The following is a 56,893-nucleotide window of genomic DNA, read 5'->3' as shown; positions in this document are numbered from 1 at the left end:
TGGTCGGCCCGCCAGACCACGCTCAGCAGGCCCTGGAGAGCGCCGACGAGCACCCCGGCGAGGGCCCCGGCGAGCACGCCCGCCCAGGGGGATCCGGTCTGCACCGCCACGAGCACGCTGGCGAGGCAGCCGGTGATCATCATGCCCTCGACACTCATGTTGAGGACCCCGGCGCGTTCGGAGACGGCCTCGGCGGTCGCGGCCACCAGGATCGGGATGCCGAGGGCCACGCTCATCACGAGCAGTTCGGTGAGGGTGTGGATCATCGCAGGGCCTCCTTCTCCGCCGGGCCGCTTCCCTGAACTGCCGTTTCGGGGACGGGACCCGGTGGTGGCGGCACGGGGGCGGCCCTGCGCGGGGCTCGTGGTCGGGCGCGGACCAGGACGGCCGTGCCCGCGACGAGCAGCACCAGGACCGCCTCGGCCATCTGGCTGATGGTGGCGGGCACTCCGGCGGCCATCTGCATGCCGATGCCCCCGGCGACCAGGAGGCCGAGCGCCGAGGTGATGGCGACGGCGGCCAGGAGGGAGCCCCGGGCGAGGAGCCCGGCGACCAGGCCGGTGAAGCCGTAGCCCGCGGCGATGTCGTCGGACAGCACGTAGGGCGCCGAGCCCACGACCGTCCCGCCGGCCACCCCGGCGAAGGCCCCGGCCGCGGTGAGGCCGCCGAAGCGGAGCCCGCCCACCCGGACGCCCAGCCGTCGGCTCGCGTGCGGGTTGTGGCCCACCGCGGAGAGCCGCAGGCCGGTCGCGGTGCGCTTGAGCAGGAAGGCCGTGCCGGCGGCGCCGAGCAGTGCGACGACGACCGCGACCGTCAGGGGCGATCCGGAGACGCCCAGCAGCGGCATGCGCGCCGCCTCGACCAGCGGTTCGGAGCGCGGCAGGGTCTCCGCGCTGGTCACCGGCTGGCGCAGCAGTTGCTCGTAGTGGACGACGAGCATGAGCAGGGCCAGGCCGACGAAGTTCAGCAGCAGGGTCGTGATGATCTCGTTGACGCCGCGGCGCACCAGCAGCCCCGCGGCGATCGCCGCCCAGACGGCGCCGAGGAGCGCGGCCGCGGCGAGGGTGAGCGGGAGGGCGATCAGGACCGGGGTGCCCTCCGGGAGGTGGACGCCCACGGCGGTGGCACCGATCGCGCCGAGGGCGAACTGCCCCTCGCCGCCGACGTTCACCAGGCCCGCGCGGTAGGCGATGACGAACCCGCAGGCGATCAGCAGGATCGCGGCCGCGGTGTTGACGGCCGCGCCCAGGGCGAAGGTGTTGCCCGCCGTCGACGACCACAGGGCGTTCAGCGTGGTGCCCGGCGACGATCCGGCGGTCAGCGCCATGAGCACGGTGAACAGCAGGGCCCCGGCGCCGCAGAGCAGCCCGAGGCTGAGCGGGTGGCGCGGGTCGGGCGGGCCGGGAAGCGAGCGGAGGGACGCGGGGAGGCGGGGGATCATGCCCGGGCTCCCATCATCAGGCGGGCGACCCTGTCCCGGGCCCGCGGGTCGGCGGTGTCCACGGGGCCGGTCAGAGCACCCCGGTAGGCCACACGGATCTCGTCGCAGACCGCCAGCAGCTCCTCGAGCTCTCCGGAGACCATGAGCACGGCGGCGCCCCGGCTCGCGGCCCCGCGCAGGTGGCCGACCACCGCGGCGACCGCGCCGACGTCCAGGCCGCGGGTCGGGTGAGCGGCCACCACACAGGTCAGCGGGTCCAGGGACAGCTCGCGCGCCAGCACCGCCTTCTGCTGGTTGCCGCCGGACAGACTCGACATCGGCGCGTCGGGGCCCGGGGAGCGGACGTCGAACCGCTCGGCCAGTCCGGCCGCCCGGGCCGCCGACGCGGAGCGGTCGAGGGTCCCGAACCGGCCGGTGAACTCGGACAGCCGCCCCAGCACGAGGTTCTCGGCCACGCTGAGGGCCTCCACCACGCCCTCGCGGTGGCGGTCCTCGGGGATCACCGCCAGCCCGGCCCGGGTGCGCTCGCGGGGTGTGGCGCGGGTGATGTCCGCCCCGGCCAGGCGGACGGTGCCGGCCCCGGGGACGACGGCCCCGGAGAGCGCGTCGACCAGGGCCGACTGCCCGTTGCCCTCCACCCCGGCGATCCCGACGATCCGTCCGGCACGGACCGCGAGGTCGACACCGGTGACCGCGCTGCCGCCGTGCGCGTCCTCGGCGGCGAGCCCCGAGACCTCCAGGACGACGGGGCCGTCCGGTTCCTCCGGTCCGTGTCCGGAGGCCCCGTGCCGGTCGCCCGGTGGCCCCGGGCGCGGGACGGTCCGCGGCACACGCCCGAGGGCCGCGGCGAGGAGCGGGTCACCCGTCCGCTCGCCGATCATGAGGTCCACCAGGCGGTCGTCGGGGAGTTCGGTGAGAGGGCCGCCACCGGTGACCTCGCCGTGGCGCAGGACCGTGGCGCGGTCGCCGATCGCGCGCACCTCCTTCAGCTTGTGCGTGATGAGCACCACGGCGGTGCCGGTGTCGGCGATGCGCCGGGCCGTCTCCAGGAACGCGTCGATCTCGCGCGGCCCGAGGACCCCGGTGGGTTCGTCGAAGAGGACGAGGCGCGGCGAGCCCAGGAGCGCCTTGACGATCTCCGCGGTCTGCCGGTGCCCCACGGACAGCCGGTCGACGCGGGCCCCGGGGTCCACGCCGAGCCCGTAGCGCCCCTCGATCTCCGCCAGGCGGCGGTGCAGTCCGCGACGGTCCGGGCGGAACCGGGAGCGGCCGAGCAGGAGGTTCTGCTCCACCGTGAGTGTGGGCACCAGGCTGAAGTGCTGGTGGACCATGGCGATGCCGCGGCGCATGGCGTCGGCCGGCGACGAGGGCGCGTAGGCCCGCCCGCCGAGGAACATGCGTCCCCGGCTGGGCCGGGTGCCGCCGAAGACCACGTTGCACAGCGTGGACTTGCCCGCGCCGTTCTCGCCGAGCACGCAGTGGATCTCCCCGGCCCCGACCGAGAGGTCCACGCCGTTGAGGGCGACCAGGTCGCCGAAGCGGCGGGTGAGGCCGTCCAGGCGGAGCGCCGGGACGCCGTGTCCGAGCCCGGTGCCGGTGCCGGTGCCGGTGTCAGGGGTACTCATGGGACTTCCTCCGATCACGTCCGCCGGGCCGGTCAGTAGGGCTCGACCGCGCCGGAGGCGAGGTCCGCCACGGCGCTCTCGAGGGCCTCCGCCAGCTCCGGGTCGTCCGAGCACAGGACGAAGTCGGTGCCCTCGCGGTCGGTGGTCAGGCCGAAGGGGGTCTGGGCGGCCTCCCAGGTGTCGGTGAGCACGGCGTCGATCGCGTACTCGATCTGCGTGCCGATGTCCGTGAGGACGTAGCCGGCGTAGGGCGAGCCCTCGCCGCAGTCGGCGGCGACGGGACCGCCGATGACGTGGGCGTCGGCCTCCTCGGCGGCCTGTTCCAGCCCGGACTTGCCGAGGTTGAGGATCTGGCTGAGCACGTCCACGCCCACGCCGTAGTTGGCCGCGGCGGCCTGCATGGCCTTGGCCGGGTCGTTGAAGTCACCCATGAACTGGGGCTGGACGACCTCGACGTCCGGGTCGACGGAGCGGGCCCCGTTCTCGAACGCGTGGGCGGCGTTGACGATCTCCGGGAGCTCGGCGCCGCCGATGAAGCCGATCCTGCCGGTCTCGGAGACCAGGGCCGCGACCACACCGGACAGGTACTCGCCCTCGGGCTGCCGGGGGTCGTAGTAGGCGAGGTTGTCCATCGGCTCCGCGTCGGCCGGACCGCCGATCTCCACGAAGGTGACGCCGGGGTTGGCGGCGGCGACCGCGCGCACGTCCGAGTCGGTCTGGCCGCCGACCGAGACCACCAGTTCCGACTCCCCCGCCAGACGGGTGAGCACCAGCTCGTAGTCCGGGGCCTCGACCTCCTCGACGAAGCTGATGTCGACCTCGCCCGAGCGCTCCTCGCGGATGCGTTCGACACCCGCGTGGGCGGACTGCATGAACCCGGTGTCGGTGACCGACCCGGGCAGGAAGACGCCGACGCTGAGCTTTCCGTCGTCCTCCTCCCCCGGGTCGGAGCCGCAGGCGGCCAGGGCCACCGAGCCGGTCAGGGCGACGGCGGCCCAGGCGGTGGCCCGTGCGGCGCGTGGGGACTTCGTGTGTGGGGGCATGGCGTTCTCCTCTGCCTAATTAGTGGTATACCACTAATTCGAGCATGGGGGAGCCCGGTCACCGACGTGTTGCCCGCACGGAAAATCCGCGTTTCCTGACCGGCCAGGCGGACGGAAACCGCCGTTCCGACGGCACTGGGCGGGGCCGGCTACTTCCGGTTGCGGGTGCGCGTACGGGTGACGTCCACCGGGTCGAACCGCTCCCACGTCTCCGCGACGGCCAGCGTGGGTTCCAGGCCGGCGGCGATGTGCGCCCGGTAGAGCTCGGCGGCCCCGGCGCCGTCCCCCGCCTCGATCAGCTCCAGCAGCCGGACGTGCTCCTGGCGCTGCTCACGGGTGTCGCGGTGCTTGGTGAGGTGGAAGAGCCACTGCACGCGCGAGTCCAGCGGGGCCATCATCTGCTGGAGGAGCGGGTTGCCGCAGGCCGCGAGCACGGCGCGGTGGAACCCCGCGTTGGCCGCGGCGGTGGCGGCCTCGTCCCCGGCGTCCAGCGCGCGTTCGGCCTCCTCGAGGAGTCCGCGCATGAGCCGCAGGTCGGAATCGGTGCGCCGGGCGGCGGCCAGACGGGCGGCCAGCGTCTCCAGCTCCTCGCGGACCTCGAACAGGCGCACGACGTCCTCGCGCGACCAGCTGACCACCATGGCGCCCTGCCGGGGCACCACGACGATGAGCCCCTCCGCCTCCAGCAGCCGCAGCGCCTCGCGCAGGGGCACCCGGGACACACCGAGCTCGGCGGCCGTGTCCCGTTCGACGATGCGGTGGCCGGGGGGCAGCTCCAGGTCCATGATGCGTGACCTGAGCCTCTCGTAGACCTGGTCACGCAGGGAGGGGACTCGGGAGGGCTCGGGCGACATGCCCCAATGCTAGGTCCCGGGCCGCCCCGCGGCGCCCGGAACGGGGTCCGCCCCCGCGGGTGCGTGGCGGGGACGGATCCGTACGTGCGGGGTCAGGCCTTGGCCGAGGGGTCCTCGGCGGAGGAGGCTCCGGCGGAGGCCTCCGCCACGGCGGCCGCCTCCGGGCCCTCCTTCTCCGCCGCTTCGGCGGCCTCCTGCTCCTCGGCGCGGGCCGAGACGCCGCGCAGCTTGCCGACCAGGCTGCGCATCAGGAAGTACAGGCACACGCCGATCGCGAAGATGGCGAGAAAACCCATGACACCGGGTGTGACGGTGTCCTTGTCCAACGCGAAGTCGTTGGCCAGTACCGTGGCGGACGCGAGAAGGGTGTTCATACCGCTCATACTCTCATTGCCTCGCGGACACCCGCGAAGAGGTCCTTCTCAGGGACCTCGGTGTCCACGAGGGAACGGACCAGGTGGTAGTCCTCGGTCGGCCAGGCCTCGCTCACGACCTCGTTGGGCACGGCGAACCAGAAGCCGTTCGGGTCGACCTGCGTGGCGTGGGCCTTGAGGGCCGCGTGCGCGGTGTCGAAGTACTCACTGCAGTGCACACGGGTGGTGATCTCCCAGCGCGGCGCCTCCCGGTCCTTCAGGCGCTCCATCCACTCCGCGTAGGGGTTCTCCAGACCGCGCTCCAGGAGGAGCTCCGCGATGGCCTCGAAGCGCTCCTTCGTGAAGGAGACGAAGTAGTACAGCTTGAGGGGCTGCCAGGGGTCCCCCGCCTCCGGGTAGGCGTCCGGCTCGGCGGCGGCGTCGAAGGCGTGCATCGACACCTTGTGGGTCATGATGTGGTCGGGGTGCGGGTAGCCGCCGTTCTCGTCATAGGTGAGGATGACGTGCGGACGGAACCGGCGGATCGCCGCCACGAGGGGCTCGGCGGCCTCCTCCACCGGGAGGGTCGCGAAGCAGCCCTCCGGGAGCGGGGGCAGCGGGTCACCCTCGGGCAGGCCGGAGTCGACGAAACCGGCGAACTCCTGGTCGACACCGAGGATCTCGCGGGCGCGGTTCATCTCCTCACGGCGGACCTCGGCGATGTTCTCGCGAATCTCCGGGCGTTCCATCGCGGGGTTGAGGATGTCACCGCGTTCGCCACCGGTCATGGTGACGACCAGCACTTCCGCGCCCTCCTCCACGTAGCGCGCCATGGTGGCGGCGCCCTTGCTGGACTCGTCATCGGGATGGGCATGAACGGCCATAAGCCGCAGGCGCTCGGACAACGAAGGCTTCTCCTTGGCTCGGTCGACGGCCACTGAACGCGACTGTCCGCCGCCACCCCGGTTCACGGCGTGGACGACTCACGTGCGGGCCGCGTAGGGGGGCTGTCAGGTCGGGGATATCTTAGACAACACCATCCCCTTGCTCGGAGATTCCCAATGTCAGCGACCCCGGAAGATGATGCTGTGAACAGTGCCGACACCGCGCCAGCGCTACGCAAGCGCCACGGCAACGGGCCCGTCTTCTTCGTCGTCGCGACCGTCTTCGCGGTCCTGGTCAGCATCGGCTGGGGGTACTCGGTCATGAACTACACCGGGCTGAGCGGCGGCGTGTACCACCAGCTGGTCACGGTCTCCGCTCCCTCCGAGAGCGAGGCGCGGGTCTCCTTCGAGGTGAACAGCAAGAACGGGGCCGAGTGCCTCCTGCGCGCCCTCGACAGCCAGATGGTCGAAGTCGGCACGGAACGGGTCGAAGTGGAGGGCGGGAACCGAATGGTCAGCCAGACCGTTGAAACGGTTCGTCAGGCTTCCACGGTAGAAGTGGCCTCGTGCAGGGAACAAGGTTCGCAAGAGTGATCCACTGATACACGGACCCACCCTTCGTCCCTCCCCTGTCCGACACAGGTACCGAGGCGGAACCCCGAGAACGCAGACACCGCTGCGCGATCGCGCACGGTGATATTCTCGTAAGTTCAGCTCTGGCCGCCTGGTGGCCTTTGCTACTAGTACACAAGGAGTTCCCGTGACCCAGACCCGCGATGACAACGTCACCTGGCTCACCCAGGAGGCGTACGACCGGCTCAAGGGAGAGCTGGACCACCTGTCGGGGACCGGGCGCATCGAGATCGCGGAGAAGATCGAGGCCGCCCGGGAAGAGGGTGACCTGAAGGAGAACGGCGGCTACCACGCCGCCAAGGAGGAACAGGGCAAGATGGAGGCCCGCATCCTCCAGCTCACCGAGATCCTGCGCACGGCACGGGTCGGCGAAGCGCCCCGCACCGAGGGCGTGGTCGGTCCCGGCATGACCGTCACCGTCAAGTTCGACGGCGACGACGAGGAGGTCACCTTCCTGCTCGCCTCACGCGAGGAGAGCGGCTCCCCCATCGACGTGTACTCCCCCAAGTCCCCGCTGGGCGCCGCCATCAACGGCAAGCGCGTGGGCGAGAACGTCAGCTACAACCTGCCCAACGGCAAGAGCCTCGGCGTCGAGATCATCGAGGCGGTGCCGTACAGCGGTTTCTGATCCACCGGCTGTTCGGCCGCTGGGCGAACCGGGTGCGAAGTACGACAGGGGCGGCTCCGGCCGCCCCTGTCGTGTTCGGGTGCGGCCGGTCCCGAAGAGTCGGAGCGCTGGGTAATCTGCTCTCACATCCCCGCTCCCGCTCTCGGCGACTCCCTCGATCCTACGAACTGGCGGCCGTATGTCCTCGCCCTACTGGAACCCCCAGCACCCCCACCAGGGCGGCCGGCCGCCGCAGGCCGGTGGATGGCCCTACGGCGGACCGCCCCCGGGCGGTCCCGTGCCCCCTGTCCTGGGCGGGCAAGGAGGCCAGGGCGTCCAGGGGCCCGAGCAGCCCCTGGCCGGTTTCGGTGTCCGTCTGGCCGCCCGCCTCATCGACTACGTGCTGGCGTTCCTCGCGGCCGGGGCGTTCTTCTTCGTCATGATCGTCGTGGTCGTCATCCTGACCGGCAGCGAGGAGTTCACCGACGCCGAGAGCGAACTCTGGGCCTACCTGTTCTTCTTCGGCTGGGGCGTGCTGCTGTTCTTCTACGACTGGCTCTACCTGATCGCCTGGGGCCGCACCATCGGCAAGATGCTGGTGGGCATCAAGGTGGTCAACGCCGCGGACGGCGGCAAGCTCACCCAGGGCCAGGTGATCGGGCGCTCCGCGTTCTTCTGCCTGCCGCAGTCCGTGCCCTGCCTGGGCCACCTGTTCTCGGCCATCGAGTCCATGGTCGTGCTCGGTGACGACCGCGGACGGGCCCTGCACGACCGGGTGGCGCGTACCCGGGTGATCCGCACCCGGACCTAGGACCGGCGCCCCGGCCCGGGGTCCGGCCCCCGGGCCGGGTTCCCGGGCGGGCGGTCACTCCTCCGCGCACTCCGGCGCCTCCGAACCCCCGATGGCGAAGGCCGCCGGAACGTAGTGCCCGTCGCCGATGCGGTACCAGACGTCGGTGGCCCCGGACGGCCCCGAGGCCGCGTCGCCGGTGGTCCGGCAGGCCACGTCCACGTTGGCCTTGTGGGCGGCCAGTCCCACGGTGTCGTGCTCCGTCCCCGGCCCCTCGCGCACGATCACCGGGTCGCTCTGGCTGGCCGTGGCGATCTCGGCGCGGGCGCGGTACTCGGCGGTCCACAGGTAGTCGACCTGCACCCACCCGTTGGTGGGCAGCTGCAGCCCCTGGTTGAAGGCCCCGTCCGCGAGGTCGATGCCCGCGGGGTTCTGCACCCGGCGCCCGAACCCGTCCAGGCCGCTGTTGTGGCTCTCCGCGTAGGCGGCCTGGGCCTGGGGGCGGCCCCGGTCCAGGTCGCGCCAGGACTCGCGGTCCTCGTTCCAGTGGTCGTCGGTGATGTTCCAGGGGCCCACGTCCCACACGGGCAGGTACGCGCAGCGCGGGACGTGGTTCTCGGCGTCGCCTTCGGCGTCGGGCCCCAGGGCCCCGGTGCTGCACACCCGGACGGTGTACTCGCCGCCGCCCCGGTTGGCGAGCCCCCGCCGGGAGGGGAGGGCGACGAAGTGGTCGTCGGGCCGGACCGTGTGGCCGTTGGCGGTGGTGCCGCCGACCAGGCCGATGCGGGTGGCGAAGAGCCGCGCGGAGAAGGGCTGCGGGACGTCGTCCCCCACCGAACCCCCGGCCGGGTCCCCGCCTCCCTCCCCGGCACCGTCGGTTTCCGGTTCCGCGGCGCTGCCGGAACCCTCGACCGGCCGGACCCGGACGTCGGTGACGGACGTCTGCTCGGCGCGCTCGTCCTGCGCGGCCTCGGGTGCCGCGTCGACCTCGACCCGCAGCTGGACCTCGGTGACCGCCTCCGACAGGGTCACCCGGCCGCCGCCGGGCGCGGTCGGGTGCCACTCGGTCCACATCCCGTCGGCGCGTACGCCGCGGGCCTCCGTGAGGACGTCCTCCGCGTTCCCGGTGGTGCGCACGTCCACGTCGAGGGTGTCGGTGGAGGTCTCCAGCTCCTGTTCCGGGAAGGTCGCCAGGCCCGCACGCCGTTCGGCCGTGTCCAGGCGCGGGGAGGCCCCGAGTTCGGCCGCCTCGTCGCCGTCCAGCCGCAGCGCCCCGGACTCCAGGGCCAGGCCGATCCGGTCGGCGGAGGACAGGTCCTGTTCCAGCCAGGCGGACTCGGCCAGAGCGGCGGTGGGTGTCACCAGCGGGGCCAGCAGGGCGAACGCCCCGAGGGCCGCGAGGGACGTGGTCGTGCGCCGGTTGTCGGCCATCGTTCCTTCTCTCACCAAACACACAAAGCGATAATTTCAGTCACTCTTAGTAATCACCCTGGTGTGTCCACACTCAAGGAGCTTGCGCCGGGTGTTGGTGATCCGATGGTAAAAGTCCGACTTGAGGGCGGTCGCGACCGGTTTCGGGCAGCACTTACCGGGCACTTCGGACAAGCTTGACCTGTCCGGAAAGCACCGACAAGGACCAGTGCCCGAACCCGGGCGGCGCGGGCCGCCCGGGCTGCGCGGACGGCGCCGTCAGGGGGCGAAGGCCAGCAGGCAGGCGGTGAAGCCGTGCACGTGGTTCACCCCTGCGACCGGGCCGATCTCCCCCGCCGCGAAGAAACCCGCCACCGGGCCGACGCCGAGGATCCGCCGGACCGCGAGCACGTCGTGGTCGGCCTGGGAGAACAGCGTCTCGCCCCGGCCGTTGCAGGAGAACAGCAGCCCCGCGCCCACGGCGTGCTCGGAGCCGAACTCCGCCAGCCTGCGGGCCAGGTCCTCGTCCGCGGTACCCGCGTCACGGACCTGGAAGCGGACCGTCTGGCCGACCTCCACCATGTCGCCGATGGTGAGCGCCCCCAGTTCCGGGTCGGCGCCGCTGAGCGTGCGGATGAGGAAGTCACCCTGGTCGTGGTGGTCCGCGTACTCGTCCATCGCGATACCGATGTGCAGTCCGCGCGCGGCCAGCTCCCGGTCCTCGTCCGAGAGCTCCTCCACCAGGGTCTCCAGCCGGTCGTAGGCGTTGGTCCCGGCCAGCTCCAGCACGAGGTTGCCCTCGGCCTTGGTGACGGTCATGGTCGGCCCGACCGGACGGCAGCCCTGGCTGACCACCGTGCCCAGTACCCCGTCTCCGCCGATCAGCACCCCGATGGCCCCGTTCTCGGCCACCTCGCCCTCGCAGAACAGCCGCACCGAGTCCTCGCCGCGCATCCCGTCGGCCATGCCCCCGACCAGCGGCAGCCCGTCGAGGGCCGCGGTGGTCTCGCGGACGAACGCCTGGGTGGGGAACTCGTAGGGGTTGGTGAGCAGGATCCCGGCGCGGTCGCGCGGGGTCGGCTCGCGCATGCCCACCACGGCCAGCTGGTCGCCCTCGATCACGGTGTCCAGCCGGAAGGGGGTCAGTTCCACCCCGGGCAGGCGGGCGCTCCACACGCTGACCGCGCCCTGGCCCTCCACGCCGCGGCCTCCGCCGACCACACCGGTGGCGCTGCACCCCAGGGTGAGCGCGTCTCCGGTCAGCTCCATGACCCGTTTCCCGGCGAGTGTGACCTCGTCGGGATCCGCCCCGCTGACGAAGAAGCAGACGAGATCGGCCGGGCCGTCCATCTGTTCCAGGGCCTGCAGGACGGCGCGTTCGGCCGCGTTCACGAGGTCGGCCCCCGTCGTCAGAGCATCGCCGAACCTAGCCACCAGCTGCCACCCCCGCCTTCACCGGCCACAGGGGCCGGGCCTGGGAACCTTGCCGTCCCATTCTTCCATCCGAACTCCAAACAGGAGCTTTCCTCCAGCTGGCCCCTCAAACGCCCCGACACCTACACTCCCTCCTGTGACCCATGCCGCACGTCCTCCCAGCGGGCTTCCCCGCACGCGCGCCGCGCTGCGCGCGTCCGGCCACGTCCACCGCTCCACGGCCGCCGAGGTGCGGGACAACCTCCTGGTCCGGATGGCCTCGGGGCAGCCGCGGTTCCCCGGGGTGCACGGGTTCGACGACACCGTGCTGCCACAGCTCGAGCGCGCCCTGCTGGCCGGGCACGACGTCGTCCTGCTGGGTGAGCGGGGCCAGGGCAAGACCCGGCTGATCCGCACGGTCGCCGGGCTGCTCGACGAGTGGTCGCCCGCGGTCGCCGGCTGTCCCGTCAACGACCACCCCTTCGCCCCGGTCTGCCCCGCCTGTGTACGCCGGTCCGCGGACGAGGGCGACGACCTGCCGGTGGTCTGGCGCCACCGCGACGAGCGCTACGGCGAGAAGCTGGCCACCCCCGACACCGGCACCTCGGAGCTGATCGGCGACGTGGATCCGGCCCGCCTCGCGGAGGGCCGCTCCCTCGGCGACCCCGAGACGGTCCACTTCGGTCTGCTGCCGCGCGCCAACCGGGGCGTGTTCTGCGTGAACGAACTCCCCGACCTGCCCGCGCGCGCCCAGGTGGCCCTGTTCAACGTGCTGGAGGAACGCGACCTCCAGGTGCGCGGGTACACCCTGCGCCTGCCCCTGGACCTGCTGCTGGTGGCCAGCGCCAACCCGGAGGACTACACGAGCCGGGGACGCATCGTCACCCCGCTCAAGGACCGGTTCGGCGCCCAGGTGCGCACCCACTACCCGCCCGACCTCGATCACGAGCTCTCCCTGGTCCGCCAGGAGGCGGATCTGCCCGCGGGTACGACCGTCCCCTCGCACCTGGTGGAAGCGGTCGCCCGTTTCACCCGGCTGGTGCGCGCCTCCAACCGGGTGGACCAGCGCTCCGGGGTGTCCGTGCGCTTCTCCGTGGCCGCCGCCGAGACCGTGGCCGCCTCGGCGCTGCGCCGGGCCGCGCTGGTGGGCGAGGAGGTCCCGGTCGCCCGGGTCTGCGACCTGTCCGGGGTGGCCGAACCCCTCCTGGGCAAGGTCGAGTTCGAGACCGGCGCGGAGGGGCGCGAGGCGTCGATCCTGGAGACCCTGCTGCGCCGGGCGGTCGCCGAGACCTTCCGGGCCCGGCTGGGCGGGGCCGACCTGGAACCGCTCAGCGACCGCTTCGCGGGCGGCGGCACCGTGGAGACCGGAGACCTGGTGAGCGCGGCCGAACTGCTGCGCAGGGTCGGCACGGTGCCCGGGCTGGCCGGCCTCATCGGGCGGGCGGCCCCCGAGGCCGAGGACGGCCCGCCCACCCCGGGCCTGGCCGCGGCCGTGGTGGAGTTCGCCCTGGAGGGGCTGTACCTGGAACGGCGGCTGTCCAAGGACACCGCTCCCGACGGGGGTGTCTACCGCTTCTGATGAGGTTCCGGTACCGGGCGTACACGGGCGGTCCCGACCCGCTGGCCGACCCCGACGCTCCACCCGCCTTCGGTCCTCCTCCCGAGGACGCGGTGCGGGCCGCCGTCGAACTGCTGGAGCTGATCGCCGGGGCACACTCCACCGGCGCGGCCGACACGGACGTGTCCGCCGCCGAGGACGCCCTGGCCCGCTACGCGGACGGCGACCGGTCCGCCCTGGACGAAGTGGACGCCGGGGCGCTTCAGAGGGCTCTGGGCGCCGCCGCGTACGGGCCGCTGGACCGCCTGGACTCGGCCGACCACGAGCTGACCCCGCGCGAGCTGCGCAGGCTGGGCGAGGTGGCGCTGGAGGAGATCGAGGCGGCGCGCCGAGCCGCCCCCGGAGGCCACCGGGGCGGCCGCGGTACGGGCGGCGAACCCACCGGGGCCGCCGTGCCCCACGACGGCCTCGACCGGCCCCTGGACGCCGTCGCGACCCTGCGCGAGGCGCTGCTGCGCAGGGCCGCGCGCGACGCGGGCAGGGGTTCCGGGGCCGGCACCCCGGCGGGGAGTGAGGCGCTGCGGGCGGAGGACGTCCGCTACACCGAGACCGAACCCGGCGGAGCCGCCGCCGTGTGCCTGCTCGTGGACCTGTCCCACTCGATGGTCTCCCGCGGTCTGCACGAGGCCGCCACCCGCACGGCCCTGGCCCTGCACACCCTCGTGCGCACGCGGTACCCCGAGGACCGGGTGCTCCTGATCGGCTTCGGGGACCGCGCCCGCGAGATGACCCCCGCCGACCTGGTCGGGCACGACTGGAGCCGCACCCCCGGCACCAACCTCCAGCACGCGCTGCACCTGGCCAGACGGCACCTGCGCCGCCACCGAGGGCTGCGGCCGGTGGTCCTGGCCGTCACCGACGGCGAACCCACCGCGCACCTGGGCGAGGACGGCGACGCCCGGTTCGCCTGGCCCCCCGCCCCGCAGACGGTGGAGGCCACCGAGGCCGAGCTCGACTCCGCGCTGGGCGAGGGCGCAGAGGTCACGTTCTTCCTGCTCGCCGACGACCCCCGGCTACGGGAGTTCCAGGGGCTCCTCGAACGCCGCCGGGGCGTGCGCGTGGTGCACGCCGACGCCGGGGTCCTGGGCCCCCTCGTCGTCGACCGCTACCTGGACCGGCGCGGCTGAGCCGAGGCCGGCCGCGATCCGGGCGGGGCCGGGCTCAGTGTTCGAAGATGTTGAGGTCCGAGTCCAGCACCCGCAGGTTCTCGGGTGCGTTGCCGCCCGCGTAGAGGAGCTGGTGGCGGTTGGCGGGCATGAGCGTCTCGGTGAAGCGCAGCGGGCGCTGGCCCTCGTAGGTCACCCGCTCCTGGACCAGCAGGGGGATCCCGGGCCCCATCCCGAACGCGTCGGCCTCGTCCTGTGCGGGCATGCGCGCGCCGACGATGTCCCAGTTCCACTCCTCGTTGAAGCCGAGCTCGCGCATGGCCTCGCCGATGCCGTCGGACAGGTACTCCGGGGACATGAGCGCCGTGTTGCTGGCGATGCTGAACGGGAAGTAGGTGACCTGGGACTGCCACAGGCTGCCGTCGACGAAGTACTCCGAGGAGCGGATCACGACGAGGCCGCCGTGCGGGCCCTTCTCGTCGGCCTCCCTGAGCAGCCGTTTGGCCACCTTGGGCCGCATGGTGTCCAGGCTGACCTTGATCTTCTCGTCGAGGTTGCTGTAGCCGGCCTTGCGCATCCGCTCCTGGTAGTCCGAGTCGAACCCCCCGGAGCCGTCACCGGAGACCGGCGTCGCCCTGTGGATGACCGGCTGGTGGTCGGCGACGTAGGCGCCCCGGCCGACGCGGATGGCGATGCGGCCCTCGTCCTGGAGGATGCGCATGCCCAGGCGCGCGGTGGCCCGGGAGACGTCGAGCTCCTCGGCGAGCTCCTCCTCACCCGGCAACCGCTCACCCGGCTGGTAGACGCCCTTGGCCAACGCGTCCCGCAGGTAGTCGGCGACCACGGTCTTCTTCGTCGCGCTCATTGGCTGGTTCAGTCCCGGTGGTAGGCCTTGAGATTGCCGTGCTCGAACTGGTATCGGATGCTGTGCCCGGCGTACACAGTGTGCACCAAGCGGATGGGCCGCTCCTCGGAGTAGTCCGTCCGGTGGACGTTCAGCACCGGCACGCCCGGCGGGAGTTCGAGCTGGGACGTCTCCTGGGGCGTGGGCATCCGGGTCTCCAGCTCGTCCACGTACCCGACCTGCCGGTGGCCGTGCTCCAGGAGCACCACCAGGGCGCTCTCCACGTCCTCGGGAACCATCAGCGGGGTGCCCTGGACCAGGTCCACCGGGTAGTAGGCGGAGCTGATCGACCCCGAGCGCTCTCCGGAGAAGCGGTGCATGCGCCGGACCACGGTCATGTCGCCCTCGGGGACGCGCAGACGGCTGGCGATGTCCGGGGTGGCGCTGAGCAGCTGGAGCTCCTCCAGCGTCAGCCCGCTCATGTTGGACTCGTTGAGCCCGTCGGGGCCGCCCTTGGTACGGGTCGCGTAGAAGGTCTCGGGGACCACGTCCTGCACGAAGTGCCCGCGCCCGGGCCTGCTGACGATGAGCCCCTGGTTGCGCAGCATGCCCAGTGCCAGACGGATCGTGTTGCGGGAAGCCTCGAACCGCTCCTCCAGCTGCTTCTCCGAGGGAAGCTGCCCGCCCAGGGGCAGGCTCCGCTCCTGGATCTCCCGTCGCAGCGCTCGGGCGATCTGTCGGTATCTACTTTCTGCCCGCATAAGTCCGCCCTCTAGGGGGTACAAGACCAACAACTTAACTTGTACCAACAAGCTGAGTGGTACACCAACCGAACAAGTCCAACCGGTTCTGTTGAACCCATATTAGATGAAGGCCACCCTCAGTACAGGGCGGCTCCACCACTCGGCCATCCGAAACGGAGAACATGAGTCCCCTGAGACCGGTTCAGGACCACCCGCCCCATACCGACGGAAGAACCCGGAACCCATGAGACACACCCCACCTCCCCCTCGGTTCGTGAGGGGGCCGACCAGCACCTGACCGACCACCACCGCAGAGGACAGAACATGATCACCACGTTCGACATCCTGATGCTCGCCGGCCTCGTACTGATGGGCCTCGCGGCGGGATTCTTCCTCGCCGTCTCCATCGGCATCCGGCGCCAGGACAACCGGGGCAGCTACCGTTCCCTGCGCCAGGACGACGACGACAGCGCTCTCTCCCGCACCGGACGGGGCCTGGTCGGCCTCCGCTTCCGTGAGGACCGGCGCGAACTCCCGGTCCAGAGCCGTACGCCCACCGCGGTCTGACCCCCCGGGCCAGGGCAGTGGCGCCCGCGGCCCCGTCCCCCGCAGCGGGAACCCCCCGACAGGAACCCCGCAGTGAGAACCACGCAGTAGGCACCAACGAGGCAGAAGGCCGCGACGGGCCCCGCAACGGAGCAGGGGAACCCGCGCGGCGACGCCATGCGGATCCCCCGACCGTGAACTCAGCCCTCGAGGGCCTGCAACAGGTCCGCGACCAGGTCGTCACCGGACTCGATGCCCACGGAGATCCGCACCAGATCGGCCGGAACCTCCAGCGGGGACCCCGCGGTCGACGCGTGCGTCATCCGCCCGGGGTGCTCGATGAGGGACTCCACCCCGCCCAGGGACTCACCCAGGGTGAAGACCTTGGTCCGCTCGCACAGCTCCAGTGCCGCCGTCTCCCCGTCGCGCAGAGCGAAGGAGACCATCCCACCGAAGGAACGCATCTGCCGCTCGGCGATCTTGTGCCCCGGGTGACTGTCCAGCCCGGGGTAGTAGACGCGCCGTACCGCGGAGTGGCCCTCGAGAGCCGCCACGACGCGCTCGGCGTTCTCGCTGTGGCGGTCCATCCTCACCCCCAGGGTCTTGACCCCGCGCAGCGTCAGCCAGGAGTCGAAGGGGCCCGGGATAGCACCCATGGTGTTCTGGTGGAAGGCCAGCCGCTCGCCCAGCTCGGCGTCGGCCACGACCAGCGCTCCCCCGACGACGTCGGAGTGCCCGCCGATGTACTTGGTCGTGGAGTGCACGACCACGTCGGCGCCCAGCGTGAGCGGCTGCTGAAGGTAGGGAGAGGCGAACGTGTTGTCGACGACGTGCAGGGCGCCCGCGTCATGGGCGATCTGCGCGATCGTCTCGATGTCGGTGATCCCCAGCAGCGGGTTGGTGGGCGTCTCCGTCCACACGACCTTCGTGTTGGGGCGCATGGCGTCCCGGACCGCGTCGACGTCGGCCTGGTCGACCGCGTCCCAGCTGACGCCCCAGCGCTCGACCACCTTGGAGACCAGTCGGAAGGTGCCCCCGTAGGCGTCGCCGGGGATGATGATGTGGTCGCCCGGGGAGAGCACCGCGCGCAGCAGGGTGTCCTCGGCCGCCATGCCGGAGGCGAAGGCCAGGCCGCGGGCTCCGGACTCCAGAGCCGCCAGGCACTCCTCCAACGCCGTACGCGTGGGGTTCCTGGTGCGGGAGTACTCGTACCCCTGCCGCATCCCGCCCACGCCGTCCTGGGCGTAGGTACTCGTCTGGTAGATCGGCACAACCACGGCCCCGGTGCCGGCGTCCGGCTCCTGCCCCGCGTGGATGGCCAGCGTTTCAAACCCGTCGAACTTCATGTGGCCACAATAGTGCCCGGCGTCCACTCGGAACCCGTTGCCAGCAGGCACATCTCAGAATGTGGTCAACCCGCTCCCCCGGCTCGGAGGTGATGGGGAGGAGCCTTCACAGGCCTGAGGGGGACTGCTCTCCGCGCCTCCCCCTGGCGGACGGTCGGCGGGTCGGCCCTCCTGCTCCCCGCGCGTCCTCGGCCGGAGCGGAGCCCTCCTGGGGTGCTGAGAGGCCTCAGGCCGGGGGGAACCTCGTGGGCGACCCCGGCTCCGGGGGTTCCGTGGGGGCCTCGGGGGACAGGCCCGTGACGGGCGTGGGCACGCGGGTGGGGGTGCCCGTCTCCCGGAGGGGCGGGTCCCAGCCGAGTTCGGGGTCGTGGGTGCGGACCACCTTGCCGGGGATGCCGGCGATGACCGCGTGGTCGGGATACTCGCCCGGCCGCACCACGGTGCCGGCGGCGACGACGGAGTTCCTGCCGAGGTGCACGCCGGGCAGGATCACGCTGTTGGCGCCCAGCCAGCTGCCGTCGCCGATGCTCACCGGGTCGTCCACGGGCCACTGGAGGCCCACGGGGATCTCGGTGTTGGCGTAGGCGTGGTTCTGGTCGGTGATGTAGACGTAGGGGCCCGTGTAGACGTGGTCGCCGATGTCCACGGAGCGGTGCGCCACGATGTGCGAGCCCCGGCCGATGGCGCAGCCGGAGCCGATGCGCACGACGGTGCCCTCGCCGAGGTCGTAGTCGGGGCCCATCCCGGCGGCGAGGGTCATGTCCCCGCCCAGGACGGTGTGCACGCCGATCTCGATCCACGGCTCGCCGTAGACCGTGGCCGTGGGGAAGGCGATCGCCGACCCCGCGCCGAAGCGCGCGAACTTCCGAGCCGCCTTGGAGTCGGCCCGGATCTCTCCGTGGCTCCGCGCATACGACCAGGCGGAGCGGATGATCCAGTTGAGGAGCCGCGACACGGGTGCACCTACTTATTACCGGCCAGTAAATCCTGACGCGAACATTAGCAGTGTCCGAGTATGCGCCACTGTGTCCAGTACTTGAACACCGGGTCCCGAACGGCACTCGGTCGGAGCACCGCCCGGGCCCGACCGGAACCCGCCGGGCGAACCCGGACGCGGGCAGCGGCGGCTCGCCTCGGGTGTCGGATCAGTCGACGGCGACGGTGACGGCATCGAGGAGGTCGGCCGCCCACGCGTGCCCGTACCCCTCCTCACCCGTCTCGTCGCAGGTGAGAACAGTGGTCAGCGCGTCGTCTCCGTACCAATGGGCACCTTGGAACCGGGGTGTTCCCACGCTGCCCGCGATGCTGGTCTCCACCCGGATCATCGTGAACTCCAGCGCATCGCCACCGGGATGGGTCCTGACCTCCACGGGGTCGGCGCTCTCCACGGACTCCAGTTCGACACCGTCGTTCTCGACGAGCCGCTCCAGGGCGCCCTCGAGGTAACTCCGCACGTCACCGCCCTCGGCTTCGACCTCCGCCGCGGCCCCTTCCCAGTGGAAGAAGCTCAGCGCGCAGTCGGGGTCGTCCTCGCGGCGGAACCTGACGCCGTTCTCCCGGCCCTCTTCCGTCGGAGACCAGCCCTCGATCTCCGCGGGGAAGCGCCAGGCGACATCGGAACCCTCCGGCGCGAGGATGTGGGACTCCCCGTCCGGTCCCGCCTCTTCCTCCTCTGCCGGGCCGCTGTCGGTGACCGCCTCCTCCGGGGCAGGCGCGTCGGCGCCCGGTCCTCCGCAACCGGACAGGACGAGGGGACCGAGCAGGAGGAGGACCAGGGGGTTTCGAGCACTTCGCATGAAAAGGCGCATTCACCACATGCTTCCAGAACGCTCCGCTCACCGGGAAAGGCCACCGGTGGGAGGCCCGGGCGGCACCTCTGGCGGCGCCGCCCGGGAGGGGGTTCGATCAGCCTGACAGGTGGGCCAGCAGGTCCTGCCTGGTGAGAATGCCCACCGGCTTGCCGTCTCGCAGCACGACCAGCGCGCCGGAGGTGCGCAGCAGGCGCACGCAGTCGCTGACCGGGGTACCGGTGCCGACGGTGGAGAGCGGCTTGCCCATGTGGGTCTCCACGAGGTCGTCCAGCTCGGCGCGGCCGTCGAAGAGGGCGTCCAGCAGGTCGCGCTCGGCGATGGAGCCGACGACCTCGGCCGCCATGACCGGGGGCTCCTCCTTCATGACGGGCAGCTGTGAGACGCCGTACTCGCGCATGATCGCCACGGCGGTGCCGACGGTCTCGTCGGGGTGGCTGTGCACGAAGTCGGGCATCTCGCCCTCCTTGGCCTCCAGGACCTGGCCGGCGGTGGCCTCCTCGGTCTCGGTGGCCAGGAAGCCGTAGTCGGCCATCCACTCGTCGTTGAAGATCTTGCCGAGGTAGCCGCGGCCGCCGTCGGGCAGCAGGACGACGATGACGTCGTCCGGGCCGGCGTCCTGGGCCACGCGCAGGGCCGCCTCGACCGCCAGACCGCAGGAACCGCCCACCAGCAGGCCCTCCTCCTTGGCCAGACGGCGGGTCATGAGGAACGAGTCCTTGTCGCTGACCGCCACGATGTCGTCGCAGATCGCCGTGTCGTAGGTGCCGGGCCAGATGTCCTCGCCCACGCCCTCGACCAGGTACGGGCGGCCGCTGCCGCCCGAGTACACCGAACCCTCGGGGTCGGCGCCGATGACCTGCACACTGCCCTTGGAGGCTTCCTTGAGGTACCGGCCGGTGCCGCTGATGGTGCCGCCGGTGCCGATGCCGGCCACGAAGTGGGTGATCCGGCCCTCGGTCTGGTCCCAGATCTCCGGGCCCGTGGAGTGGTAGTGCGAGTCCGGGTTGTTCTCGTTCTCGTACTGGTTGGGCTTCCACGCCCCGGGGGTCTCGGCCGCCAGGCGGTCGGAGACCGAGTAGTAGGAGTCGGGGTGCTCGGGCGCGACCGTGGTCGGGCAGACCACGACCTCGGCACCGTAGGCGCGCAGCACCGACAGCTTGTCCGGTCCGACCTTGTCCGGGCAGACGAACACGCAGCGGTAGCCCTTCTCCTGCGCGACGAGGGCCAGACCGATACCGGTGTTGCCGGAGGTCGGTTCGACGATCGTGCCGCCGGGCTTGAGCGCTCCGCTCTTCTCCGCGGCCTCGACCATGCGCAGCGCGATGCGGTCCTTCACGGATCCGCCCGGGTTGAAGTACTCGACCTTCGCCAGGATCGTCGGGGCCAACCCCTCGGAGACCTTCCGAAGACGGACCAACGGGGTGTCCCCGACCAGGTCGATCAGTGAGTCGTGTACCCGCAACTTTGCTCCTTTGCATCGTGGCGACCGGGTCTTCGGCCCGCCGGTGTCGCTCCCCCGGTGGCGCCCGAGGCTGGAGGGACCGGTCCGGTCCCCCACATCCTGACTCTAACCTCACCAACCAGCGCCTTCGGCGCGCCTGTCGGCGGTGCGGGCCGAAGGTCCGGGCCCCGTCCCCGGCCGTTCCGCCTTCCCGTCGCCGAGACGTCGGGCCGCCGCCGTCAGGTGCGGTTGCCTCCCCGCCCCGGCGGTCCGGTTTCGCTGTCTCCGGGGCGCGGATTGTGTGCCGCCGGGGTACGTGACCCCGCCCCTGCCCGCCGGTAACGTCGATGTGGAGTGTTCCGCGGGCGCCTCGGGTGGCCACGAGCCCGGAGGCGCCCGGAGGGCACGACCCACACCGGCCCGCCCGGGAGAGCCCGCCCGGGGCAGGCCGGTCCGATGCTTCGGGGAGTACCGATGCTGCGAGCCGCACGAGCACGACGCATCGCCGCCGCCACCGCGTTCGGTGGCGGCGGACTCACGCTCGTGGGCGGGGGCACCGTCGCCCTGCTCTACCTCCAGGCACGTCTGGCCAAGAACGCGATCGGCCACACGCAGTGGAAGCGGCCCCGGGCCAACGGGACCTACGGTGACGGCAGCGGCCCTCCCCTGCGCCTGCTGATGCTCGGCGACTCCACGGCCGCGGGGTTCGCGGTGGCCGAGTCCCGGCAGACCCCCGGGGCGCACCTGGCCGCCGGGATCGCCGCCGCGGCGGACCGTCCGGTGTGGCTGCGCTGCACGGCCGGTCCCGGTGCCACCTCCGCCGACCTGGAGTCGCAGGTCGAGCGGGCCGAGGCCCGTGTGCCGGAGAAGCGCTACGACCTGGCGGTGGTCTTCATCGGCGCGAACGACGTCATCCGCCGCGTCCGCCCCAACGACGCCGTGTCCGCGCTGCGGGACGTCACACGCGAACTCGTCGGTCTGGGCACCCCCGTGGTCGTAGCCACCTGCCCCGACCTGGGCACGGTCCGCCCCATCGGCTGGCCGCTGCGCTCGGTGGCCCGGCGCGCCTCCCGGCAGCTGGCGGCGGCGCAGACCATCGCGGTCACGGAGGCGGGCGGGCGCACCGTCTCGCTGAGCGACGTCCTTGCCGATGATTTTCGGTCCGATCCACTTTCCATGTTTGGGCCCGACCAATTCCATCCGTCAGCTCGCGGGTACGCCCAGGCCGCGTTCGTCGTCCTGCCCTCCGCCTGCGCCGCCCTGGGGCTGCTCCCGGAGATCGACGAGGGCGAGCGGACCGAGGGCGTCCTGCCCGTCGACCGCGCCGCCGTGGTGGCCGCCGAGACCCCGGGTACGGAGGTCTCGCGAGCCGCTGACCAGGAACCGGACGGCTCCCCGGGCAGTTGGACCGCACGCGTCCGGGGGCCCTTCCGCCTCCGCGGCACACCCCGGCCCACACCCCCGGAGACCGCTCCCGGACCGGAGGGGCGCGAGGACGCGCCAAGGCCGACCCCGGGTGGCGCCGGAGAGCGCCGGACGGGTTAACTGGTCAGTAACAAGTCTTGCCGTGACCCGAACCGTGATCCGAACGAGGACGAAGAACATGCCCGAAGCAGTCATCGTCGCCACCGCGCGCTCCCCGATCGGCCGAGCCTTCAAGGGCTCCCTGAAGGACCTGCGCCCGGACGACCTGGCCACCCAGATCGTCAGCGCCGCCCTGGCCAAGGTCCCCGAGCTCGACCCGAAGAGCATCGACGACCTCATGCTCGGCTGCGGTCTTCCCGGCGGCGACCAGGGCTTCAACATGGCCCGCATCGTCGCCGTGCAGCTCGGTCTCGACACCGTCCCGGGCACCACCGTCACCCGGTACTGCTCCTCCTCCCTCCAGACCACCCGGATGGCCTACCACGCCATCAAGGCGGGCGAGGGCGACGTGTTCGTCTCCGCGGGTGTGGAGACCGTCAGCCGCTTCGTCAACGGCAGCAGCGACAACCCGCAGAACGAGAACCCGCTCTTCGCCGACGCCAAGGCGCGCACCGAGAAGCGCAAGGAGGGCGGCCAGGGCGTCTGGACCGACCCGCGCGAGGCCGGGAACCTGCCCGACGCCTACATCGAGATGGGCCAGACCGCGGAGAACGTCGCCGAGATCACCGGCGTCTCCCGTGAGCGCCAGGACGAGTTCGCCGTCCGCTCGCAGAACCTCGCCGAGAAGTCGCTCGACAACGGTTTCTGGGAGCGCGAGATCTCCCCGGTGACCCTGCCCGACGGCACCGTGGTCAGCACCGACGACGGCATCCGCCGCGGCACGACCTACGAGAAGGTCTCCCAGCTCAAGCCGGTGTTCCGCCCCGACGGCACCGTCACCGCGGGCAACGCCTGTCCGCTGAACGACGGCGCCTCCGCGCTGGTCATCATGAGCGACACCAAGGCCAAGCAGCTGGGCATCACCCCGCTGGCCCGGATCGTGTCCACCGGTGTGACCGGCCTGAGCCCCGAGATCATGGGCCTGGGCCCGGTCGAGGCCTCCAAGCAGGCCCTGGCCCGCGCCAACATGGCGATCGGCGACATCGACCTCGCCGAGATCAACGAGGCCTTCGCCGCCCAGGTGCTGCCCTCCGCCGACCAGCTGGGCATCGACATCGACAGCCGGCTGAACGTCAACGGCGGCGCCATCGCCATCGGCCACCCGTTCGGCAGCACCGGCGCCCGCATCACCGGCACGCTGATCAACGGCCTCCAGTTCCACGACAAGACCTTCGGTCTGGAGACCATGTGCGTCGGCGGTGGCCAGGGCATGGCCGCCGTCTTCGAGCGCCTGAGCTGATCCGCTCCCCCGCGCGGTCACGCGGGACAGCAGGCAGGGAAGGGGTTCCGGGCTTCGGTCCGGGGCCCCTTCCGCCGTACCGGAACCCGATTCCGAGTACTTTGCGGACAGTGCCCCCTTCTGCCTGGATCCGCCGGAACACGCGTAGGCGAGCCCGATAGCACCCGGAGTTCGGCTACAGGAGTCGATCAGGGAAACGTTCTCGCACCGGCAAGGTAAAAGCTGGTGGCCGGGACTTGTCCGAACCGTGATCCTGATGCAGGGTCGCAGGTAAGTGCCACATGCCTAACGCACTGCGGAGGTGCCTATGTCGGTAACCCACTCGCCGGAGATCCACGCAAAGCTCATCGAACGCATCCCGGTCGTGACCGGCCGAGGACTCCACGAGTGGTTCGACTCGCTCGACAAGGGACCGGGCCTCGTGCGCCCCACGGACCGGTCGCACTGGCTCGCTGACGAGTACGACCTCACCCACGGCTACGCCCAGGCCATCGTCACCGAGTACGACCGTCGCCGCAGGAACCGCTCCATCCCGGCGCCGCGCCGAGAGACCGCCTGACACACCCCGACCCCGCGTGGCCGCCCACCGGGTACGCACCGAGCACGGCGAAGGGGCCGCCCCCGGGCTGAACCCGGGTGACGGCCCCTTGTCACGTCCTCACGCGAACGGTCGGGCGACGCGCGAGGGAACGACCGGTCCGCTAGTCCGCGAACATCGTCTTGATGATCCAGAGCAGGCGCAGGATCTCGATGTACAGCCAGACCAGGGAGACGGTCAGGCCGAAGGCGAACTGCCAGGCGAACTTGTTCGGGATGCCGGCGTTGACGCCCTCCTCGATGCCGCGGAACTCGATGGCGAGGGTCAGGGCGGCCAGGACGACGAACACGATGCCGACGCCCAGGCCCAGCCAGGTGGGCTCACGCAGACCCATGCCGCCGGCGATGAAGAAGCTGAGCACGAAGTTGACCAGCATCAGGGCGGCGGCGCCGAGGACGGCGTAGCTGACGGCCTTGACGAAGCCGTCGGTCACCTTGATGATCCGGTACTTGTACAGCGCCAGCATCACGCCGAAGACCGCGACGGTGCCGATCACGGCCTGCGAGACCAGGGAGGTGCCCGCCGAGGGGTCGCCCATCTGCACCGAGAGCATGCTGCCGAGGAAGGCCGAGAGGCCGCCGACGAGCAGGCCCTCGAGGGCCGCGTAGGACAGGATCGCGATCGGGTTGGTGATCTGCTTGAACGCGATCACCAGGCCCAGGACGAGCCCGCCGATCATGCCGAGGAACATGAGGCCCACGCCGAGGGCGGGGTTGCTCATGAAGAGGAAGTAGTTGATGACACCGAAGAGCGCGACGGCACCCAGGGTCATACCCGTGCGCACGACGACGTCGTCGATGGTCATCGGCTGGTCGCCCGCAGCCTGCTGGGGGTAACCCTGCTGGGGGTAACCCTGCTGGGGGTAACCCTGTTGCGGGTAGCCCTGCTGGGGGTAGGGCTGCTGCGGGTACGGCTGTCCGTAACCCTGCTGCCCGTAGCCCTGCTGACCGTAACCGGGCTGCCCGTAGCCCTGCTGGGGCCCGGACTGCTGCTGAAGCGCCCGCTTGAGGACGGGGTTGGAACTCCGCATCCGCATGTCTAGTAATGGCCTTTCACGCGTGGATTGCTGCCCACAAGGTAACGTACGGCTCTGGCCACGGGTTCCTGGGCGAGGTCACCGTTGCGAAACGGCTTCGGATTCACCCTGGGCACGCCCATCCACAATGGCGCGGATCACATTGTCCGGCACTCTGTGTGCATTCTCCGAACACGGAAAGGGCCCGCACCCGTGTCACCGGTGCGGACCCGTCCTGACCGGTCATCGCGGTCGCGCCCCACTGCTGAGAAGTCTCTTTCTCCGAGAACGCTCCTCCGTGTCCGTGAATCCCGAACCGCTGATCCGCCTCAGTTGCGGGTCACCAGGGAACGCGCGAGGAACAGCATGTTGGCCGGACGCTCCGCCAGACGGCGCATGTAGTAGCCGTACCACTCGTCGCCGTAGGGGACGTAGACGCGCATGCGCTTGCCCTCGGCGGCCAGGCGGACCTGCTCGCCGTCCCGGATGCCGTACAGCATCTGGTACTCGTAGTCGTCCGCGCCGCGGCCGTGGGCGGCGGCCAGCTCACCGGCGATGGTGACCATGCGCGGGTCGTGGGAGGCGACCATCGGGTAGCCGTCGCCCGCCATGAGGATCTTCAGCGCGCGCACGTAGGCCTTGTCCACCTCGTGCTTGTCGCGGAAGGCCACGGACTCGGGCTCGTCGTAGGCGCCCTTGCACAGGCGCACACGCGAACCGGCGCCGCTGAGGTCGCGGCAGTCGGCCTCGGTGCGGCGCAGGTAGGCCTGGAGCACCGCGCCCACGAACGGGAAGTCCTCGCGCAGTTCGCGCAGGACGCCCAGCGTGGAGTCGGTGGTGGTGTGGTCCTCCATGTCGAGGGTCACCGTGGTGCCGACCGCCTTGGCGGCCTCGGCGATCCTGCGCGCGTTGTCCAGCGCGATCTTCTCGCCGTCCGCGTTCAGGAACTGGCCGACGGCGGAGAGCTTGACCGACACCTCGGCCCGGTCGCCCAGGCCGGCCTCGCCCAGCGCGGCGAGCAGGTCCTGGTAGGCGGTCACCGTGTTCGTGGCCTGGGACAGGTCCGTGGTGTCCTCACCGAGGAAGTCCAGGGTGATGTAGCGGTCCTGGGCCAGCTCGTGGACGGCGGGCAGGGCCTCTTCCATGGTGGAGCCCGCGACGAAGCGGGTGACCATGGCCCGGGTCATGGGAGTGCGCTCGACGATCGTGCGGCAGGTCGCGGACCTGGCGGCGAGCAACAGGGGTTTACGAAGCATGGTGACCTCGAAGAAGACGTGCGCGAGCCGGTGGGCTGGCGCGGACGGTGAGCGCGGACGGTGTGCCGACCGCACGGTGGGTTCCTCGGGGGGACGACGGGCCCCGCCCCGGTGGCTCACGCGTCGCGAGCCACCGGCAGGCGGGCCCCGGGTGACGGCGGACCCCCCTCAGGACGGAGGAGGGGTACGCCGTCGGCGACTACCCCTGGTGGGGGTAGGAGGAGACCGTCGGCGCGACGAACGTCTCCTTGATGGCGCGCGGGCTGGCCCAACGGGACAGGTTCTGGGCGGAACCGGCCTTGTCGTTGGTGCCGGAGGCGCGGCCACCGCCGAAGGGCTGCTGACCGACGATGGAGCCGGTCGGGCGGTCGTTGATGTAGAAGTTGCCGGCGGTGAAGCGCAGGGCCTCGGTCGCCTTGGCCACCGCGGCGCGGTCGTTGGCCAGGATGGCGCCGGTCAGCGCGTAGGCGGAGCCCTCGTCGACGATCTTGAGGACCGACTCGAAGTCGTCGTCCTCGTAGACGTGGACGGCGATGATCGGACCGAAGTACTCCGTGCGGAACACGTCGTTGGTCGGGTCCGTGCCCTCGATGACGGTCGGACGCACGAAGTAGCCGACCGAGTCGTCGGCGGTGCCGCCGGCGATGATCTCCAGGGTCGGGTCGGACTTGGCGTCCTCCAGGACCTTGGCCAGCTTGTCGAAGGAGCGGCGGTCGATGACGGCGCCGATGAAGTTCGACAGGTCCGTGACGTCGCCCATGGTCAGGGCCTCGACCTCGGCGACCAGGTCGTCGCGCATCTTCTCCCACACCGAGCGGGCGACGAAGGCGCGCGAGGCGGCGGAGCACTTCTGGCCCTGGTACTCGAAGGCGCCGCGCACGATGGCGGTGCGCAGGATCTCCGGGTCGGCGGAGGAGTGGGCGACGATGAAGTCCTTGCCACCGGTCTCGCCCACGATGCGCGGGTAGGAGCGGTAGTTGGAGATGTTCTCGCCGACGCTCTTCCACAGGTGCTGGAAGGTCTTGGTGGAACCGGTGAAGTGCACACCGGCCAGCTCGGGGTCGTTCAGAGCGATGTCCGAGACGGCCAGGCCGTCACCGGTGACCATGTTGATGACGCCCGGGGGCATCCCGGCCTCCTCCAGGAGGCGCATGGTCAGCTCGGCGGCGAACTGCTGGGTCGGGGAAGGCTTCCACACGACCACGTTGCCCATCAGGGCCGGAGCGGTGGGCAGGTTGCCCGCGATGGCGGTGAAGTTGAAGGGGGTGATCGCGTAGACGAACCCCTCCAGCGGGCGCTGCTCCATGCGGTTCCACACGCCGGGCACGCTCAGGGGCTGCTGCTCCATGAGCTGGCGGGCGTAGGCGACGTTGAAGCGCCAGAAGTCGATGAGCTCACAGGCCGCGTCGATCTCCGCCTGCTGGGCGGTCTTCGACTGGCCGAGCATGGTGGCCGCGTTGATGGTGGCGCGCCAGGGGCCGGCGAGCAGCTCGGCGGCGCGGAGGATGATCGCGGCGCGGTCGTCGAAGGACAGGGCGCGCCAGGCGGGGGCGGCGGCCTTCGCGGCGGCGATGGCGTCGCGGGCGTCCTGGTGGGTGGCGTTGCGCATGGTGCCGAGGACGGCCGCGTGGTTGTGCGGCTGGACGGCGTCGATCGGGTCGCCGCCGCCCATCCGGCTCTCGCCGTTGATGCGCATCGGCAGGTCGATGCTCTCGCGGCCGAGCTCCTCGAGCTTGGCGACGAGCTCGGCGCGCTCGGCGCTCCCGGGCGCGTAGGTGAGAACGGGTTCGTTCACCGGCTGCGGGACGTTGGTCACGGCGTCCATGGGCACCTCCCTGGAAAGAATGTCCCTGAACGAGCAGGGTTGGGCTGATTCAACGGTCTCAGAACGTGGACGTCCACACCTTGTGGGCCGGGCCACTCTTTACCGGCCTTATTTGTTCACCAGGACAAACCAAGGAACACCCAGGCGCGCACACCCCGGCGCCGGGCCCTCGCCGCTCCAGTAGTGTCAGTCCCCGGACCCGACCGGTGAGGAACGACATCATGCCTGGTCAACCAGGAACAACCACTGAAGAGAGCGCGGGGCTCCCCCTCCGCAGGCTCCTGCTGGCCCTCGGCGATCCCATCGTGGACGTCGCGGCCGCCCCGGACGGACTTGATGTCCAGGTGGACAACGTCGTCATCATCGACCCCGAGGACCGGGTCGAGGCCCGCGAGGGGGACCTGGTCCTGCTCATCGGCGTGCGCGGCGGCGCCGCCCGGCGGCTGGTGCGCGTGCTGGCCGGGCAGGGCGCGACGGCGGTCGCGGTCAAGGCCGGCGGGCACCACTCCCCCGTGGAGGAGACGATCCCGCCCTCCGGCGAGCACCGGAGCCGCTCCTCCCGCTCCGGTGCCGCCGACGAGCTCCGGACGCTGCGTGCCGAGGCGCAGGAGAGCGGGGTGGCGCTGCTGGCGGTCCGGCCCGAGGTGCGCTGGGACCAGCTGCAGTCGGTGTGCCAGAGCATCGTGGACGACGCCCGGCTGACCGCCTCCGAGGACCTGGGCGAGGCCACCGGCGACCTGTTCTCCATGGCCCAGACCATCGCCCAGCTCACCGGCGGCCTGGTGAGCATCGAGGACTCCGCCAGCCGGGTGCTGGCCTATTCCAGCGGCGCCGAGGTGGACGAGCTGCGGCGTCTGTCGGTGCTCGGCCGCCAGGGCCCCGAGTCCTACCTGGCGCTGCTGCGGGAGTGGGGCGTGTTCACCAAGCTGCGCGCGGGCGAGGAGGTGGTGCGGATCGAGGAGCATCCCGAACTCGGCATCCGCCGCCGGCTCGCGGTCGGCATCCACGCCGGGCGCCGGCCCCTGGGCGCCATCTGGGTGCAGGAGGGCTCCCAGCCGCTGGCCCGGCACGCCGAGGAGGCCCTGCTCGGGGCCGCCCGCACCACCGCGCTCCAGATGATCCGCCAGCGCACCCAGACCAGCGCCGGACTGCGGCTACGCGAGGACCTGCTGTCCAGCCTGTTGGAGGGGCGGATCGACGCGAGTGCGCTGGCCGACACCGTCGAGGTGCACACGGAGCGGGCCGCGCTGGTGGTCGCCTTCTCCCTGAGCCAGCCCGCGGGCGGGGGCCCGGCCGGAGGCTCCGGCGGGGGTCCGGGAGGGGGATCGGAGGCTCCGGAGCCGGAGGGTTCCGAAGCCGGGGAGCGCCCGGACCGGCCGGTGCGCGAGCTGCGCCGCCGCCAGCTCATCGACCTGGTGTCCGTGCACACCGCCGCCTACCGGCGCAGTTCCCTGGTCACCGAACTGGGCGGCCGGGTCTACGTGCTGCTGCCGGACCTGGCCCGCGCCCCGGGCGGGGACGGATGGCGCGGGGTGGAGCAGTCCGTGCTGGCGCTGACCCGCAAGACCGTTGAGGCGGCCCGCGCGGCGCTCGGACTGCGGGTGCAGGCGGCCGTGGGTTCGCTGGTCGAGCGGTTGGGCGACGTGCCCGAGTCCCGGGCCGAGGCCGACCGGGTCCTGGACGCCATGGGCCGCGACCTGGACGGCGGCACCGACTGGGAGGTGGCGACCATCTCCGACGTGCGCTCCCGGGTGCTGATCAGCGAGACCCTCGCACACCTGCGCGCCGACCCGTCTCTGCGCGACCCCCGGGTGAGCCGTCTGATCGAGCACGACCAGGCGGGCGGCGCCGACCTCGTGCACTCGCTGCTGGCCTACCTCGAGACCTTCGGTGACGCGCGGGCCGCGGCCGAACGGCTGCACATCCACCCGAACACGCTCCGCTACCGGGTCCGCCGCGCGGCGGCCGTCAGCGGCATCGACCTGAACGACCCGGGAGAACGGCTGTTCACCCAGCTCCAACTGCTCATGGAGCAGCACTGATCCTGAGGGGACGGTCCTGAGCCGAGACGTCCCCGGGTTGAAGATCCACTGCCCCGGCCGGGGCCACGGGCACCACGGCGGTCTTCCGGGAACCGGAACGGCGAACTGAGTACCCCCGGTCGGACTCGAACCGACACTTGTGACCCTTTTAGGGGGCCTGCCTCTTCCATTGGGCTACGAGGGCGTGCCCATCATACCGGCCGGACCGATTGCCCACTTTGGATCGGCTTGGCCGGATGGGGACACAAAACGACCGGCTTCCGCAGGAAACCGGTCGTTTCGGGTGTATCTGTCGGGCGCGGTGGGCGACTCGCCCGGGGTCAGCTGACCCGGCGCAGGCGGCCGTCCTCGACCTGCGGCTGGCTGGCCTCCTCGAAGGCCTGGCGCGGCTCGGCCATCTCCGGGAGCGCGGCGAAGTCGCGGCGCAGGAAGAAGGCGAGCGTCCAGTCCGAGAGGACCCGCAGCTTGCGGTTGAAGGTGGGCACCGCGAGCAGGTGGTAGGAGCGGTGGGCGTACCAGGCGAGGCGGCCGTTCAGCTTGATCTTGCCGAACAGCTGGGCCGCGCCCTTGTGCACGCCGAGCCCGGCGACCGCGCCGAGGTTCTTGTGCTGGTAGGCCTTGAGCTTGCCGTTGCGCAGCGTCGCGATGATGTTGTCGGCGAGCACCGGCGCCTGGCGGACCGCGTTCTGGGCGTTGGGCGGGTAGTAGCCGCCGTTGCCGTCGGGCACCTGGGCGTTGTCGCCGCCGGCGAAGACGTTGTCCGTGCCGTTGACGGTGAGGTACTCGCTGGTGTCGACGTGGCCCTTGGGGCCCAGCGGCAGGTCGCTGGCGGAGACGACCGGGCTGGGCTTGACGCCCGCGGTCCACACCAGGGTTCCCGCGTCGAACTCGGCGCCGTCGCTGAGCTTGATGCGCTGGTCGGTGGCGGACTCGAGGAAGGTCTTGAGCCGCACGTCGATGCCGCGCCGGCGGAGCTGGTTCAGCGCCTTGCCGCCGACCTCCGGGCCGACCTCGGGCAGGATCTTGTCCGCGGCCTCGATGAGGTAGAAGTTCACGTCGTCGAGGTCGATCGAGGGGTAGATGCGGACCGCGTCGCGGACCATGTCCTCCAGCTCGGCGATAGCCTCGGCGCCCGCGAACCCGCCGCCGACGAACACGAAGTTGAGCGCCTTGGCGCGCACGTCCTTGTCGTTGGTGGAGTCCGCGATGGTCAGCTGGTTGAGCACGTGGTTGCGCAGGTAGGCCGCCTCTTCGACGGTCTTGATGCCGATGCCCCACTCGGCCAGGCCCGGGATGGGCAGGGTGCGCGAGACCGCGCCGGCCGCCATCACGAGGTAGTCGTAGCGGAGGGTCTCGGGCTCACCGACGTTGGGCTCGTAGCGGACCGTGTTGTCGGCGTGGTCGATGCGCACGACGCGGCCGCCCAGCACGCGGACGCGGTCGAAGACCTTCCGCAGCGGGACCACGACGTTGCGCGGCGAGATGTTGCCGGCGGCCGTCTCGGGCAGGAACGGCTGGTAGGTCATGTAGGAGTTCGGGTCGATGACGGTGATGCGGGCTTCACCGGACCCGAGCTTCTTCTCCAGCCGCCTCGCGGTGTACATCCCGAGGTAACCGCCGCCGACGATGAGGATGTGCGGGATCTCCGCCTCGTCCCCGCCGCCGTGTACCAGCCGGTAGTTCCTGCTCTCGGTCATCGCATTTCCGCCCTAACGGTTAATCTGTGGCGCCCTTGCCTCAAGGGCCGCGAAGGCTGTCACGGTCTTCGGTTCCCCCGCGCCGGGTGGCGCCGGGTCCTGGGAGCCGTGGTTCTTACCCCGACTGAAGGTTGCTTGTGCATTCTTTCACAAGCACCTACCGACAGAGAAGGTTCACATCCGCCCACCTTCGGACCATTCCGACGTGCACACCAGTGACGTTTTCGCAGGTCAGATGGGTTGTGAATGCTTTCACAAGGGTCTTGCGGGTGACGCGTCTCACCCGAGGTCCCTGGTCGGACCCTCCAGAAGGCCCCTCCGGGATGCCCGGAGTTCCCTTTCCAAGAGGTTAAGCAACGATGAGCACCGTATTACTCCAGTTCACCGGGTTCCCTTCGCCTCACTCGGGCGCGCCCGGGATCACCCGGTTCCGTCGGGCTCACTCGGGCGCGCTCGGGCTCGGCCGGGCCTCCCGGCTCGTGTGGAGTCGCGCGGGCTCGTTCCGGAGCCCCGGACCGCCCCGGATCACTCCGGCGCGATGAGGCTCCACGCGACACCGTCGAGGATGTCGTGCTCGCTGGCGGTGAAGTGGTCCGCGCCGGTGCGCGCGAGCACGCGGGAGAGCACCAGGGCGCCCGCCCCGATCACGTCCACCCGGCCCGGGTGCATCACACCGATCTCGGCCCGGTCCGCGTGCCGCGAGGCCAGCAGGTCCCGCGTGATCCGGTCCAGGTCCGCGGCGGACACCCGCGTGTGGTGGATGCGCTCGGAGTCGTACTCGGGCAGGTCGAGCGCGATCCCGGCGACCGTGGTCGCGGTCCCGGCCACACACACCACCGAACCGGCCTCCCGCAGCGGGACGACCTTCTCCACCTCGTCCAGGGCGGCGTCGATGTCGGCCGTGGCCGCCTCGACCTGCTCCTGCGTGGGCGGGTCGTCGCGCAGGTGGCGCTCGGTCATGCGCACGCAGCCCACGTTCACCGACAGGGCCGCGCGCACCAGGTCCTCGTCCTCGTCCAGGCCGCCCAGCACGAACTCCGTGGAGCCGCCGCCGATGTCGACCACCAGGAACGGCGGAGTGAAGTCCCCGCTGGCCTCACCGTCGGCCGCCTCGGCCTCCAGCTCGGCCGTGGCGCCCACGAAGGACAGCTCTGCCTCGTCCAGGCCGGTGACCACCTCGGGCTCCACGCCCAGGATCTCGCGGACACCGTCCACGAACTCCTGGCGGTTGCTCGCGTCCCGGGTCGCGCTGGTCGCGACCATGCGCACCCCGTCCGGACCCAGTTCGATCCCGTGCGCCTCGATCGCCTCGGCGTAGCCGCGCAGCGCCTCGAAGGTCCGTTCCAGGGCCTCGGGCGCGAACGCGCCGGTCTCGTCGACGCCCTCGCCCAGCCGCACGATCTCCATGCGCCGGTCGACGTCGACGACCTGTACCTCGTCACCGTCCAGGAAGACGATGTCGGCGATCAGCAGCCTGATCGAGTTGGTTCCGCAGTCGATCCCCGCGACACCGCTCATGAAGCGTCCGTCCCCTCAACAGCTTCGGAGGTGTTCTCGTCAACGCACACACACGGGCCCTTGGCCCACCACTCGGGGAGCTCGGCCAGCGCCTCGGCGCCGAACGGGTTGGTCCCCGGCGCGGCCAGCTCGTGGCCGACCAGCGCGTGCAGGCACTTGACCCGGGTCGGCATGCCCCCGGTGCTCTGCATACCCTCGGGCAGCGGCTCCAGACCGTCGGCGCGCGCCTGTTCGGCCCGCTCGTCCAGGTAGGACTCGTGGGCCCTGGTGTAGGCCGCCCGGAGCTCCGGGTCCTCACCCAGGCGCTCCTGCATCTGGCGCATCCGGCCCTCGTTCTCCATCCGGCCGATCGCCGAGGCGGCGCGCGGGCACGTCAGGTAGTACAGGGTCGGGAACGGTGTGCCGTCCTCCAGGCGGGGAGCGGTCTTCACCACGTCGGGAAGGCCGCAGGGGCAGCGGTGCGCGACGGCACGGACCCCGCGCGGCTGGCGGCCCAACTGGAGTTCGATCGCGGCCAGGTCCTGCTCGGAGGCGGGACCGCCGTCGGTGTGCCCCGGAACGGGCGGATCTACGGAAGTCATGACCAACCCAGCATAGTTGCAGTGAACGGCCTCAGCGCCCGTCGTCCACAGGCTGCGTACAGGCGAGGAAACCCTCAGAGCCCGTCGTCGGGGTCGGGGCTGTCGGCCTCCTCGACCGAACGCCACAGCTGTGTGAACCACGGCTCGGTGGGCTCGGCCGGATCCGTCTCGGCCTCCGACTCGGAGTCGGGGCGGATGACGATGTAGGCGGTCTCGTCCGGGTACTGGAAGTGGAGCCGGGCGCGCGCCTCGCGCTCCACGTAATCCGCCTCGCTCAGCGCCTCCTCGCGCTCCTGGAGCTCGGCGACGTTCTCCTCCATGCGGGCGCGCTCGTCCTGCAGCTGCGCGATCTGGGACCGCTGTATGACGTACTCGCGCAGCGGATAGGCCAGGCTCAGCGCGATCACGCAGACGACCAGGGCGAGGATGGCCGCCCTGCTGGTGAGCATGGGCCGCACCCTGGAGGTGCGGCCCACACCGGAGCCCTTCGCGCCCGCCTTGACGGCGCCCTTGGCGCCGCCCCGGGCAGCGGCCTTCGCAGGCCTGTCGGCTTTGTTCGCCTTCTCGGCCTTTGTGGGCGGCTGCTTGGTTTCGCGGGACACTGGGGCAGACTAGCCGCGCTCGGCGAACCTCGGGAAGGCCGACACGCCCGCGTACACGGCGGCGTCGTCCAGTTCCTCCTCGATGCGCAGCAGCTGGTTGTACTTGGCGACCCGCTCGCTGCGCGCCGGGGCACCGGTCTTGATCTGCCCGGCGTTGGTGGCCACCGCGATGTCGGCGATGGTGGTGTCCTCGGTCTCACCGGAACGGTGGCTGATCATCGCCGTGTAACCGCTGCGCTGGGCGAGGGAGACCGCGTCCAGCGTCTCGGTGAGGGTGCCGATCTGGTTGACCTTCACCAGGAGCGAGTTGGCGGTGTCGGCGAGGATGCCGCGCTGGAGCCGCTCCGGGTTGGTGACGAACAGGTCGTCGCCGACCAGCTGGACCTTGTGGCCGAGCTGCTCGGTGAGGGTCTTCCAGCCGTCCCAGTCCTCCTCGTCGAGGGGGTCCTCGATGGAGACCAGCGGGTAGGCGTCGACGAGCTCCGCGTAGTAGGCGGCCATCTCCTCGGCCGTGCGGGACTGGCCCTCGAAGGTGTACACACCGTCGGAGAACAGCTCGCTGGCGGCCACGTCCAGGGCCAGGGCGATGTCGGTGCCGACCTTGTAACCGGCCTTCTCGATCGCCTCGACGATCAGGTCCAGGGCGGCGCGGTTGCTGTCCAGGTTGGGGGCGAAGCCGCCCTCGTCGCCGACGCCGGTGCCCAGGCCGTGCGCCTTCAGGACCGACTTCAGGGAGTGGTAGACCTCGGTGCCCCAGCGCACGGCCTCCGAGAAGGTCGGGGCGCCGATGGGGGCGACCATGAACTCCTGGATGTCGACGTTGCTGTCGGCGTGCGCGCCGCCGTTGAGGATGTTCATCATCGGCACGGGCAGGACGTGCGCGTTGGGACCGCCGATGTAGCGGAACAGCGGCAGCCCGGCCTCCTCGGCGGCGGCCTTGGCCACGGCCAGGGAGGTGCCCAGGATGGCGTTGGCGCCGATCCGGGACTTGTCCGGGGTACCGTCCAGGTCGATGAGCGCGCGGTCGATGATGCGCTGCTCGTCGGGTGTGTGGCCGAGCAGCTCGTCGGCGATCTCGTCGTTGACGGCGGTGACGGCCTTGCTCACGCCCTTGCCGCCGTAGCGCTCGCCGCCGTCACGCAGCTCGACCGCCTCGAACTTGCCGGTGGAGGCTCCGCTGGGGACACCCGCACGGGTGATGGTCCCGTCGTCGAGCAGAACCTCGACCTCGACTGTCGGGTTGCCCCGGGAGTCAAGGATCTCCCGCGCCTGTACTGACTCGATGGACGCCACGATCTCTCCGTCTCTTCGGTGTCTGGGCCCACACTTCCGGGCCCGGACACGAGACTAGCGACACTCGCTCCGTTCGGTGGAGCCCACCCTGCCGAATTGGTCTAGTCCATATCGGACAGGGAGGACGTCAGGGCGGAGAAGGCGGTGCGGACCGCCTCGTCCCGGCCAAACCAAACCGCCCGAAAGTGGCCGTTCCCCTTGCCCCGGCCCCACCCGTGTCTATAGTTCGAACTGCGGGCCACGCCCCCCACGCCGCTCAGAAGGCACGGCCCTCGCGCGAACGGTAGAGGGCAGAGGACGAGGTATGGCCAACCCGGGGACCGAACCGACAGACGGGGCACTGCGCCCGGCCCGACAAAGACGCACGGAGCTGGTTCTGCTCATCGCCTCGGTCGGGACGACCTTCGCCGCCCTGCTCTTCGCCTCGCTCTCCGTCACCGGCGGGATCGACTCGAGGGTGACGGTCTACACACTGGTGCTCGGTGCGGGCGCCCTCGGCCTGCACGTCCTCCTGCGGTTCGTGGCGCCCTACGCCGACCCGGTCCTGCTCCCGGTGGCCACGGCGCTGACCGGGCTCGGGATCACCATGATCTGGGCGCTCCAGATGACCCGCGACCTCGATCCGGGCAGCAGCGAGGCCGACCGCCAGCTGATGTGGTCCCTGATCGGCATGGTCCTGTGCGCGGGCGCCGTGGCGTTCGTCCGCCAGCCCCGCCGCCTGACCATGTACACCTACCTGATCGCGCTGGCCGCGCTCGTCCTGCTGCTGCTCCCGCTCTCGCCGTTCGGCCACGAGGTGCTCGGCGCGCGGCGGTGGATCATGATCGGCCCCTTCACCATGCAGCCCTCGGAGTTCGCGAAGGTGCTGCTGGTGATCTTCCTGGCCTCGTACCTGGGCCGCCAGCGCGACGTGATGGCGCTGGTCACCCGGACCTTCAGGATCGGCGGGGTGAAGGTGTTCAGCGCGCCGCGCGCCCGCGACCTGGCCCCCATGGCCGTGGGCTGGGGTGTGGCGATCCTCCTGCTGGTGGGCACCAAGGACCTGGGGACCTCGCTGCTGCTGTTCGGCACGTTCCTGGCGGTGCTCTACGCGGCCACCGCGCGCAAGTCCTGGGTACTCATCGGCCTGGTGGCCTTCTCCGCGGGCGCCTACGTGGCGTACCTGCTGTTCGGGCACGTGCAGAACCGGGTGCGGATCTGGCTGAACGCCTTCGAGGAGGAGGTCTACTACAGCGACGGCGGCAGCTTCCAGGTGGTGGAGGGCATGATCGCACTGGCCTACGGAGGGATACTCGGTACCGGCTTCCACGGCGGCGACGTGCAGAACCTCTTCGCCTCCGACAGCGACCTGATCCTGGTGTCGGTGGGCGAGAAGCTCGGGCTGACCGGCCTGCTGGCGGTGCTGGTCCTGCTGTTCCTGTTCGCCCAGCGCGCGCTGCGGATCTCCCTGGGCTGCCGGGACGTCTTCCTCAAGCTCACCGCGCTCGGCTACGGGTTCATCCTCGCGTTCGACGTGTTCATCGTGCTGGGCGGCGCCACGCTGATCATCCCGCTCACCGGCATGACCACCCCGTTCCTGTCGGCGGGCGGTTCCGCGCTGATGGCCAACTGGCTGATCGCGGGCCTGCTGCTGACCATCAGCGAGACCGCCCGCCGCCCGCAGGAGTCGTTCAGCTCGGGGATGGCGCCCGGCGACCCCTCCACCGAGGTGATCAACGTGCGCGACCTGCCGAGCGGCATCCGGGACCGCGGCTGACCCGCTCCCCTGCCCGGGGCGCCCCGGGCAGGGGGCCCGATCAGGTCAGGAAGGTGATGCACAGGGAGGCGACCACGATCGCGAAGAGCATCACGAACGCCGAGTAGCCGAGCACCTTGCCGGCGCGCAGCCTGGTCAGCGCGAGCAGCGGCAGCGCCCAGAACGGCTGGATGCCGTTGGTGAGCTGGTCACCCATGGCCACCGCCATCACACCCACACCGGGGTCGATGCCCAGTGTCTCCGTCGCCCCCATGACCACCGGCCCCTGCACCGCCCACTGGCCGCCGCCCGAGGGCACCGCGAGGTTGACCAGGGCGGCGCTCATGAGGGCGAGGAACGGGTAGCTGAAGGGCGTGGCGACGGAGACGAACCACCCGGTGACGACCTCCAGCAGCCCGGAGGTGTCCATGATCCCCATGATTCCCGCGTAGAACGGGAACTGGACGATCACCGCGGAGGCGTTCCTCGCGCCCTCGGCCGCGGCCGAGGAGTAGCTCGCCAGGGTCCCGTGCAGGCCCAGCCCGGCCATCAGGAACATGAAGTTGAGCAGGTTGATGTCCATGCCCACCACACCGTTGAGCACGAGGGCGGGCACCAGGTGGACCAGGCCGACGGCGACCACCGCGTAGACCAGGACGCGGCTGTGCATGAGGCGCTGCGCCGGGGACAGGGCGCGCAGTTCGGTCCTGGCGGGGCGGCCGACGGTACCGCCCCCGAGCGGCCCGTCGTCACCGGAGTCCTCGATCTCCTCGCTGTCCCCGGGCTCGGGGGCCATGCTCATCAGCAGCAGCGGGGCACCGATCAGCATGGCCAGGAGGAAGACCAGGTTGAACGGCTGGAAGACGGTCTCGCTGAGCGGGATCAGGCCGATCTGCTCCTCCAGGAAGTGCCCCGGGGTGTTGACCAGCAGCGGCGCCGAACCGGACAGTCCGCTGTGCCAGACCATGAGGCCGATGTAACCGCTCGCCGCCAGCAGCGGGAAGTGCACCTTGATGCCGCGCTCCTTGCAGGAGCGGGCCACCTCCACGGCGAGGAGGGCACCGGCGATCAGGCCCAGACCCCAGTGCAGGGTGCCCAGCAGCGCCGCGCCCAGGGCGGTGATCCCCACCGCGGACAGCGGGCCGCGGGCCCGGCCCGCCACCCACAGGATCGCCCGCCGGGCCGGCGGCGAGGAGGCCAGGGCGTAGCCGGTGACCAGGACGAGGGTCATCTGCATGCCGAACTCGAGCAGGCCCCAGAACCCGCCGTACCAGTCCCCGACCAGTTCGAGCGGGGTCCGTTCGGTCAGGAACAGGGCCATCCCGAAGACCAGGGCGGACAGGACGACCGCGAAGACGAAGGCGTCCGGCACCCATCTGGTGCTGAACGCCGCGAGCGCGTTTCCGAAGCGGCGCATGAGGAGGCTCCCACGGGTTCAGGGGGGTCCGGCCCCGGTGCGGGGAGGAGGGCACCGAGGTCAGAGGCCCCGAGGTGAGAGCACTGTGTTGCACGGGTCACACAGGCGTCAAGATCAGGGAGAGCGATTTGAGCCTTTCTGGAGGTCCGGCCCCGGTTCGGGGCGGCCCGCCGGGCCCTTCTCCCGCCCCACCTCACATCCGGGACCTCAGCACGTCGACCTCGCAGCCCGGCTCGAAGGGGTCGAAGCCGTGCTCGCTCAGCCAGCGAACGATCAACAGGCTGCGCAACGACCACCACGCGCGGACCACGTCGAGGTCGATGTCGGCGCCGTAGCCGGCGAGGAGGTCCTCGAGGCGGTCCTCGTGCCCGAGCGTGAAGGTGGCGAGGTCGTACAGGGCATCGCCCCGACCCGCCTCGGACCAGTCGATGATGCCCGTGACCTCGTCGCCGTCGAGGAAGACGTGCGCGATCTGCAGGTCGCCGTGGGTGAACGCCGGCGTCCACGGCCGGAACGCGGCCTCGGCGACCTGGCGGTTACGGGTGACCAGGTCAGCGGGCAGGAGGCCGCTGCGCACGAGCAACGCGCACTCGTGGTCGAGTTCCGCCGCCAGCTCGACGGGGCTCCGGCCCGCCCGCCCGGACACGGGAGGCGGCGGCGCGTCGTGCAGCTGCCGGATGGCGGCGCCCGCCGCGGCCCACGCCGCCGGCGACCCGGTCGACGGACCGCCGAGGCGCCCGAGCACCGCGCCCCGAACCGCTGAGAGCGCGAGCACGTGCGGCTTGCGCCACAGGACCCGCGGGGTCGGGACCGGAGCGATCGACATGACCTCGGCCTCGGCGTCGATGCGCGCCTGGTCGGCGTCCACCTTCAGGAACACGTCGCCGACGCGCAGCGTCGTGCGCTCGGAATGGGCGACAACGACTTCGACCTCGTCCATGGGCACCCAGTATCCCGGGGACGGCCGCCGGTGTCGCCGGATTTACCGACTGCGGCGACGCGGCCGACCGCGCCCCCGCAGTCGGCGGCCCCACGGCGCGAGCCGCTCACCCGCCCGTCTTCGACCAGTACTCCCGCCACTGCTCGTCGCTCAGCTCGCGGGGCTCGTGGCCGTCGGCGCGCGCGGCGGCCTCCGCCGCGCGTACCCGGGCGTCGAAGCGACGGGCGGCCAGCCGCAGATCGGTCTCGGGATCACGGCCCTGGTCCCGTTCGGCGGCCACGGCCGTGAACAGCTCTCCGCCCTCGGCCCCGTCGTCACCCACCAGGTCAGCGGGGAAACCGTTGCGCACGGCCCGCTTCTGGAGCTCGTAGGCCAGCAGCACCGCGGGCTGGGCGAAGGGCACCCCGTCGAGGACCGAGGTCTCCCCCGACCCACCGCCGGCCTTGGCCTTCGCGGAGCGCTCGGCCGCCTTGATGGCCTCCCAGTTCGACCACACCTCGTCGGTCCCCGACACGTCCGCGCCGCCGAACACGTGCGGGTGCCGCCGGGTCATCTTGTCGATGATGGCGTCGGCGACGTCGTCCACGGTGAACCGGGCCGGATCGCCCTCGGGCCGCTCGGCGCCGATCGCGGAGTGGAAGACCACCTGCAGCAGCACGTCCCCGAGCTCCTCGCGCAGCTGGGGGTAGTCACCGTCCTCGATGGTCTCCAGGGTCTCGTAGGACTCCTGGATCAGGTATTTGGCCAGGGACTCGTGGGTCTGCGAACTGTCCCAGGGGCACTCCCGGCGCAGGGTCTCCATCACCTCGACCAGGCGCAGCAGCCGGTGCCCGGGCACCGGGGCGGACCGCTCGGTCCCGGCCGGGTCCGACGCTTCACTCGGGTCACTCATACGCGGTCCTCGCTCACGTTCTGGTCCGAGGGGAGCCAGCCGCCCTCGCGCAGGGCGGCCAGCACCTGGGCCACGGACTCGGAGGGGTCCGTCCCCACGGTGTCGACCACCAGGTCGGCGTCGGTCGGCTCCTCGTAGGGGTCGGAGATGCCGGTGAACTCGGGGATCTCCCCCGCCCTGGCCTTGGCGTAGAGGCCCTTGCGGTCGCGGGCCTCGCACTCCTCCAGGGGTGTGGCCACGTGCACCAGGAAGAAGTCCCCGAACTCCTCCACCATGGCACGGACCTCGGCCCGTCCGGCGGCGTACGGCGCGATCGGCGCGCAGACCGCCACACCGCCGTGGCGGGTGATCTCCGCGGCGACGTAGCCGATGCGCCGGATGTTGAGTTCGCGGTCCGCCCTGGAGAAGGTGAGCCCCTTGGAGAGCATGCGGCGCACCACGTCGCCGTCGAGCAGGCTCACCGTGCGTCCGGAGCGGCGGATCCCGTCGCACACGCCCCGGGCGATGGTGGACTTGCCCGACCCGGACAGGCCGGTGAACAGCAGGGTGACCCCTCGTTCGGTGCGCGCCGGGCGCAGGCGGGCCAGTTCGGCGCCGACCCTGGCGGGGGTGAACCAGGCGGGCAGCTCCCGCCCGTGCGCGAGCTCCGCCTCGACCTGTTCGTCGGTGAGCTCGGGGAGGGCCTCACGCGGGTCGACGTGGGTGACGGGCTTCCAGAGCGCCTCGCAGGAGTCGTACGTCCAGGGCTCGGGGTCCAGGACGGTCAACGGGGGTCGGAGCGCCATGACCCGCTCGGTCTCGGGCCCCCGGCCTCCGGCCTCGAGCAGCAGGTGGGTGGCGCCGTAGGCCGAGGCGACGTGGGCGGCCAGGGCCGTGTCACGCTCGGTCCAGGCCCCGCCCAGGGGCCCGGCGGCGCGCGCCTCGGCCCGGGGCAGGGTGACCACGACGAACGAGCTCCGGGGCGGCAGCAGCGGCTCGGCGGCCAGGACCGCGGCGGCCAGGCCCTCGTCGTGCAGGCCGGTGTCGACGACGACCAGGACCTCGGCGCGTTCGCCGTCGCGGCCCAGTGCCTCGGCCTCGGCCCGGACCTGGTGCAGGGCCCGGTGGTGCAGGGGCCGGTCGGTGACCACGGCCAGCAGGGGACGGCCCGAGGAGAGTTCGAGCTCGCTCTGGGCGCGCACCTCGGCGGGGGTGGGCCGTAGTTCCCGCAGGACCCCGTAGGTGGCCGGGCGCAGCAGGGTGACGTCACCGGCCAGGTGGTGACGGGTCGCGCCTCCCCCGGCGCCCTCGGCGTCCTCACGGCGCTCCCAGTGCTCGCGGACCGACAGCTCCGCGAGCGGGGCCCCCTCCAGGTCGGTGAGGGTGAGGCGCTCCTGCCCCACCAGCTCCTCCGGCACCTCCAGGGTGACCGGAACCGGCCAGGGGCGGCCGTCGGGGAGACGCCCCCGGCGCACCACCGACTCCGCCTCGTCCCGGGTCATGAAACCGGGCAGCGGGTAGGCACCGCTGAGAATGAGTTCCAGGTGGGCGAGCCCGTCCGGACCTGGGGCGAAGACCGGAGCGGTCGGTCGGCCGGTGTCCTCGGCCGCCCCGTTCCCCTGCCTGTGGGCACTCACCACGCGTATCCTCTCCTCGGACTCTTCACTGGGACTGTCGAAGAAACGCGTCCAGCGTATGCCCGAACGGGCCCCCAACCCGGCGCTGCGGTTCCCGATTCGGAATAGGTCCTGCTCAGAGCGGGTTCTCATGAGCGTGACCCGCTCAGGTCCCCCGGGACCGGGCCCCGGGGGCCGACACAGGAGTCCCGAACCGCCGACCCCCGAACCCGGCCCGCGCGTGACGGTGGGACTGGATAAGCTGAGGGGAACCGGGTGGCCACGCCGATCCAGACACGGCCGCCCGTACCGTCACCGCTCACGTACGGACCGTCCCCAGCGACCCGCGGGACGGTGGCAACCGTGCCCGCCGCACGCACGCGCGTGTCCGGCGTCAGGGCAGGCCGCGGAGGGGACCGCGGCCCCAAGGGCCCCGCCACCGTACAAACCGCAGGAAGCGACCTCACCGCAGGACGCGACGCCTGAACCGGACCACTCTCATTCCTGGTGCTATGAGCCTCATTGGACTTCTCGCCGACGTCTCCCAAGACCCGGCTCTCCACAGCGCGATCGAAACCGCTCGAAGCGGACGCGATCCCCATCTCGACCTCGTCGCCCCGGCGGCACTGCGACCCTTCATGGTGGGGGCGCTGGCCGCCGACGCCCCCGTGGGCGCGAACCGGCCGGTCCTCGCCGTCACCGCCACCGAGCGGGAGGCCGCCGACCTGACCGACGCGCTCGGCTCACTGCTGCCCGAGGACTCGGTCGCGCTCTTCCCCGCCTGGGAGACCCTTCCGCACGAACGGCTCTCCCCGCGCTCGGACACCGTCGGCCAGCGCCTGGCGGTGCTGCGCAGACTGGCGCACCCGGACCCCTCCGACCCGCTCACCACCCCCTTGCGGGTGGTGGTGGCCCCGGTCCGCAGCGTCCTCCAACCACTGGTCGCCGGGCTCGGCGACCTGGAACCGGTCCGGATTCGGCCCGGGGACGAGGTGGAGCTGGAGGAGGTGGTCAGCGCCCTGACCAACACCGGCTACGCCCGCGTGGACCTGGTGGAGAAGCGCGGCGACATGGCCGTGCGCGGCGGCATCCTGGACGTCTTCCCGCCCACCGAGGAGCACCCGCTCCGGTTGGAGTTCTGGGGCGACACCGTCGAGGACATCCGCTACTTCCAGGTCGCCGACCAGCGCTCCATCTCCCCCGCCGACGGCGGGGACGGGGCCGGTCCGCGCACCAGCGCCGCCTCCGGCCTGTTCGCGCCGCCGTGCCGGGAGCTGCTGCTCACCGACACCGTGCGCGAGCGCGCCCGGGCCCTGGCCGAGGAGCACCCCTCACTGGCCGAGGTCCTGAACAAGATCGCCGACGGCGTCTCCGTGGAGGGCATGGAGGCGTTTGCCCCCGTGCTCGCCGAGAGCATGGAGCCGTTCCTCGAGTACCTGCCCCCGAACGCGATGGTGGTGGGCTGCGACCCCGAGCGCATCCGCACCCGCGCCGTGGAGCTGGAGGCCACCAGCGCCGAGTTCCTGGACGCGTCCTGGATCAACGCCGCCTCGGGCGGCGAGGCCCCCATCGACCTCGGCGAGTCCGCCTACATGTCCATCTCCGAGCTGCGTTCGGTGGCCACGGGCCTGGACCTGCCCTGGTGGGGGCTGACCCCGTTCAGCGCCGGCGAGGGCAGCGCGGACAAGGAGGCGGGCGAGGCGGACGACGCGGTCGTGGTGGGCGCGGTGCCCGCCGACTCCTACCGCGGCGACACCGAGCGGGCCCTGGCCGACGTCAAGAGCTGGCTGCACGACAACTGGAGCGTCGTGCTGGTCACCCAGGGGCACGGACCGGCCGAGCGGCTGGTCGCGATGCTCAAGGACGCCGGACTGGGCGCCACGCTCTCCGCGGACCTCGCGGAGCCGCCCAAGGAGGCGATCGCCACCGTCACCACCGGGCTGGTCGACCACGGCTTCCTGCTGCGGTCGGTGCACACGGTGGTGCTCACCGAGACCGACCTGGTGGGGCAGAAGTCCTCCACCCGCGACATGCGCCGCATGCCCAGCCGCCGCAAGGGCACGGTCGACCCCCTCCAGCTCAAGCCCGGCGACTACGTCGTCCACGAACAGCACGGTGTGGGCCGCTACCTGGAGATGGTGAGCCGCCAGATCCAGGGCGCCACCCGCGAGTACCTGCTCATCGAGTACGCGCCCTCCAAGCGCGGCCAGCCCGGTGACCGCCTGTTCGTACCGACCGAGCAGCTCAGCGAGGTCACCCGGTACGTGGGCGGCGAGGCTCCGACGCTGTCCAAGATGGGCGGCGCCGAGTGGAGCAAGGCCAAGAGCCGGGCCCGCAAGGTCGTCCGCGAGATCGCCGGCGACCTGATCCGCCTGTACTCGGCGCGGCAGGCCTCGCCGGGGCACGCCTTCGGCCCGGACACCCCGTGGCAGAACGAGCTCGAGGACGCCTTCCCGTACGTGGAGACGCCCGACCAGCTGGCCGCGATCGACGAGGTCAAGAAGGACATGTCGAAGTCGGTCCCGATGGACCGGCTGATCTGCGGCGACGTGGGTTACGGCAAGACCGAGGTGGCCGTGCGCGCCGCGTTCAAGGCGGTGCAGGACGGCAAGCAGGTGGCCCTGCTGGTGCCCACCACCCTGCTGGTCCAGCAGCACCTGTCCACGTTCTCCGAGCGCTACGCCTCCTTCCCCGTCACGGTCAAGCCGATGTCGCGGTTCCAGACCGACGGCGAGGTCGAGGCGACCCGTGAAGGGCTGCGCACCGGCGAGGTCGACGTGGTCATCGGCACGCACCGGCTGCTCTCCCAGGAGACCCGGTTCAAGGACCTGGGCCTGGTCATCATCGACGAGGAGCAGCGCTTCGGTGTCGAGCACAAGGAAGCCCTGAAACGGCTGCGCACCCAGGTGGACGTGCTGGCGATGTCGGCCACGCCCATCCCGCGCACCCTGGAGATGGGTCTGACGGGCATCCGCGAGATGACCACGATCCTCACCCCGCCGGAGGAGCGCCACCCGGTGCTCACCTTCGTCGGGCCCTACGAGGACAAGCAGATCACCGCGGCGATCCGGCGCGAGCTGATGCGCGAGGGACAGGTGTTCTTCGTGCACAACCGGGTGGCGTCCATCGACAAGGTGGCGGCGTCCATCAAGCGCCTGGTGCCCGAGGCCCGGGTGGCGTACGCGCACGGCCAGATGAACGAGCAGCAGCTCGAGAAGGTCATGGTCGACTTCTGGGAGAAGAACTTCGACGTCCTGGTCTCCACGACCATCGTCGAGTCCGGCCTGGACGTGCCCAACGCGAACACGCTGATCATCGACCGCGCCGACACCTACGGCCTGTCCCAGCTGCACCAGCTGCGCGGCCGGGTGGGCCGCGGCCGCGACCGCGCCTACGCGTACTTCCTGTACCCGCCGGAGCGGCCGCTGACCGAGACCGCCTACGAGCGGCTCGCGACGGTGGCCCAGCACACCGAGATGGGCGCGGGCATGTACGTGGCCATGAAGGACCTGGAGATCCGGGGCGCGGGCAACATCCTGGGCGCGGAGCAGTCCGGGACCATCGCGGGCGTGGGCTTCGACCTGTACGTGCGCATGGTCGGCGAGGCCGTGGCCGAGCTCAAGGGCGACCCGGAGGCGGCCGCGGAGATCGAGACCAAGGTCGAGCTGCCGATCAACGCGCACATCCCGCACGACTACGTGCCCGGGGAGCGGCTGCGCCTGCAGTCGTACAAGCGGATCGCCAGTGTCACCAGCGAGGCGGACATCCTGGCCGCCTACGAGGAGCTCACCGACCGCTTCGGCGCCCCGCCGCAGCCGGTGGACAACCTCATGGCGGTGGCCCGGTTCCGCGTGCTGGCCAAGTCCGCGGGTCTGGCGGACGTGGTCATGCAGGGCAACCAGATCCGGTTCTCCCCGGTGGAGCTGCGCGAGTCCCAGGAGCTGCGGCTGCGGCGGATGTACCCCAAGTCCATCCGGAAGGAGTCCGCGAAGACCCTCCTGGTCCCGGTCCCCAAGGCCGGCGGGATGGGCGGCAAGCCGCTGCGCGACCTCGAACTGCTCAAGTGGTGCACGGACCTGGTGAACAACATCTTCGAGCCGGACAAGCGCAAGGCCCGGCCGAAGGGCGAGTAGCCGGACAGAAGAGCCGCGCTGTACCGGTCGGGTCCCGCCCGGCCGGTACAGCGCGGTTACACTGCCCGCCATGTCGAAACAGCGCGCCCTCCGGGCCGACCCGCGCGGCCCCTGGGCCCCGTGGGCGGGTGCGGCCTGCCTGCTCCTGGTCCCCGTGGGCGCCTTCGGAGCACACCGTGAACTGGTCTCCGCGTCTCCGGACCTTCTCGAGGCAACCTTCGCGGCACTGACCGCACTCATGGGCTCAGTACTCGGGTTCGCCCTCTTGGCGCCCCGGCACCGGCTGAAGTGGTGGCCTCTGGGCGTGGCACCCCTGGCCCTGGGCTTCCTCTGCGCCGGCCTGGTCCTGCTCTGGGACCCGGCCTCAGCGGTGAACACGGAGTTCGCCAACTCGCGCAGGAACTCCGAAGCGAGCGTCACCGCTACCGGGGTGTTCCTTCTGCTGCTCGGCGCGGGCGGGCTGGCCGCCTCCGTGATGACGGTCCTGCCCCGGCCGCGCCGCCGCCCCGAAACCCTCCCTCAGGCCCCGGCACCGAAAGCGTCACAGGACATGACCCCCAAGCAGCGGCGCCGGGCGCGAAAGCGCCGGAACCGGACCTCCGCCCGGCACTGACCCCTCAGCTGCGCTGGTCGATCTCCTCCGGAGAGGCCTCGTAGGTGATGCCGTACATCTCCTCCTCGGACTCCTCGTCCGCCCTCCCCCGGCGCCACCAGCCGCCCTCGGCCCGCCTGGCCGCGCGGCGCTGCTCACGCAGCTCCCGGCGGGCCTCGCTGCGGGCCCGGCGCTCGACCACGCGGTCCCGTTTGCGGGCCTCACGCGTGCGCCGCACCTCGGCGCGGCGCTCCACGATGGTCGGCTCCTCCGGCGCCCCGGCGTCCTCCTCGGGCTCCTCGCGGGGGCGCAGCGCCGTGACCGTGGCCAGCCCCTTGCCCACGGGGACGTCGGTGGGCAGCTCCACCACCGGGGCGGAGGGTTCGGGCCGCTTCTCCGACCGGGCCTCCTCCCGCTGGGTGACGACCTCCCGGGTCAGCTTGCGGGTGTACCACCAGTTCGCGATCCACGCCGCCACCGCCGCGGCCACACCCACCTCCAGGGCGGCCACCAGGCCGACCTGCCAGGCGGAGGGGCCGATCTCGCTGAGCCGCTGGGCGCCCAGGGACCCGCCCGCGGTCCCGGCCAGGGCCGCGCACAGCATCCCCGTCGTCACACCGCACACGAACCCCCACAGGGGCGCCGCCTCGCTGACCACGTCCGGCGCGCTGCGCTGGGTCAGCATCCCGCCGACCGCACCCGCGACGAACGGCACCACCAGCGCCGTCAGCGACAGCACCGGGGCGGCCCCGTTGGCGGGCAGCGCCGCCAGCATCGGCAGCGCGGGCAGCGCACCCAGCGACACCCCGGTCGGTGCGACCACCGTCGCCGCTCCCATCCCGAACCCCGGGCCGAGCGCGTAACAGACCGCGAAGACCACCGCGTTGGGCAGGTAGGCCAACTGCACGATCAGCAGCAGCACACCGCCGACCACCCCCGGTGCGAGCGTGCGCGTGACGTCCACGGCCTCGGGCAGGTTCACCGCCAGCGCCACCAGGAACAGCACCAACCCCCCGGCCAGCAGGGTCCCCGTCGACGCGAGCATGCCCACCAGCAGCGACCGCGACCGGGCGGGCATGAGGTCGAGCAGGTCGCCCGCGGCCACACCCTTGTCCCTCATGAGCTGGCGGAGTACGCCCAGCCCACCGGCGAGGAAAGCGATCACGAACCCCATGAGGAGCGCGCGCGGCATACTCGGCTCGACCTCGTCGGTCTGCGCCAGCAGCGCGAGCGTGCCCGCGATCGCCGCGTAGGGCCCGGCGATCGCCAACGCGGCCCGGTAGACGTGCCGGAGCCGCGCGATCTCGCAGCTGCGCGCCAGCCAGCGGCCGAACCGGTACAGCAGCAGCCCCGGCAGCAGCACCAGCCCCAGGGGCAGCAGGCTGATCTGCCCCTCGGCGACGGTGAAGGAGACGTGGTGGCCCACCAGCCAGGCCAGGACGGCGCCGCGCAGCAGCTCGACGATGTCCTCGCCGAAGGTGTCGTGGGGGGCGGCGACCCAGCCGACCATGGTGAGGGTGACGATCACCGCCAGCCCGATACCGGCGGCCGAGGCCGCGGCGATCCCGCCGGTGGAGTAGACCGGGCGGCCGGTCACCTCCTCCGGAGGTGACGCGGGCACGCTCCCGGGACCGCCGTCGTTGGTGGACTTGGACCGCTTCGACTGCCGGCCTCTGTCGGGGGGAGATCCTGGCGTACTCACCCGACTTATGCTGCCAGGGACCGGAATGCTCCGTGGTATCCCGGCCGCGCGTGTCGTGTCCGCATCCCGGCGGTGGGGCGGGAACGGGCGGAACGGGGAACGAACGAGATACGTCGTAAGATGAGAACCCGGTCCCCCCGCACGAAGGACGCCAGATGGCAGAGCCCGACCCCGACCGCCGCTACCGACTGTCGGACGCCGAACGCGACGAAGCACTCGGGAACCTGCGTGTGGCGTTCGAGGAGGGGCGGCTGGACACCGAGGAGCACGACCACCGGATGGACGCCGTGCTCCGGGCGGTCGACAACCTCGACCTGGTGCCGCTCTTCGAGGACCTGCCGCGCGAGCTGGCCCCCGGCTCCGTGACCTCACCCGGACCGGTCGGCCCGGCGCCCGCCCGCTCCCCCGCCGTCCCCGAATCCCGCGAGGCCGAGACCGCCGAATCCGCCCCGGGCGAGACGGACCGGCGCGAGGAGCACCGGGAGGAGGTGACCCGCGGTGGAAGCAGCGATGCGACGAACCTCGCCGGGCTCGGGGGGTGGGGCGTCTTCCTCCTCCTGGTGTGGGGCACGCCCTCCTTCATGAGCGGCAGCGTCCACGCGATCGCGGTGTTCCTGGGGTTCTTCAGCCTGCTGGTGCTCGGACCGCTCGTCGGTCAGCTGATCGCCATGCGCAACCGGCGCCTGCGCGAGAACCCTCCGGGGCAGCTCGGCGGCGGCTGAGCACCGCCGGCGGCGCCCAGGGGCCGCCCTCGCGCCCGCGCACGGGAAACGGCTCCGCCCCACCTACCGGAAACCCGGCGGCGGGGCGGAGCCGTTCTGAACGAAAGCCCTGTGGGGCGTGGCCTCTAGAAGAGGTCGCGCACCAGCTGAGCGGTCTCGCTCGGGGTCTTGCCGACCTTGACGCCAACGGCCTCGAGGGCCTCCTGCTTGGCGGCGGCCGTACCGGAGGAGCCGGAGACGATGGCGCCGGCGTGGCCCATGGTCTTGCCCTCCGGGGCGGTGAAGCCGGCGACGTAGCCGACGACCGGCTTGGTCACGTTGGCCTTGATGAAGTCGGCGGCGCGCTCCTCGGCGTCTCCACCGATCTCACCGATCATCACGATCACGTCGGTGTCCGGGTCGGCCTCGAAGGCCGCCAGGGCGTCGATGTGCGTGGTGCCGATGATCGGGTCGCCACCGATGCCGACGGCGGACGAGAAGCCGATGTCGCGCAGCTCGTACATCATCTGGTAGGTGAGCGTGCCCGACTTCGAGACCAGGCCGATGCGGCCCGGCTTGGCGATGTCGGCCGGGATGATGCCGGCGTTGGACTGGCCCGGGGTGATGAGACCGGGGCAGTTCGGGCCGACGATCCGGGTCTTGTTGCCCTTGGAACCGGCGTAGGACCAGAAGGCGGCGGTGTCGTGGACCGGGATGCCCTCGGTGATCACGACGGCCAGGCCGATCTCGGCGTCGATCGCCTCGATGACGGCGTCCTTCGAGAACTTCGGCGGAACGAAGATCACGGTGACGTCGGCGCCGGTGGCGGCCATACCCTCGGCGACGGAGCCGAAGACGGGCACCTCGGTGCCGTCGAAGTCGACGCTCTGCCCGGCCTTGCGCGGGTTCACGCCACCAACGATGTTGGTGCCGGACGCGAGCATACGGCGGGTGTGCTTGGTGCCCTCAGAGCCGGTCATGCCCTGGACGAGCACCTTGCTGTCCTTGTTAAGGAAGATAGCCATGGTGTGTTCCGTCCCCTACTTCGCCGCGAGCTCGGCGGCCCGAGAGGCGGCGCCGTCCATCGTGTCGACTCGACTCACGGCCGGGTGGGCGCGCTCGTCGAGGATCTGGCGGCCCAGTTCGGCGTTGTTGCCGTCCAGGCGCACGACCAGCGGCTTGCTGACGTCGTCGCCGCGCTTCTCCAGCAGCTCCAGCGCCTGCACGATGCCGTTGGCAACCGCGTCGCAGGCGGTGATGCCACCGAAGACGTTGACGAACACGCTCTTGACGGCGGGGTCGCCCAGGATGATCTCCAGGCCGTTCGCCATCACCTCGGCGGAGGCACCGCCACCGATGTCGAGGAAGTTGGCGGGCTTGACGCCGCCGTGGTTCTCACCGGCGTAGGCGACCACGTCCAGGGTCGACATGACCAGACCGGCACCGTTACCGATGATGCCGACCTCGCCGTCGAGCTTGACGTAGTTGAGGCCCTTGGCCTTGGCGGCGACCTCGAGCGGGTCACCCTCCTCGGCGAAGGTCAGGCTCTCCAGGTCCTGGCGGAACTCGGCGTTCTCGTCCAGGGTCACCTTGCCGTCGAGGGCGACGACCCGGCCGTCCTTGGTCAGGATGAGCGGGTTCACCTCCGCGAGCGTGGCGTCCTTGCCGACGAAGGCGTCCCAGAGCTTGGTGATGATCTCCGTGGCACCCGCGACAGCGGCCTCGGGCAGCTTGCCCGCCTTGACGATCTCCGCGGCGACGTCGGCCGGGGCGCCCTTGAGGGCGTCGATCGAGATCTTCGCTACGGCGTCGGGGTTGGTCTCGGCGACCTCCTCGATCTCCACGCCGCCCTCTTTGGAGCAGATGGCGAGGAAGTCACGGTTGGCGCGGTCGAGCAGGAAGGAGAAGTAGTACTCCTCGGCGATGTCACTCGCCTCCTCGACCAGGACACGGTGGACCGTGTGGCCCTTGATGTCCATGCCGAGGATCTGCTCGGCCTTGGCCTGGGCGTCCTCGGGGCCCTCGGCCACCTTGACGCCGCCTGCCTTACCGCGGCCACCGGTCTTGACCTGGGCCTTCACGACGACGCGGGGCTTGCCCGCGGCGGCGAACTCATCAGCGATGGCACGTGCCTCAGCGGCCGTGCTCGCCACCTTCCCCTGGGGTACGGGAACCCCGTACTCTGCGAAGAGTTGCTTCGCCTGGTATTCGAACAGGTCCACGAGGGTCCGTCCTTGTAACTCGCTGGCTCAAGTGTGTACCGGGGTGGCATGTCCGGATCGGCGGCGACGCACTGAGAACAGGCGCCGCACGACGCAGTACCCCGGTGGGGCTGAGCCGCCTACAGAGATCGAGATCGCCGCGGCGTTGCCACCCGCGACATGCGCAAAGCTTAGTCGCCCGGGATCTGGCCACCGGACACCAGGGTCGCGTTGGCCCCCGAGTTTCCAGGCTGTTCCGGGCCCAAAAGCCGCTCATGCGGCGCTACAGCCGCACACACGTGGGAAAATGTGTGACCAGAGACACGGCCGATAACACCGATCCGGCGCCGTTCCGCACCGCATCGGACATCTACCGAAGTGCGACGAACGTCACGGCACGGCCCGGCTGTGCGGGCGGGACCCTCAGGCCGCGTGCGCGGGGCGGATGTTCTCGCGCACCCAGTCCGCGATCTCCGTGGTCGGCGCCCCCGGCGTGAAGATCCTGGCGACCCCCATCGCCTCCAGCTCCACGATGTCGGAGTCGGGGATGATGCCCCCGCCGAACACCCGGATGTCGGTCGCGTCGTTCTCCCGCAACAGCTCCATGACCCGACCGAACATGGTCATGTGGGCGCCCGACAGGACGGACAGCCCGATGGCGTCCGCGTCCTCCTGGAGCGCGGCGGCGACGATCATCTCCGGAGTCTGGCGAAGACCGGTGTAGATGACCTCCACTCCGGCGTCACGCAGGACGCGGGCGACGATCTTGACCCCCCGATCGTGCCCGTCCAGTCCCGGTTTCGCGACAACGACGCGCGCGGCGGCCTCGGCCATGGCGTACCCCTCACTACGTTCCCCCGTGTGCGCCCGACACCCCTTGTGAGGGCCTCCCGAGCGCCTCGGGAGGAGATGATGAACTCGACTGAAGAGTAACTCAGGTCACTCATGGATGCGGGGCGCGGGTGCGGGTATCGTCCGAGCATGGACGACCACGTCACCGGATTCGAGCAGATCAGCACCGACGAACTGCGGGAACGCGCCGTGGAACTGGCACGGCAGCGATGGGACGTACGTTTCTTCTGGCGGCTGCTGGGCCTGATCCCGGCCGCCGAGGCCGCCGCGGGCAACATGGACGCGAGCGAGGCCAGCGTCGCCCAGGCCTCCGGGCTCCTCTACGAGGCGCTCTCGTCGGAGAGCGACCCCGAGGTGCAGGAGGTGCTCCGCCCCGTCTACGTCGAGTACCTGACGGAGCACGGAGCGGCCCCGGAAACCGGGGACACCGGCCCGGGGGCGGAGGGGGGCCGGGGCCCGGCAGAGGACTGACCCCCGCGGAGTCCACCACGAGGACCATGTCCGAAAACCGCCAGCACCGGGCCGTGCGCGTCGGCGAACATGGTGGTTGTGATGGACGACGAGCAGCGCTACCGCGCAGTACACAGCAGGGACTCCCGCTTCGACGGGGTCTTCTACACCGCCGTGCGCACCACCGGCATCTACTGCCGGCCCAGCTGCCCGGCGGTGACCCCCCGCCGCGAGAACGTCCGCTTCTACCGGACCGCGGCCGCCGCGCAGGAATCGGGTTTCCGCGCCTGTAAGCGGTGCCGCCCGGACACGGTGCCCGGCTCACCCGAGTGGAACGTGCGGGCCGACGTGGTCGGCCGGGCCATCCGGCTGATCCACGACGGTGCCGTGGACCGGGGCGGGGTGGGTGCCCTCGCCGGAGCCCTGGGCTACAGCGAGCGCCAGCTGAACCGCCTGCTCTCCGCCGAAGTGGGCGCGGGGCCGCTGGCCCTGGCCCGGACCGAGCGGGCCCACACCGCCCGCGTCCTCGTGGAGACCACGGACATGCCGATGGCCGACACCGCCTTCGCGTCCGGGTTCGCGAGCGTGCGGCAGTTCAACGAGACCATGCGAGCGGTGTTCGACCGCTCGCCCTCCCAGATGCGCGAAGCGGCGTCGGGGCGGAGCGGCGGGGTGGCCGCGCCGCCCGGCGCGATCGTGCTGCGGCTGCCCTACCGGGGCCTCATCGACCTGGACGGGATGCTGGACTTCCTCGGCGACCGCGCGGTCCCGGGAGTGGAGGAGTACTCCGACGGCGTGTACCGGCGGACGCTCCGGCTGCCGCACGGACCCGCCGTCGTCGAACTCTCCCCGGGGTCCGCGGCTCGGGCCTCCGGGGTGGGCGGGCACGTGCTGTGCCGGTTGTGGCTGTCCGAGCCCCGTGACCTGGCCAGCGCGGTGCGCCGCTGCCGCGGCCTGCTGGACCTGGACGCCGACCCCGAGGCGGTGGCCGAGGCGCTGGGGCCGGACCCCGTGCTCGGCCCGGTACTGCGGCGGCGCCCCGGCGTACGCGCTCCCGGTCACGTGGACCCGGCGGAACTGGCGATCCGGGCGGTCCTGGGCCAACAGGTCTCGGTCCGGGCCGCGCGTACGCTGGCAGGGCGCCTGGTGTCCCGGTTCGGGAAGCCGTTGGCCGCCCCGGACGGCGGACTCACCCACACGTTCCCCTCCCCCGAGGCCCTGGCCGCCGCCGACCCCGCGGAGCTGTCCATCCCCGTGGCACGGGGGCGGGCGCTGGTGGGTGTGGCCGGGGCGATCGCCTCGGGCCGGGTGGATCTGGGACCGGGCTGCGACCGGGACGAGGCGGAGCGACGCCTGGTGGAGCTGCGCGGGATCGGCCCGTGGACCGCCGGCTACGTGCGGATGCGCGGACTCGGCGACCCGGACGTGTTCCTGCCCGCCGATCTCGGGGTGCGCCAGGCCCTGGAACGCGCGGGGCTGGGGGCGACCCCGGCCGCTGCTGCCCGAGAAGCCCGGGCGTGGAGCCCGTGGCGCTCGTACGCCACCCATCTGCTGTGGGCCTCGCTCGGGGAGGCGGACGCCGGCTCCGGGGGCGCGGACCCTGGCGGCGCCGGCCCCAGACGCGGCGGTACGGAGAACGGCAGTACCGGAGACGGCGGCGTTGGTGGCCGCGAGAACGAACGACAGCGCCGAGAGGGAACGGGATGAACACCGAACAGGACGCACTTCCGCTGGACCTGCCCGAGGAGCCGGCCGCACCGCCGAGGGACACCGCGGTGCGGTTCCGGGAACCGCTGCCGGGGCCGACCCACTACACGACGATGCCCTCCCCGTTGGGTGAGCTGACACTGTTCGGCGACGGCGAGGCCCTGGGAGGGGTGTTGACCCCGCCCAAGGACGGCACCACGCGAGCGGTCCCGCAGCACTGGGTGGCCGACGCGAAGCCGTTCGCGGAGGTGGAACGCCAACTGACCGCCTACTTCGCGGGGGAGCTCAGGGAGTTCGACCTCCCCCTCGCCCCGGCCGGGACCGTCTGGCAGCTACGGGTGTGGCGGGCGCTCACCACCATCCCGTACGGAGAGACCGCCGGTTACGGCCAGCTCGCGGAGGAGCTGGGCAGGCCGACGGCCTCCCGGGCGGTGGGCACGGCCAACGGCCGGAACCCGATCAGCATCATCGTTCCCTGCCACCGTGTCATCGGCGCCAACGGAAGCCTGACCGGCTACGCGGGCGGGCTGGAGCGCAAGGAGTACCTGCTGGGCCTGGAACTCGGCAGGCCGACGGGCCGGAGAGCCTGACGCCCAGAGCTACCGGGGCGCCGGGGCCGGCGCGGGAAAGCGTGGCAGTAGGGGTGTGACCGGAGTGAATGAAGTCCGGTTGCACCCCTTGTCCGTACGTGAGGCTCTCGTTACTCTTCGGTAGCCACGATCAAAGGTTGTGGTGTCACTCCCCGTTCGCCGACTCCCCCAGGAGAAGCGTTGACACTGCCCGCCCGTTCCCCCCGACGTGCCCGTTTCCTCCCCCTCGGCGCCTTCGCGCTCACCGCCGCGGCGGCCCTCGCCGTCACGGCCACCGCCGCCCCCGCTGCGGCACAGCCCCGAACGACCGCGCACAGCGCCGCCGACAACGTGGAGATCCTCCTCGAGGCGGAGGTCGCCGACGACCTTCCGACGGCTCTGCGCTCGGTGCCCGCCGAGGATTCCCTCGCGGACTCCGTCATCGAGGATGTCCTGGATTCCCGCTCCACCGAACTCTCCACCCTCGCGGCCCAGGACCGCGACGTCCGGGTCGACATCAGGGAGGCCACCGATGAGACGGCCTTCGGCGTCGCCATCGTCACCGCCCCCGAGGTCGAGGGCGAGGACCCCTACGCCTGGCTGTTCGCCGCGGAACTCGACGGTGCCGCGTGGACGGTGGGTCTGGAGGGCACCGAGGAGTTCTCCGAGATCCTCGCCGACTCCTCGCTCATGGACACCGAGGAGCGCGAGACCGTCGCCGCAGCCACCGACCCCGACCAGCTCTCCCCGATGGCGTACACAGGGGTCGGCCTTCCGTTCTCGATCGGCACCTCCATGGTGATGACCGGCGGCCCGCACGGTTTCAGCGCCGGCCCGCCGTTCAGTTCCGTGGACTTCGCCGGAGGCAACGGCCAGGCCCGCGCGGCCCGGGGCGGCTACGCCTACTCACTGTGCGACGGCTGGACCCGCGTCATCCACGACAACGGCTACTCCACGGACTACTACCACCTGGAGAACTACCAGTGGCTCCCCGGTAACAACGTGGGGGTCGGACACTACCTGGGCACCCAGGGCAACAGCGTCTGCGCCGGCGGGTCGTCCACCGGAGCCCACATCCACTTCAGCCTGCGCGGCTACACCGACCCCAACGCCGCGGGTTGGTACGTCGCCCTGAACGGCCTGACCCTGGGCGGCTGGACCTTCGTCGAGGGCGCGGCCTACGGCGGCTACGCCTACCGGAACGGCGTGGGGACCGTCTACCCGGGCGGCTCGATGTACAACTACGGCTTCTAGGGAAACCCCTCCCGGGCAACCGGGCAGGTCATGAGGAATAGGGGCTCCGTGACAACGGGGCCCCTATTTCACATGTTCACAATCCATCACAAAAAAACAAGAAGGAGGAGCCCGCCCCGAAAGACGAACCCCTCCCCCTCATATTCTCAAGAAAAACCGTGGCGGCGACCTACTCTCCCACCCCATCACAGAGCAGTACCATCAGCGCAAGGAGACTTAACGACCGGGTTCGGAATGAGACCGGGTGTGACCCTCCTGCTAAAACCACCACGGAAACCTAACACCCACAACCACCACTCAACCCCACAAAAGGGGAGCAATGACCACGAGTAAGCTTTCGTGAATACAGTGTGCGCGAACATCCAATTATCTGCAGCGGACAAGCCCTCGACCT

49 protein-coding genes, 1 tRNA gene and 1 rRNA gene (1 of these 51 cut by a window edge) are annotated in these 56,893 nt (G+C 71.3%); 18 read left to right on the top strand and 33 right to left on the bottom strand.

The genetic code is table 11. The features are described 5' to 3' along the window. The 7 genes from D458_RS0131580 to mca form a co-directional block, all read right to left on the bottom strand. Nucleotides 1-266, bottom strand: the beginning of a protein-coding gene (locus D458_RS0131580) for an ABC transporter permease (protein ID WP_017590719.1). 658 nt of this gene lie to the left of the window's left edge; 266 of the gene's 924 nt are visible here — the first part of the coding sequence; it begins with the start codon at nt 264-266; the stop codon falls past the left edge of the window. Next, nucleotides 263-1,441: an ABC transporter permease gene (locus D458_RS0131575; protein WP_017590718.1), complete on the bottom strand. Its 1,179-nt coding sequence runs from the start codon at nt 1,439-1,441 to the stop codon at nt 263-265. The genes D458_RS0131580 and D458_RS0131575 overlap by 4 nt, the downstream gene beginning before the upstream one ends. Next, nucleotides 1,438-3,066 carry an ABC transporter ATP-binding protein gene (locus tag D458_RS0131570; RefSeq protein WP_017590717.1) on the bottom strand — a complete coding sequence of 543 codons (1,629 nt, stop codon included), beginning with the start codon at nt 3,064-3,066 and terminating at the stop codon, nt 1,438-1,440. Before D458_RS0131570 ends, D458_RS0131575 begins: the two co-directional genes overlap by 4 nt. Before the next feature lie 32 nt (nt 3,067-3,098). Then, a complete protein-coding gene (locus D458_RS0131565) occupies nt 3,099-4,109 on the bottom strand; it encodes a BMP family ABC transporter substrate-binding protein (RefSeq protein WP_017590716.1) in 1,011 nt (336 codons plus the stop codon). Between the two features lie 149 nt (nt 4,110-4,258). Next, entirely contained in the window at nt 4,259-4,963 is a 705-nt protein-coding gene (locus D458_RS0131560) for a GntR family transcriptional regulator (RefSeq protein ID WP_017590715.1), read from the bottom strand. Nucleotides 4,964-5,055: 92 nt separating this feature from the next. Then, nucleotides 5,056-5,337, bottom strand: coding sequence for a hypothetical protein (locus D458_RS0131555; RefSeq protein ID WP_017590714.1), 282 nt, complete (start codon nt 5,335-5,337; stop codon nt 5,056-5,058). A gap of 5 nt (nt 5,338-5,342) precedes the next feature. Further along, on the bottom strand, nt 5,343-6,221 hold the full coding sequence (gene mca, locus D458_RS0131550) for a mycothiol conjugate amidase Mca (protein WP_026119869.1): 879 nt from the start codon (nt 6,219-6,221) through the stop codon (nt 5,343-5,345). Between the two features lie 156 nt (nt 6,222-6,377). On the opposite strand from mca, the gene D458_RS0131545 reads away from it, so the two are divergent. From D458_RS0131545 to D458_RS0131535, 3 genes are all read left to right on the top strand, one after another. After that, on the top strand, nt 6,378-6,794 hold the full coding sequence (locus D458_RS0131545) for a DUF4307 domain-containing protein (protein WP_026119868.1): 417 nt from the start codon (nt 6,378-6,380) through the stop codon (nt 6,792-6,794). Nucleotides 6,795-6,960: 166 nt separating this feature from the next. Next, on the top strand, nt 6,961-7,461 hold the full coding sequence (greA, locus tag D458_RS0131540; protein WP_017590711.1) for a transcription elongation factor GreA: 501 nt from the start codon (nt 6,961-6,963) through the stop codon (nt 7,459-7,461). A 178-nt stretch (nt 7,462-7,639) separates the two neighbouring features. Beyond that, the gene (locus tag D458_RS0131535) at nt 7,640-8,251 is read left to right on the top strand and encodes an RDD family protein (protein WP_017590710.1); all 612 of its coding nucleotides are present in this window, start codon (nt 7,640-7,642) and stop codon (nt 8,249-8,251) included. Between the two features lie 54 nt (nt 8,252-8,305). On the opposite strand, the gene D458_RS0131530 is transcribed toward D458_RS0131535, so the two are convergent. Both D458_RS0131530 and D458_RS0131525 read right to left on the bottom strand, forming a co-directional pair. After that, a complete protein-coding gene (locus D458_RS0131530) occupies nt 8,306-9,661 on the bottom strand; it encodes an SH3 domain-containing protein (protein WP_017590709.1) in 1,356 nt (451 codons plus the stop codon). 258 nt (nt 9,662-9,919) lie between these two features. Continuing rightward, entirely contained in the window at nt 9,920-11,074 is a 1,155-nt protein-coding gene (locus D458_RS0131525; RefSeq protein WP_040703014.1) for an FIST signal transduction protein, read from the bottom strand. 136 nt (nt 11,075-11,210) lie between these two features. Here D458_RS0131525 and D458_RS0131520 point away from each other — a divergent pair, with 136 nt between their 5' ends. Continuing rightward, nucleotides 11,211-12,632 (top strand): sigma 54-interacting transcriptional regulator, encoded by a 1,422-nt coding sequence (locus D458_RS0131520; protein ID WP_017590707.1) that lies wholly within the window; start codon nt 11,211-11,213, stop codon nt 12,630-12,632. Next, nucleotides 12,632-13,798 (top strand): VWA domain-containing protein, encoded by a 1,167-nt coding sequence (locus D458_RS0131515; protein ID WP_026119867.1) that lies wholly within the window; start codon nt 12,632-12,634, stop codon nt 13,796-13,798. The genes D458_RS0131520 and D458_RS0131515 overlap by 1 nt, the downstream gene beginning before the upstream one ends. Before the next feature lie 34 nt (nt 13,799-13,832). Here the strand turns inward: D458_RS0131515 and D458_RS0131510 are convergent, their stop codons facing one another. Together D458_RS0131510 and D458_RS0131505 are read right to left on the bottom strand one after the other, a co-directional pair. Beyond that, nucleotides 13,833-14,642, bottom strand: coding sequence for a GntR family transcriptional regulator (locus D458_RS0131510; protein WP_017590706.1), 810 nt, complete (start codon nt 14,640-14,642; stop codon nt 13,833-13,835). An 8-nt stretch (nt 14,643-14,650) separates the two neighbouring features. Next, on the bottom strand, nt 14,651-15,382 hold the full coding sequence (locus D458_RS0131505; RefSeq protein ID WP_017590705.1) for a GntR family transcriptional regulator: 732 nt from the start codon (nt 15,380-15,382) through the stop codon (nt 14,651-14,653). A gap of 306 nt (nt 15,383-15,688) precedes the next feature. Between D458_RS0131505 and D458_RS0131500 the strand changes: the two genes are divergently transcribed. Then, nucleotides 15,689-15,931 (top strand): hypothetical protein, encoded by a 243-nt coding sequence (locus D458_RS0131500; RefSeq protein ID WP_017590704.1) that lies wholly within the window; start codon nt 15,689-15,691, stop codon nt 15,929-15,931. Between the two features lie 179 nt (nt 15,932-16,110). Here the strand turns inward: D458_RS0131500 and D458_RS0131495 are convergent, their stop codons facing one another. The 4 genes from D458_RS0131495 to D458_RS0131480 all read right to left on the bottom strand — a co-directional run bounded on the left by D458_RS0131495 (nt 16,111) and on the right by D458_RS0131480 (nt 20,529). Further along, nucleotides 16,111-17,256, bottom strand: a complete 1,146-nt coding sequence (locus tag D458_RS0131495; protein ID WP_017590703.1) for a cystathionine gamma-synthase — start codon at nt 17,254-17,256, stop codon at nt 16,111-16,113. A gap of 226 nt (nt 17,257-17,482) precedes the next feature. After that, nucleotides 17,483-18,211, bottom strand: a complete 729-nt coding sequence (locus D458_RS0131490; protein ID WP_017590702.1) for an acyltransferase — start codon at nt 18,209-18,211, stop codon at nt 17,483-17,485. Between the two features lie 190 nt (nt 18,212-18,401). After that, a complete protein-coding gene (locus D458_RS0131485; RefSeq protein ID WP_152521301.1) occupies nt 18,402-19,052 on the bottom strand; it encodes a hypothetical protein in 651 nt (216 codons plus the stop codon). 109 nt (nt 19,053-19,161) lie between these two features. Continuing rightward, the gene (locus D458_RS0131480) at nt 19,162-20,529 is read right to left on the bottom strand and encodes a cystathionine beta-synthase (protein ID WP_017590700.1); all 1,368 of its coding nucleotides are present in this window, start codon (nt 20,527-20,529) and stop codon (nt 19,162-19,164) included. A gap of 453 nt (nt 20,530-20,982) precedes the next feature. Here D458_RS0131480 and D458_RS0131475 point away from each other — a divergent pair, with 453 nt between their 5' ends. From D458_RS0131475 to D458_RS0131465, 3 genes are all read left to right on the top strand, one after another. Then, nucleotides 20,983-22,053: an SGNH/GDSL hydrolase family protein gene (locus D458_RS0131475; protein ID WP_017590699.1), complete on the top strand. Its 1,071-nt coding sequence runs from the start codon at nt 20,983-20,985 to the stop codon at nt 22,051-22,053. Between the two features lie 58 nt (nt 22,054-22,111). Beyond that, on the top strand, nt 22,112-23,332 hold the full coding sequence (locus D458_RS0131470; protein WP_017590698.1) for an acetyl-CoA C-acetyltransferase: 1,221 nt from the start codon (nt 22,112-22,114) through the stop codon (nt 23,330-23,332). A 307-nt stretch (nt 23,333-23,639) separates the two neighbouring features. Continuing rightward, nucleotides 23,640-23,891, top strand: a complete 252-nt coding sequence (locus tag D458_RS0131465; protein WP_017590697.1) for a DUF4287 domain-containing protein — start codon at nt 23,640-23,642, stop codon at nt 23,889-23,891. A gap of 142 nt (nt 23,892-24,033) precedes the next feature. On the opposite strand, the gene D458_RS0131460 is transcribed toward D458_RS0131465, so the two are convergent. The 3 genes from D458_RS0131460 to pruA form a co-directional block, all read right to left on the bottom strand. Further along, the gene (locus D458_RS0131460; protein WP_017590696.1) at nt 24,034-24,966 is read right to left on the bottom strand and encodes a Bax inhibitor-1/YccA family protein; all 933 of its coding nucleotides are present in this window, start codon (nt 24,964-24,966) and stop codon (nt 24,034-24,036) included. A gap of 308 nt (nt 24,967-25,274) precedes the next feature. Beyond that, nucleotides 25,275-26,201, bottom strand: a complete 927-nt coding sequence (locus D458_RS0131455; protein WP_026119866.1) for a proline dehydrogenase family protein — start codon at nt 26,199-26,201, stop codon at nt 25,275-25,277. A 199-nt stretch (nt 26,202-26,400) separates the two neighbouring features. Further along, on the bottom strand, nt 26,401-28,026 hold the full coding sequence (pruA, locus tag D458_RS0131450; protein ID WP_017590694.1) for an L-glutamate gamma-semialdehyde dehydrogenase: 1,626 nt from the start codon (nt 28,024-28,026) through the stop codon (nt 26,401-26,403). 221 nt (nt 28,027-28,247) lie between these two features. Between pruA and D458_RS0131445 the strand changes: the two genes are divergently transcribed. Further along, entirely contained in the window at nt 28,248-30,068 is a 1,821-nt protein-coding gene (locus D458_RS0131445) for a PucR family transcriptional regulator (protein ID WP_026119865.1), read from the top strand. A 110-nt stretch (nt 30,069-30,178) separates the two neighbouring features. On the opposite strand, the gene D458_RS0131440 is transcribed toward D458_RS0131445, so the two are convergent. The 6 genes from D458_RS0131440 to eno all read right to left on the bottom strand — a co-directional run bounded on the left by D458_RS0131440 (nt 30,179) and on the right by eno (nt 35,759). After that, nucleotides 30,179-30,252 (bottom strand) — tRNA-Leu (locus D458_RS0131440). Between the two features lie 136 nt (nt 30,253-30,388). After that, nucleotides 30,389-31,765: an NAD(P)/FAD-dependent oxidoreductase gene (locus D458_RS0131435; RefSeq protein ID WP_017590692.1), complete on the bottom strand. Its 1,377-nt coding sequence runs from the start codon at nt 31,763-31,765 to the stop codon at nt 30,389-30,391. Nucleotides 31,766-32,290: 525 nt separating this feature from the next. After that, complete coding sequence (locus tag D458_RS0131430) at nt 32,291-33,283, bottom strand: Ppx/GppA phosphatase family protein (protein ID WP_017590691.1); 993 nt, start codon at nt 33,281-33,283, stop codon at nt 32,291-32,293. Next, on the bottom strand, nt 33,280-33,864 hold the full coding sequence (locus D458_RS0131425; protein ID WP_017590690.1) for a DUF501 domain-containing protein: 585 nt from the start codon (nt 33,862-33,864) through the stop codon (nt 33,280-33,282). The genes D458_RS0131430 and D458_RS0131425 overlap by 4 nt, the downstream gene beginning before the upstream one ends. 74 nt (nt 33,865-33,938) lie before the next feature. Then, nucleotides 33,939-34,313, bottom strand: coding sequence for an FtsB family cell division protein (locus D458_RS0131420; RefSeq protein WP_017590689.1), 375 nt, complete (start codon nt 34,311-34,313; stop codon nt 33,939-33,941). A gap of 162 nt (nt 34,314-34,475) precedes the next feature. Then, nucleotides 34,476-35,759: a phosphopyruvate hydratase gene (gene eno, locus D458_RS0131410; RefSeq protein WP_017590687.1), complete on the bottom strand. Its 1,284-nt coding sequence runs from the start codon at nt 35,757-35,759 to the stop codon at nt 34,476-34,478. A gap of 304 nt (nt 35,760-36,063) precedes the next feature. Between eno and D458_RS0131405 the strand changes: the two genes are divergently transcribed. Beyond that, a complete protein-coding gene (locus tag D458_RS0131405) occupies nt 36,064-37,515 on the top strand; it encodes an FtsW/RodA/SpoVE family cell cycle protein (protein ID WP_017590686.1) in 1,452 nt (483 codons plus the stop codon). A 40-nt stretch (nt 37,516-37,555) separates the two neighbouring features. On the opposite strand, the gene D458_RS0131400 is transcribed toward D458_RS0131405, so the two are convergent. From D458_RS0131400 to cysC, 4 genes are all read right to left on the bottom strand, one after another. Further along, nucleotides 37,556-38,911 (bottom strand): short-chain fatty acid transporter, encoded by a 1,356-nt coding sequence (locus D458_RS0131400; protein WP_017590685.1) that lies wholly within the window; start codon nt 38,909-38,911, stop codon nt 37,556-37,558. Nucleotides 38,912-39,104: 193 nt separating this feature from the next. Further along, a complete protein-coding gene (locus tag D458_RS0131395; RefSeq protein WP_017590684.1) occupies nt 39,105-39,851 on the bottom strand; it encodes a phosphotransferase family protein in 747 nt (248 codons plus the stop codon). A 106-nt stretch (nt 39,852-39,957) separates the two neighbouring features. Then, nucleotides 39,958-40,743, bottom strand: coding sequence for a MazG family protein (locus tag D458_RS0131390; RefSeq protein ID WP_017590683.1), 786 nt, complete (start codon nt 40,741-40,743; stop codon nt 39,958-39,960). After that, entirely contained in the window at nt 40,740-42,362 is a 1,623-nt protein-coding gene (gene cysC / locus D458_RS0131385) for an adenylyl-sulfate kinase (protein WP_017590682.1), read from the bottom strand. Before cysC ends, D458_RS0131390 begins: the two co-directional genes overlap by 4 nt. A 488-nt stretch (nt 42,363-42,850) precedes the next feature. On the opposite strand from cysC, the gene mfd reads away from it, so the two are divergent. Further along, entirely contained in the window at nt 42,851-46,471 is a 3,621-nt protein-coding gene (gene mfd / locus D458_RS0131380; protein WP_026119864.1) for a transcription-repair coupling factor, read from the top strand. Between the two features lie 70 nt (nt 46,472-46,541). Beyond that, complete coding sequence (locus D458_RS0131375; RefSeq protein WP_017590680.1) at nt 46,542-47,084, top strand: hypothetical protein; 543 nt, start codon at nt 46,542-46,544, stop codon at nt 47,082-47,084. Nucleotides 47,085-47,088: 4 nt separating this feature from the next. Here the strand turns inward: D458_RS0131375 and D458_RS0131370 are convergent, their stop codons facing one another. Beyond that, complete coding sequence (locus tag D458_RS0131370; protein WP_040703012.1) at nt 47,089-48,684, bottom strand: cell division protein PerM; 1,596 nt, start codon at nt 48,682-48,684, stop codon at nt 47,089-47,091. Between the two features lie 236 nt (nt 48,685-48,920). Between D458_RS0131370 and D458_RS0131365 the strand changes: the two genes are divergently transcribed. Next, nucleotides 48,921-49,487 carry a DUF1707 SHOCT-like domain-containing protein gene (locus D458_RS0131365; protein ID WP_017590678.1) on the top strand — a complete coding sequence of 189 codons (567 nt, stop codon included), beginning with the start codon at nt 48,921-48,923 and terminating at the stop codon, nt 49,485-49,487. A gap of 125 nt (nt 49,488-49,612) precedes the next feature. Here D458_RS0131365 and sucD read toward each other — a convergent pair whose 3' ends face one another. From sucD to D458_RS0131350, 3 genes are all read right to left on the bottom strand, one after another. Further along, nucleotides 49,613-50,491 (bottom strand): succinate--CoA ligase subunit alpha, encoded by an 879-nt coding sequence (sucD, locus tag D458_RS0131360; RefSeq protein WP_017590677.1) that lies wholly within the window; start codon nt 50,489-50,491, stop codon nt 49,613-49,615. A gap of 15 nt (nt 50,492-50,506) precedes the next feature. After that, nucleotides 50,507-51,688 (bottom strand): ADP-forming succinate--CoA ligase subunit beta, encoded by a 1,182-nt coding sequence (sucC, locus tag D458_RS0131355; RefSeq protein WP_017590676.1) that lies wholly within the window; start codon nt 51,686-51,688, stop codon nt 50,507-50,509. Between the two features lie 402 nt (nt 51,689-52,090). Beyond that, complete coding sequence (locus D458_RS0131350; RefSeq protein WP_017590675.1) at nt 52,091-52,501, bottom strand: cobalamin B12-binding domain-containing protein; 411 nt, start codon at nt 52,499-52,501, stop codon at nt 52,091-52,093. Between the two features lie 147 nt (nt 52,502-52,648). Between D458_RS0131350 and D458_RS0131345 the strand changes: the two genes are divergently transcribed. The 4 genes from D458_RS0131345 (at nt 52,649) to D458_RS0131330 (ending at nt 56,499) form a co-directional block, all read left to right on the top strand. Continuing rightward, the gene (locus D458_RS0131345) at nt 52,649-52,990 is read left to right on the top strand and encodes a hypothetical protein (protein ID WP_017590674.1); all 342 of its coding nucleotides are present in this window, start codon (nt 52,649-52,651) and stop codon (nt 52,988-52,990) included. Nucleotides 52,991-53,071: 81 nt separating this feature from the next. Beyond that, nucleotides 53,072-54,676 (top strand): DNA-3-methyladenine glycosylase 2, encoded by a 1,605-nt coding sequence (locus D458_RS0131340; protein WP_017590673.1) that lies wholly within the window; start codon nt 53,072-53,074, stop codon nt 54,674-54,676. Next, complete coding sequence (locus D458_RS0131335; RefSeq protein ID WP_017590672.1) at nt 54,673-55,266, top strand: methylated-DNA--[protein]-cysteine S-methyltransferase; 594 nt, start codon at nt 54,673-54,675, stop codon at nt 55,264-55,266. Before D458_RS0131340 ends, D458_RS0131335 begins: the two co-directional genes overlap by 4 nt. Before the next feature lie 180 nt (nt 55,267-55,446). Continuing rightward, entirely contained in the window at nt 55,447-56,499 is a 1,053-nt protein-coding gene (locus tag D458_RS0131330; protein ID WP_017590671.1) for a M23 family metallopeptidase, read from the top strand. A gap of 156 nt (nt 56,500-56,655) precedes the next feature. Here the strand turns inward: D458_RS0131330 and rrf are convergent. Next, nucleotides 56,656-56,771, bottom strand: a 5S ribosomal RNA gene (gene rrf, locus D458_RS0131325). Between the last annotated feature and the right edge of the window lie 122 nt (nt 56,772-56,893).

It is taken from the genome of Nocardiopsis ganjiahuensis DSM 45031 (assembly GCF_000341085.1).
Lineage (GTDB): Bacteria > Actinomycetota > Actinomycetes > Streptosporangiales > Streptosporangiaceae > Nocardiopsis > Nocardiopsis ganjiahuensis.
This window is presented reverse-complemented; position numbering and strand designations above follow the sequence as displayed.

Bases quoted from the DNA above. Each gene is read 5' to 3' on its own strand.
- D458_RS0131575 (WP_017590718.1), bottom strand. From the start codon at position 1,441: ATGATCCCCCGCCTCCCCGCGTCCCTCCGCTCGCTTCCCGGCCCGCCC.
- D458_RS0131570 (WP_017590717.1), bottom strand. From the start codon at position 3,066: ATGAGTACCCCTGACACCGGCACCGGCACCGGCACCGGGCTCGGACAC.
- D458_RS0131565 (WP_017590716.1), bottom strand. From the start codon at position 4,109: ATGCCCCCACACACGAAGTCCCCACGCGCCGCACGGGCCACCGCCTGG.
- D458_RS0131560 (WP_017590715.1), bottom strand. From the start codon at position 4,963: ATGTCGCCCGAGCCCTCCCGAGTCCCCTCCCTGCGTGACCAGGTCTAC.
- D458_RS0131555 (WP_017590714.1), bottom strand. From the start codon at position 5,337: ATGAACACCCTTCTCGCGTCCGCCACGGTACTGGCCAACGACTTCGCG.
- D458_RS0131545 (WP_026119868.1), top strand. From the start codon at position 6,378: ATGTCAGCGACCCCGGAAGATGATGCTGTGAACAGTGCCGACACCGCG.
- D458_RS0131535 (WP_017590710.1), top strand. From the start codon at position 7,640: ATGTCCTCGCCCTACTGGAACCCCCAGCACCCCCACCAGGGCGGCCGG.
- D458_RS0131530 (WP_017590709.1), bottom strand. From the start codon at position 9,661: ATGGCCGACAACCGGCGCACGACCACGTCCCTCGCGGCCCTCGGGGCG.
- D458_RS0131515 (WP_026119867.1), top strand. From the start codon at position 12,632: ATGAGGTTCCGGTACCGGGCGTACACGGGCGGTCCCGACCCGCTGGCC.
- D458_RS0131510 (WP_017590706.1), bottom strand. From the start codon at position 14,642: ATGAGCGCGACGAAGAAGACCGTGGTCGCCGACTACCTGCGGGACGCG.
- D458_RS0131505 (WP_017590705.1), bottom strand. From the start codon at position 15,382: ATGCGGGCAGAAAGTAGATACCGACAGATCGCCCGAGCGCTGCGACGG.
- D458_RS0131500 (WP_017590704.1), top strand. From the start codon at position 15,689: ATGATCACCACGTTCGACATCCTGATGCTCGCCGGCCTCGTACTGATG.
- D458_RS0131495 (WP_017590703.1), bottom strand. From the start codon at position 17,256: ATGAAGTTCGACGGGTTTGAAACGCTGGCCATCCACGCGGGGCAGGAG.
- D458_RS0131485 (WP_152521301.1), bottom strand. From the start codon at position 19,052: ATGCGAAGTGCTCGAAACCCCCTGGTCCTCCTCCTGCTCGGTCCCCTC.
- D458_RS0131475 (WP_017590699.1), top strand. From the start codon at position 20,983: ATGCTGCGAGCCGCACGAGCACGACGCATCGCCGCCGCCACCGCGTTC.
- D458_RS0131470 (WP_017590698.1), top strand. From the start codon at position 22,112: ATGCCCGAAGCAGTCATCGTCGCCACCGCGCGCTCCCCGATCGGCCGA.
- D458_RS0131465 (WP_017590697.1), top strand. From the start codon at position 23,640: ATGTCGGTAACCCACTCGCCGGAGATCCACGCAAAGCTCATCGAACGC.
- D458_RS0131460 (WP_017590696.1), bottom strand. From the start codon at position 24,966: ATGCGGATGCGGAGTTCCAACCCCGTCCTCAAGCGGGCGCTTCAGCAG.
- D458_RS0131455 (WP_026119866.1), bottom strand. From the start codon at position 26,201: ATGCTTCGTAAACCCCTGTTGCTCGCCGCCAGGTCCGCGACCTGCCGC.
- pruA (WP_017590694.1), bottom strand. From the start codon at position 28,026: ATGGACGCCGTGACCAACGTCCCGCAGCCGGTGAACGAACCCGTTCTC.
- D458_RS0131445 (WP_026119865.1), top strand. From the start codon at position 28,248: ATGCCTGGTCAACCAGGAACAACCACTGAAGAGAGCGCGGGGCTCCCC.
- D458_RS0131435 (WP_017590692.1), bottom strand. From the start codon at position 31,765: ATGACCGAGAGCAGGAACTACCGGCTGGTACACGGCGGCGGGGACGAG.
- D458_RS0131430 (WP_017590691.1), bottom strand. From the start codon at position 33,283: ATGAGCGGTGTCGCGGGGATCGACTGCGGAACCAACTCGATCAGGCTG.
- D458_RS0131425 (WP_017590690.1), bottom strand. From the start codon at position 33,864: ATGACTTCCGTAGATCCGCCCGTTCCGGGGCACACCGACGGCGGTCCC.
- D458_RS0131420 (WP_017590689.1), bottom strand. From the start codon at position 34,313: ATGCTCACCAGCAGGGCGGCCATCCTCGCCCTGGTCGTCTGCGTGATC.
- D458_RS0131405 (WP_017590686.1), top strand. From the start codon at position 36,064: ATGGCCAACCCGGGGACCGAACCGACAGACGGGGCACTGCGCCCGGCC.
- D458_RS0131400 (WP_017590685.1), bottom strand. From the start codon at position 38,911: ATGCGCCGCTTCGGAAACGCGCTCGCGGCGTTCAGCACCAGATGGGTG.
- D458_RS0131395 (WP_017590684.1), bottom strand. From the start codon at position 39,851: ATGGACGAGGTCGAAGTCGTTGTCGCCCATTCCGAGCGCACGACGCTG.
- D458_RS0131390 (WP_017590683.1), bottom strand. From the start codon at position 40,743: ATGAGTGACCCGAGTGAAGCGTCGGACCCGGCCGGGACCGAGCGGTCC.
- mfd (WP_026119864.1), top strand. From the start codon at position 42,851: ATGAGCCTCATTGGACTTCTCGCCGACGTCTCCCAAGACCCGGCTCTC.
- D458_RS0131375 (WP_017590680.1), top strand. From the start codon at position 46,542: ATGTCGAAACAGCGCGCCCTCCGGGCCGACCCGCGCGGCCCCTGGGCC.
- D458_RS0131365 (WP_017590678.1), top strand. From the start codon at position 48,921: ATGGCAGAGCCCGACCCCGACCGCCGCTACCGACTGTCGGACGCCGAA.
- sucD (WP_017590677.1), bottom strand. From the start codon at position 50,491: ATGGCTATCTTCCTTAACAAGGACAGCAAGGTGCTCGTCCAGGGCATG.
- D458_RS0131350 (WP_017590675.1), bottom strand. From the start codon at position 52,501: ATGGCCGAGGCCGCCGCGCGCGTCGTTGTCGCGAAACCGGGACTGGAC.
- D458_RS0131345 (WP_017590674.1), top strand. From the start codon at position 52,649: ATGGACGACCACGTCACCGGATTCGAGCAGATCAGCACCGACGAACTG.
- D458_RS0131340 (WP_017590673.1), top strand. From the start codon at position 53,072: ATGGACGACGAGCAGCGCTACCGCGCAGTACACAGCAGGGACTCCCGC.
- D458_RS0131335 (WP_017590672.1), top strand. From the start codon at position 54,673: ATGAACACCGAACAGGACGCACTTCCGCTGGACCTGCCCGAGGAGCCG.